Source organism: Lachnoanaerobaculum sp. MSX33 (assembly GCF_000512995.1).
Taxonomy (GTDB): Bacteria; Bacillota; Clostridia; order Lachnospirales; family Lachnospiraceae; genus Lachnoanaerobaculum.
Map to the genome: position 1 here is coordinate 1 of NZ_AZXX01000092.1, position 57,671 is coordinate 57,671.

General features: G+C 35.0%; 56 protein-coding genes and 1 other annotated feature (1 of these 57 running past the window's edge). Of the genes, 14 read left to right on the forward strand and 42 right to left on the reverse strand.

The genetic code is table 11. The features are described 5' to 3' along the window. Positions 1–19: 19 nt before the first annotated feature. Genes HMPREF1495_RS11400 through HMPREF1495_RS11410 form a run of 3 tightly spaced genes read right to left on the reverse strand, consistent with a single transcriptional unit; the run spans position 20 to position 3,161 of the window. Positions 20–1,165, reverse strand: a complete 1,146-nt coding sequence (locus tag HMPREF1495_RS11400) for an ABC transporter substrate-binding protein (protein ID WP_034214958.1) — start codon at positions 1,163–1,165, stop codon at positions 20–22. 41 nt (positions 1,166–1,206) lie between these two features. Then, positions 1,207–1,986 carry an ABC transporter ATP-binding protein gene (locus tag HMPREF1495_RS11405; RefSeq protein ID WP_034214959.1) on the reverse strand — a complete coding sequence of 260 codons (780 nt, stop codon included), beginning with the start codon at positions 1,984–1,986 and terminating at the stop codon, positions 1,207–1,209. Further along, the gene (locus HMPREF1495_RS11410) at positions 1,986–3,161 is read right to left on the reverse strand and encodes a FecCD family ABC transporter permease (protein WP_034214961.1); all 1,176 of its coding nucleotides are present in this window, start codon (positions 3,159–3,161) and stop codon (positions 1,986–1,988) included. The genes HMPREF1495_RS11405 and HMPREF1495_RS11410 overlap by 1 nt, the downstream gene beginning before the upstream one ends. A gap of 227 nt (positions 3,162–3,388) precedes the next feature. Here HMPREF1495_RS11410 and HMPREF1495_RS11415 point away from each other — a divergent pair, with 227 nt between their 5' ends. The 12 genes from HMPREF1495_RS11415 to HMPREF1495_RS11470 all read left to right on the forward strand — a co-directional run bounded on the left by HMPREF1495_RS11415 (position 3,389) and on the right by HMPREF1495_RS11470 (position 14,254). Then, a complete protein-coding gene (locus tag HMPREF1495_RS11415) occupies positions 3,389–4,219 on the forward strand; it encodes a formate/nitrite transporter family protein (RefSeq protein ID WP_034214962.1) in 831 nt (276 codons plus the stop codon). A 132-nt stretch (positions 4,220–4,351) separates the two neighbouring features. Further along, positions 4,352–4,909, forward strand: a complete 558-nt coding sequence (locus tag HMPREF1495_RS11420; RefSeq protein ID WP_034214963.1) for a hypothetical protein — start codon at positions 4,352–4,354, stop codon at positions 4,907–4,909. Continuing rightward, the gene (locus HMPREF1495_RS11425) at positions 4,899–5,492 is read left to right on the forward strand and encodes a DUF6707 family protein (RefSeq protein WP_034214964.1); all 594 of its coding nucleotides are present in this window, start codon (positions 4,899–4,901) and stop codon (positions 5,490–5,492) included. Before HMPREF1495_RS11420 ends, HMPREF1495_RS11425 begins: the two co-directional genes overlap by 11 nt. A 4-nt stretch (positions 5,493–5,496) precedes the next feature. Next, entirely contained in the window at positions 5,497–6,849 is a 1,353-nt protein-coding gene (locus HMPREF1495_RS11430) for a cobyrinate a,c-diamide synthase (protein WP_034214965.1), read from the forward strand. Next, on the forward strand, positions 6,842–7,999 hold the full coding sequence (locus tag HMPREF1495_RS11435) for a nicotinate-nucleotide--dimethylbenzimidazole phosphoribosyltransferase (protein WP_034214966.1): 1,158 nt from the start codon (positions 6,842–6,844) through the stop codon (positions 7,997–7,999). The genes HMPREF1495_RS11430 and HMPREF1495_RS11435 overlap by 8 nt, the downstream gene beginning before the upstream one ends. Then, positions 7,996–8,520 carry a bifunctional adenosylcobinamide kinase/adenosylcobinamide-phosphate guanylyltransferase gene (locus tag HMPREF1495_RS11440; protein WP_034214967.1) on the forward strand — a complete coding sequence of 175 codons (525 nt, stop codon included), beginning with the start codon at positions 7,996–7,998 and terminating at the stop codon, positions 8,518–8,520. The genes HMPREF1495_RS11435 and HMPREF1495_RS11440 overlap by 4 nt, the downstream gene beginning before the upstream one ends. Continuing rightward, complete coding sequence (locus tag HMPREF1495_RS11445; RefSeq protein WP_034214968.1) at positions 8,517–9,275, forward strand: adenosylcobinamide-GDP ribazoletransferase; 759 nt, start codon at positions 8,517–8,519, stop codon at positions 9,273–9,275. The genes HMPREF1495_RS11440 and HMPREF1495_RS11445 overlap by 4 nt, the downstream gene beginning before the upstream one ends. Before the next feature lie 6 nt (positions 9,276–9,281). Continuing rightward, positions 9,282–10,304 carry an adenosylcobinamide-phosphate synthase CbiB gene (cbiB, locus tag HMPREF1495_RS11450; RefSeq protein ID WP_034214969.1) on the forward strand — a complete coding sequence of 341 codons (1,023 nt, stop codon included), beginning with the start codon at positions 9,282–9,284 and terminating at the stop codon, positions 10,302–10,304. Next, the gene (gene cobM, locus HMPREF1495_RS11455; protein WP_034214970.1) at positions 10,289–11,050 is read left to right on the forward strand and encodes a precorrin-4 C(11)-methyltransferase; all 762 of its coding nucleotides are present in this window, start codon (positions 10,289–10,291) and stop codon (positions 11,048–11,050) included. The genes cbiB and cobM overlap by 16 nt, the downstream gene beginning before the upstream one ends. After that, entirely contained in the window at positions 11,037–12,068 is a 1,032-nt protein-coding gene (locus tag HMPREF1495_RS11460; RefSeq protein WP_034214972.1) for a pyridoxal phosphate-dependent aminotransferase, read from the forward strand. Before cobM ends, HMPREF1495_RS11460 begins: the two co-directional genes overlap by 14 nt. Positions 12,069–12,073: 5 nt before the next feature. Beyond that, a complete protein-coding gene (locus tag HMPREF1495_RS11465; protein WP_034214973.1) occupies positions 12,074–13,579 on the forward strand; it encodes a cobyric acid synthase in 1,506 nt (501 codons plus the stop codon). Positions 13,580–13,597: 18 nt separating this feature from the next. After that, positions 13,598–14,254 carry a precorrin-8X methylmutase gene (locus tag HMPREF1495_RS11470; protein ID WP_034214975.1) on the forward strand — a complete coding sequence of 219 codons (657 nt, stop codon included), beginning with the start codon at positions 13,598–13,600 and terminating at the stop codon, positions 14,252–14,254. Between the two features lie 672 nt (positions 14,255–14,926). Here the strand turns inward: HMPREF1495_RS11470 and HMPREF1495_RS11480 are convergent. Genes HMPREF1495_RS11480 through HMPREF1495_RS11515 form a run of 8 tightly spaced genes read right to left on the reverse strand, consistent with a single transcriptional unit; the run spans position 14,927 to position 21,711 of the window. Beyond that, positions 14,927–15,103, reverse strand: coding sequence for a DUF4250 domain-containing protein (locus HMPREF1495_RS11480; RefSeq protein WP_034214977.1), 177 nt, complete (start codon positions 15,101–15,103; stop codon positions 14,927–14,929). A gap of 1 nt (position 15,104) precedes the next feature. After that, on the reverse strand, positions 15,105–15,833 hold the full coding sequence (locus HMPREF1495_RS11485) for a YebC/PmpR family DNA-binding transcriptional regulator (RefSeq protein ID WP_034214978.1): 729 nt from the start codon (positions 15,831–15,833) through the stop codon (positions 15,105–15,107). Between the two features lie 46 nt (positions 15,834–15,879). After that, positions 15,880–17,238 (reverse strand): MATE family efflux transporter, encoded by a 1,359-nt coding sequence (locus HMPREF1495_RS11490; RefSeq protein WP_007592009.1) that lies wholly within the window; start codon positions 17,236–17,238, stop codon positions 15,880–15,882. A gap of 19 nt (positions 17,239–17,257) precedes the next feature. Beyond that, entirely contained in the window at positions 17,258–18,592 is a 1,335-nt protein-coding gene (locus tag HMPREF1495_RS11495; RefSeq protein ID WP_034214979.1) for a hemolysin family protein, read from the reverse strand. 40 nt (positions 18,593–18,632) lie between these two features. Then, positions 18,633–19,811 carry an alanine racemase gene (gene alr, locus HMPREF1495_RS11500; RefSeq protein ID WP_034214981.1) on the reverse strand — a complete coding sequence of 393 codons (1,179 nt, stop codon included), beginning with the start codon at positions 19,809–19,811 and terminating at the stop codon, positions 18,633–18,635. Next, entirely contained in the window at positions 19,798–20,676 is an 879-nt protein-coding gene (locus HMPREF1495_RS11505; RefSeq protein WP_034214983.1) for an NAD(P)H-hydrate dehydratase, read from the reverse strand. Before HMPREF1495_RS11505 ends, alr begins: the two co-directional genes overlap by 14 nt. A gap of 17 nt (positions 20,677–20,693) precedes the next feature. Beyond that, positions 20,694–21,062 (reverse strand): holo-ACP synthase, encoded by a 369-nt coding sequence (gene acpS, locus HMPREF1495_RS11510; protein WP_034214985.1) that lies wholly within the window; start codon positions 21,060–21,062, stop codon positions 20,694–20,696. Then, positions 21,055–21,711 (reverse strand): redox-sensing transcriptional repressor Rex, encoded by a 657-nt coding sequence (locus HMPREF1495_RS11515; protein WP_009662054.1) that lies wholly within the window; start codon positions 21,709–21,711, stop codon positions 21,055–21,057. The genes acpS and HMPREF1495_RS11515 overlap by 8 nt, the downstream gene beginning before the upstream one ends. Before the next feature lie 239 nt (positions 21,712–21,950). Here HMPREF1495_RS11515 and abc-f point away from each other — a divergent pair, with 239 nt between their 5' ends. Continuing rightward, complete coding sequence (gene abc-f / locus HMPREF1495_RS11520; RefSeq protein ID WP_034214988.1) at positions 21,951–23,879, forward strand: ribosomal protection-like ABC-F family protein; 1,929 nt, start codon at positions 21,951–21,953, stop codon at positions 23,877–23,879. 1 nt (position 23,880) lies between these two features. Then, positions 23,881–24,093, forward strand: a complete 213-nt coding sequence (locus tag HMPREF1495_RS11525; protein ID WP_198013562.1) for a cell division protein DIVIC — start codon at positions 23,881–23,883, stop codon at positions 24,091–24,093. Between the two features lie 75 nt (positions 24,094–24,168). Here HMPREF1495_RS11525 and topA read toward each other — a convergent pair whose 3' ends face one another. The 31 genes from topA to cbiQ form a co-directional block, all read right to left on the reverse strand. After that, positions 24,169–26,250 (reverse strand): type I DNA topoisomerase, encoded by a 2,082-nt coding sequence (topA, locus tag HMPREF1495_RS11530; protein WP_034214990.1) that lies wholly within the window; start codon positions 26,248–26,250, stop codon positions 24,169–24,171. A gap of 12 nt (positions 26,251–26,262) precedes the next feature. Then, positions 26,263–27,378 carry a DNA-processing protein DprA gene (gene dprA / locus HMPREF1495_RS11535; protein ID WP_034214992.1) on the reverse strand — a complete coding sequence of 372 codons (1,116 nt, stop codon included), beginning with the start codon at positions 27,376–27,378 and terminating at the stop codon, positions 26,263–26,265. A 9-nt stretch (positions 27,379–27,387) separates the two neighbouring features. Beyond that, positions 27,388–28,902: a YifB family Mg chelatase-like AAA ATPase gene (locus tag HMPREF1495_RS11540; RefSeq protein WP_034214995.1), complete on the reverse strand. Its 1,515-nt coding sequence runs from the start codon at positions 28,900–28,902 to the stop codon at positions 27,388–27,390. A 54-nt stretch (positions 28,903–28,956) separates the two neighbouring features. After that, positions 28,957–30,024, reverse strand: a complete 1,068-nt coding sequence (galE, locus tag HMPREF1495_RS11545; RefSeq protein WP_034214997.1) for a UDP-glucose 4-epimerase GalE — start codon at positions 30,022–30,024, stop codon at positions 28,957–28,959. 111 nt (positions 30,025–30,135) lie between these two features. Next, on the reverse strand, positions 30,136–31,314 hold the full coding sequence (locus tag HMPREF1495_RS11550) for a phosphoribosylaminoimidazolecarboxamide formyltransferase (protein WP_034214998.1): 1,179 nt from the start codon (positions 31,312–31,314) through the stop codon (positions 30,136–30,138). Beyond that, positions 31,314–32,015, reverse strand: a complete 702-nt coding sequence (locus tag HMPREF1495_RS11555; RefSeq protein ID WP_034214999.1) for an IMP cyclohydrolase — start codon at positions 32,013–32,015, stop codon at positions 31,314–31,316. The genes HMPREF1495_RS11550 and HMPREF1495_RS11555 overlap by 1 nt, the downstream gene beginning before the upstream one ends. An 8-nt stretch (positions 32,016–32,023) precedes the next feature. Next, on the reverse strand, positions 32,024–33,385 hold the full coding sequence (locus HMPREF1495_RS11560; RefSeq protein WP_034215001.1) for an ABC transporter permease: 1,362 nt from the start codon (positions 33,383–33,385) through the stop codon (positions 32,024–32,026). Beyond that, a complete protein-coding gene (locus HMPREF1495_RS11565) occupies positions 33,386–35,128 on the reverse strand; it encodes a COG1361 S-layer family protein (RefSeq protein WP_034215003.1) in 1,743 nt (580 codons plus the stop codon). A gap of 5 nt (positions 35,129–35,133) precedes the next feature. After that, positions 35,134–35,811, reverse strand: coding sequence for an ABC transporter ATP-binding protein (locus HMPREF1495_RS11570; RefSeq protein WP_034215005.1), 678 nt, complete (start codon positions 35,809–35,811; stop codon positions 35,134–35,136). Between the two features lie 155 nt (positions 35,812–35,966). Continuing rightward, positions 35,967–38,456, reverse strand: coding sequence for an ATP-dependent Clp protease ATP-binding subunit (locus tag HMPREF1495_RS11575; RefSeq protein WP_034215007.1), 2,490 nt, complete (start codon positions 38,454–38,456; stop codon positions 35,967–35,969). Positions 38,457–38,468: 12 nt separating this feature from the next. After that, positions 38,469–39,500: an ATP--guanido phosphotransferase gene (locus HMPREF1495_RS11580; RefSeq protein ID WP_034215009.1), complete on the reverse strand. Its 1,032-nt coding sequence runs from the start codon at positions 39,498–39,500 to the stop codon at positions 38,469–38,471. After that, positions 39,490–40,059, reverse strand: a complete 570-nt coding sequence (locus tag HMPREF1495_RS11585) for a UvrB/UvrC motif-containing protein (RefSeq protein ID WP_034215011.1) — start codon at positions 40,057–40,059, stop codon at positions 39,490–39,492. The genes HMPREF1495_RS11580 and HMPREF1495_RS11585 overlap by 11 nt, the downstream gene beginning before the upstream one ends. Positions 40,060–40,067: 8 nt before the next feature. Then, positions 40,068–40,457 (reverse strand): GntR family transcriptional regulator, encoded by a 390-nt coding sequence (locus HMPREF1495_RS11590; RefSeq protein ID WP_007592050.1) that lies wholly within the window; start codon positions 40,455–40,457, stop codon positions 40,068–40,070. Between the two features lie 465 nt (positions 40,458–40,922). Further along, the gene (locus tag HMPREF1495_RS11595; protein ID WP_034215013.1) at positions 40,923–41,354 is read right to left on the reverse strand and encodes an HIT family protein; all 432 of its coding nucleotides are present in this window, start codon (positions 41,352–41,354) and stop codon (positions 40,923–40,925) included. A gap of 22 nt (positions 41,355–41,376) precedes the next feature. Then, entirely contained in the window at positions 41,377–42,675 is a 1,299-nt protein-coding gene (locus HMPREF1495_RS11600) for a dihydroorotase (protein ID WP_034215016.1), read from the reverse strand. Positions 42,676–42,812: 137 nt separating this feature from the next. Beyond that, on the reverse strand, positions 42,813–43,187 hold the full coding sequence (gene rplL / locus HMPREF1495_RS11605; protein WP_007592057.1) for a 50S ribosomal protein L7/L12: 375 nt from the start codon (positions 43,185–43,187) through the stop codon (positions 42,813–42,815). A 27-nt stretch (positions 43,188–43,214) separates the two neighbouring features. Further along, on the reverse strand, positions 43,215–43,703 hold the full coding sequence (rplJ, locus tag HMPREF1495_RS11610) for a 50S ribosomal protein L10 (RefSeq protein WP_007592058.1): 489 nt from the start codon (positions 43,701–43,703) through the stop codon (positions 43,215–43,217). A gap of 45 nt (positions 43,704–43,748) precedes the next feature. After that, positions 43,749–43,879 (reverse strand) — a sequence feature (ribosomal protein L10 leader region). A 53-nt stretch (positions 43,880–43,932) separates the two neighbouring features. Then, complete coding sequence (locus HMPREF1495_RS11615) at positions 43,933–45,198, reverse strand: sensor histidine kinase (protein ID WP_034215018.1); 1,266 nt, start codon at positions 45,196–45,198, stop codon at positions 43,933–43,935. A 1-nt stretch (position 45,199) separates the two neighbouring features. After that, positions 45,200–45,871, reverse strand: coding sequence for a response regulator transcription factor (locus HMPREF1495_RS11620; RefSeq protein ID WP_034215021.1), 672 nt, complete (start codon positions 45,869–45,871; stop codon positions 45,200–45,202). Then, positions 45,852–46,484 (reverse strand): GTP pyrophosphokinase, encoded by a 633-nt coding sequence (locus HMPREF1495_RS11625; RefSeq protein WP_034215023.1) that lies wholly within the window; start codon positions 46,482–46,484, stop codon positions 45,852–45,854. The genes HMPREF1495_RS11620 and HMPREF1495_RS11625 overlap by 20 nt, the downstream gene beginning before the upstream one ends. Before the next feature lie 107 nt (positions 46,485–46,591). Next, the gene (gene mgtE, locus HMPREF1495_RS11630) at positions 46,592–47,941 is read right to left on the reverse strand and encodes a magnesium transporter (protein ID WP_034215025.1); all 1,350 of its coding nucleotides are present in this window, start codon (positions 47,939–47,941) and stop codon (positions 46,592–46,594) included. A 30-nt stretch (positions 47,942–47,971) separates the two neighbouring features. Then, positions 47,972–50,074 (reverse strand): polyribonucleotide nucleotidyltransferase, encoded by a 2,103-nt coding sequence (locus HMPREF1495_RS11635; protein ID WP_034215027.1) that lies wholly within the window; start codon positions 50,072–50,074, stop codon positions 47,972–47,974. Positions 50,075–50,246: 172 nt separating this feature from the next. Further along, positions 50,247–50,513, reverse strand: a complete 267-nt coding sequence (gene rpsO, locus HMPREF1495_RS11640; protein WP_007592075.1) for a 30S ribosomal protein S15 — start codon at positions 50,511–50,513, stop codon at positions 50,247–50,249. A 144-nt stretch (positions 50,514–50,657) separates the two neighbouring features. Further along, a complete protein-coding gene (locus tag HMPREF1495_RS11645) occupies positions 50,658–52,748 on the reverse strand; it encodes an FMN-binding protein (RefSeq protein ID WP_330368740.1) in 2,091 nt (696 codons plus the stop codon). Then, positions 52,727–52,990: a hypothetical protein gene (locus tag HMPREF1495_RS13480; protein WP_051402833.1), complete on the reverse strand. Its 264-nt coding sequence runs from the start codon at positions 52,988–52,990 to the stop codon at positions 52,727–52,729. The genes HMPREF1495_RS11645 and HMPREF1495_RS13480 overlap by 22 nt, the downstream gene beginning before the upstream one ends. Then, complete coding sequence (locus tag HMPREF1495_RS11650) at positions 52,971–53,513, reverse strand: hypothetical protein (RefSeq protein ID WP_034215030.1); 543 nt, start codon at positions 53,511–53,513, stop codon at positions 52,971–52,973. The genes HMPREF1495_RS13480 and HMPREF1495_RS11650 overlap by 20 nt, the downstream gene beginning before the upstream one ends. A gap of 380 nt (positions 53,514–53,893) precedes the next feature. Further along, entirely contained in the window at positions 53,894–54,877 is a 984-nt protein-coding gene (locus HMPREF1495_RS11655; protein WP_034215031.1) for a diaminopimelate dehydrogenase, read from the reverse strand. Positions 54,878–55,105: 228 nt separating this feature from the next. Continuing rightward, positions 55,106–55,423: an energy-coupling factor ABC transporter substrate-binding protein gene (locus tag HMPREF1495_RS11660; RefSeq protein ID WP_007592086.1), complete on the reverse strand. Its 318-nt coding sequence runs from the start codon at positions 55,421–55,423 to the stop codon at positions 55,106–55,108. Then, entirely contained in the window at positions 55,423–56,175 is a 753-nt protein-coding gene (locus tag HMPREF1495_RS11665) for an energy-coupling factor ABC transporter permease (RefSeq protein ID WP_034215034.1), read from the reverse strand. The genes HMPREF1495_RS11660 and HMPREF1495_RS11665 overlap by 1 nt, the downstream gene beginning before the upstream one ends. Positions 56,176–56,213: 38 nt before the next feature. After that, positions 56,214–57,047: an energy-coupling factor ABC transporter ATP-binding protein gene (locus tag HMPREF1495_RS11670; RefSeq protein ID WP_034215036.1), complete on the reverse strand. Its 834-nt coding sequence runs from the start codon at positions 57,045–57,047 to the stop codon at positions 56,214–56,216. A 28-nt stretch (positions 57,048–57,075) separates the two neighbouring features. Further along, positions 57,076–57,671 carry the 3' portion of a cobalt ECF transporter T component CbiQ gene (gene cbiQ, locus HMPREF1495_RS11675; protein WP_034215039.1) on the reverse strand. Its footprint extends 205 nt past the window's final position, so 596 of the gene's 801 nt are visible here — the last part of the coding sequence; the start codon falls outside the window, past its right edge; the stop codon is at positions 57,076–57,078.

Below are 57,671 nucleotides of genomic sequence, written 5' to 3' on the forward strand. Positions count from 1 at the left end.
GTTTTATTTCAATTTAATATTATTGTGCTTTTGTAGGCTTTGGATAATCATCAAGATTTGGCGTCTTACAGTCGAGGATCATCTGTGCTTCATCATCTGTTAAATCATATCCAAGGAATGTGGAATAAAACTTCTTTACCTCGTCCTTAATGCTGAAATCGGTAAATAAATCAGGATAGAGTATCTGTGCACACCACTGTGGTTGAAGTGCCGCGTCTACACCGTAACGATCCCAAGCAAAAGCTCCCTTAGGATTTGAATATACCTTCTTATTTTTTACAGCTGAAAGATTTGCCCAAGCCGGGTCATTCAATATCTGCTCAACTTGAGCCTGTGGTTTTCCTGTTATAAGTACATCCGGATCCCATGCCAATACCTGTTCAAGGCTGATATTTTTGAGGTTTCCTTCAACTTCTTCGGCTACTGCATTCTTACCGCCTGAGAGCTTAATCCACTCATCAATAATTGTATTTGCACCGTCAAAATTGAGTTCATATACTGAACTTCCATGTGCTACTGAAACTCTTTGGTCATCTGAGAGAGTATCGGTACGTTCTGCAACCCACTTTGTTCTCTCATCAAGATAAGCAACATAATCATCCGCAATCTTAACGGCATCACCGCCTAATACCTCTGCAGTAAGCTTTACAGACTGCTTAAGCTGATCATATGTAGAGAACATACAGTTAATATATGGAATACCTGCCTTTGTAAACATTTCTCTGTAATCCTCATTTGAACCGAATACAACGTCAGGCTTAGCTGCAATTATTTCCTCAAGGTTCATATCTGCTGAAAATTCTGTAGAAGTTGCATTGTAAAAGTTTGGACATATAGCATACATCCACTGGAACTTATCAGGACTTGCACTGGTAATAAGCATACCTTCAGCTCTGTCAAGCATCAAGTCTACTTCATTGTGAGCAAACCAGCTCTCAACATATGTATTAACTTCCATCGGAATTTCAACTTCTACACCCTTCATATCTGTAACAGTTCTTGTACCTGTTTTTTCAGATTTTGAAGCTGTAGTCTCGGCAGCAGTTGTTTCTACTGCGGATGTTGCAGTTGTTTCCTGTGTCTTTGTACTTCCACATGCCGTAATAATAAATGTAGACATTACAGCCGCCAAAAGTGTAGCAATAATTCGATTATTTCTTCTCATAATCTTCCTCCTAAATAATTAATATACTAAAAAGCAAAGTATTACAGTAACGGAATACAGCTTTTTATTATCTTTCCTGAATCTGTTTTTGTTGAGCTGACCTTTACATCAACGCCATAAGCTTTCTTTAAGTTTTCTTCCGTTACTATTTCTTCTACGGTCCCTTCAAGTATCTGCCGGTCCTTTGTAAGCAGAATCACTCTGTCACAGCAAAGAAATGCATGATCCGGATTATGAGTCGTCATAAGAACTCCAAGTCCTGAAGAGGTAAGTTTACTTATACATTGCAAAACATGAACCTGATTACCGAAATCCAGATTTGCTGTAGGTTCATCCATTACAAGTAACTTCGGTTCCTGTGTAAGTGCTCTAGCAATTAAAACCATTTGGCGCTCACCTCCCGATATATGTGTATAAGTCTTATTTCTAAGATATGAAATACCCAGCATTTCCATGGCATTATAAGCCATCTTGTAATCATCTATTCCCGGTGATTCAAATCTTTTCAGATGTGCGGCTCTACCCATTACCACAACATCTTTTACAGAATATGGAAACGGAGGTTCATGTCCCTGTGGAACATAGCCTATATGTTTTGAAAATTCCTTTTCAGTAATTAAAGACTTTGATTTCCCGTCAAGAGCAATTTCACCTTTTATAAGTTTTAAAAATCCTAGTACGGAACGAAAGAGTGTAGTTTTCCCTATTCCGTTAGGACCAAGTATACATACTATTTCTCCCTGTTTTATATGTAGAGATACATTTTCAAGTACAGGAATATTTCCATAACCACAAGAAGCATTTTTTACAGATAATTCCATTATGCGTTCCCCCTTGTTCTGAATAATATGTATATAAAGAACGGTGCGCCTATAAGTGATGTAAGCACTCCAAGAGGTATTTCGTACGCAAGTAGAGTTCGACAGCAATTATCCACAACAAGCATAAACAGAGCACCTGTTAAAAGTGAAAAAGGAATAAGAGTCTTATTATTAGGTCCTGAAATGAATCTGACAAGATGCGGAATCATAAGTCCGACCCATCCGATTGTTCCTGCGATTGATACAACAGAAGCTGTAAGCAAAGTTGCACATATAATGCAAACAATTCTTACTGTAGAAACACTAATTCCCATAGACTTTGCTTCATCCTCGCCGAAAGATAAAAGATTAAGCTTCCATCTAAGTGCCATAATCGGTATTACCCCAAGCACAAAAGGTATAAGGAAGAATAAAATATCTGTATAGCTTACCTTTGCAAGACTTCCCATTAACCAATAAGTCATTGCCGGCAACTGTTCATCTGTATCTGCGAGATATTTTGTAATTGAAACTAAGGCTTGGAAAAGAGTATTTACCGTCATTCCACAAAGGACAAGCAATAAAACTATATTTGTTCCTCTACCTATTGATTTACTTAAAAAATATGAAAGTGCAACAGCAAATATTCCCATAACGAAGGCTGCAATCTGTACCATAAGCGGCCCCATATTAAAAAGCATCATAATACAGGCACCAACACTTGCACCTGCAGATGCACCTAAAATATCAGGTGAAACCATCGGATTTCTAAATAATCCCTGATATGTTGCACCTGAAACCGCAAGAGAGCTTCCTACAAGAATAGCTGCAAATATTCTCGGCATTCGTACAAGCCAAATGACAGTGTCCTCAGGACCTGTCATCCATCTCGGTTCATTCAAAATTATGCCAAAATGTGATAATACCCACCATATACCATGCTGTATTCCGGCAAAGATAGAGCTTAAAACATCTTTAACAGATATATTGTATCGCCCTGAAATAAATGAAAAAATAAATACAGATATAAGCAGGATAGTTATAGTTATAAAGTATATAATTCCTACACGTTTGTCGGCCTTATACTCCGCCATAAACTGTTTATCATATTCCATAAGTTCCTTTGAAATCATATCTTTATCGCTAGAATCTATAAATGTTTTATAACTGCTTAAGTTATTGTTTTTCTTGCCCATATGAATCCCTTTACAATAAATAATCTTGTGATAACTTAACATAAAGCAGGATTTAAGTAAACAAAAAAGCTTATGTATTGGATATTTGTATAATATTTATTGATTATATCAATAAATCAAAAGCTCCATATTTTATAAAACTGTTTTCAAGCCACTTGACATATATTATATTTCTTGTAGAATGTATAAGGTTATTTTTTTAACAAGAATAGGAGAGAAATGTATTTATGAACTTTTCAAATACTACAGCTGAGGTTACACAAAATCTCATAGAGGCCGGTGAAGGCAAAGTAAAACGTCCGCTACACAAAATGATTTTGTTGGGAATCCTTGCAGGTATGCTTATAGGAGCAGGAGCAATGGCAAGCAGTGTAGCGATACACGATATTTCAAATACAGGAATTGCAAGACTTGTAGCAGGATTGGTATTTCCTATAGGTTTTGTAATGATGGTATTGTTTGGCGGTGAACTCTTTACAGGTGCCTGCCTTATGATAATCGGTGTTTTAAAAGGAAAATATAAGGTATCGGATATGATTAGAGTGCTTATCGTTGTATTTATATCTAATCTTATAGGTGGACTTTTATTTGCAATACTGGTAGCTTTCAGTGGGCAGTTCAAATACAGCGACGGCCTGATGGGTGCATTTACAATAAAACTTGCATTGTCAAAAGCAAATATACCTTTTGGTTCCGCACTTATATCAGGTATATTATGTAACTTCTTTGTCTGTCTTGGAGTAGTTATGGCAGGTTTGTCTAAAGACATTTCAGGAAAGGTATTGGCAAGCTTTTTACCTATTATGACTTTTGTAACAGGCGGATTTGAGCACTGTGTTGCAAATATGTTCTATATTCCTGCAGGTATATTTGCCGCCGGTAACAGCAAATATGTGGAAGTAGCTATGACAAAGTATGGAATAACTGCTGAAAAACTTGCAACATTGAATTGGAAAAACTTTTTACTTACAAACGAACTTCCTGTAACAATCGGTAATATAATAGGTGGTATGCTCTTTATCGGAGTTGTAATGTATATTGTTTATAGTAAAGAATGATAGAAGATGATGTTAAAAGGCTGTCACAATATGTGACGGCTTTTTTATATAAGAATATATTTACTGTAAAGGTTTACTTTACTTATAGAAAAGATGTGATAAAGTATTTATATAAACATATCGGAGGTCTTTATGGACGCATTTGAAGAATTGAAAAGAGTTATTACAAACGAAAAATTAGATGATAAAGCTAAAGAATTCTATTTATCCAATATTTCAACTTTGGATAAAAAAAAGCAGCAGGCAATACTTGATCTTTTTATAAAGATGAATAATGCAGGTTTTAAAAATAATATACCTGCCACATACAGTGAAGTTACAGAAAACATCCCACAATTTGCCAGGATGTCGGTTTTTAAGGAAATGCAAAAGATAGTAAGAGATATTGAAGGAAATCTTGAGCTTGCCGATGAATTTTATGAAGATGACAGTGAACTTCTTGACAAATTTAACAATTGCTTCAGTGAGAATGAGGCTCAAAAGTTTTTACAGATTTATACAAAAGCTGTTATATCAAAGTTTTATTCTTTTCTTGAAGAGGGAAACCCAAGGGCGCAAGAAGATGATTTAAACTGGGCCTTACTTGAAACAAAAGCTGACGGAAGTCATAGTGAAAGAATTATTGAGGGCTTTCTTGAAGATGACTTTAATGAAGAAGATTATGATTGGGAGATGGAAGATGAATTTTGATGAGCTGAGCTCAAAATATAAGGAAAAGAATATTGTAAAGCTTTGTAAGAAGCTCTCAAAGAGTTTTGCTCTTACAAGAAGTAAAGATATGACAAATCTATATGAATTGGCTTTTTGGCTTTATATTTACGATTATAAGGATGAGATCTTAAATATATATAATCTTGTAAATATAGATATACCTGAAAATATTGATTTTAATATTTGGACATGGATTTTATCTATATGGGGATTACAGGCTTATATTTATGAAACTGAAAGTGAGATAAACAAAAAAAATGAGATTGTTGCCAATATGAAAAGAGTATATTCCGTCCCTCGTACTAAAGAAGATACACAGGAAAATACTTGGAAATTTTATTTAAAGATTGCCGGCAGACAAACTTTGGAATCAGTATCCTACGAAGCAGAAATTGAAAGAGCAATACAGACTGAAAATAAAAAGGGTGAAGAAGCTTATAGATTTTCAGGACTGTGTAAAATGATTTCATACGGTGTAACAGGCTTTTATCCTCATTTGGTTGAAAACAGAGATAAACTTGAGGAAAGAATAAAAGAATACATTCAGTATTTGAGAAGTTAAATTTATGATTTTACCAAAGGAAAAACAAGCCTTTATGGTTTCGGCAATGAAATCAGGGAGCGGAAAAACTCTTATTACATTGGGGCTTATAAATATATTAAAAAAAATAGGGAATACCATTTCTATATATAAAACAGGACCTGACTATATAGATACCATGTATCATGAAAAAATTGCAGTAAGTCCGTCTACTAATCTGGATCCTTTCTTTTTGGAGCCGGAATATAGACCCGGAGAATTGAAAAATCTCTTCTTCAAAAACTTTTTATATGATACAGCCATTATTGAAGGTGCTATGGGACTTTTTGACGGAGTATACGGTGAAGGAAAAAGATGTAGCGCCTGTATAGTTTCGGAAGAAATAGGCGTTGATGTTATTCTTGTTGTAGATATGGATGAACTGGAAAAGCTTGAAGAATATCTTAACAAGTTTTCGAATCGTGTGAGAGCGGTAATTGTAAACAAATTGCCACCTGACTGTGATATTGAATTGTTAAAGACAAAAATCAATGCTATGGATCTTGTTTTACTGGGCTACCTATACATGGATGAAAGCTATCGTATAGAAAGTCGTCACCTTGGACTGTATGAACCTCAAAAGGATATATTCTCCATAGTAGACAGAGTATCAGAGCAGCTTGAAAAAAGCCTTGACTTTGATGCACTTTATAAGTTTATTGTCAAAATTGAGTGTTCTGATAACTTTACCGCAAAATCCGATCCTAAAATTCCAAAGTATAGACTTGCCTTTGCCTATGATGAAGCATTTTCTTTTACCTACGAAGAAAATATAGAGGTATTAAAAGAGTACGGTTTTGAAATAGTAAAATTCAGTCCTATACATGATAAAAAACTGCCTGATAATATAGATGCCATATGGCTTTCAGGAGGTTATCCAGAGCTTTATGCAAATGAGCTGAGTTCAAATACTTCTATGCTAAACAGTATAAAAGAGGCAAAGAATATACCGATTATTGCTGAGTGTGGAGGCTTTATTTATCTTCATGAAAGCTTTGAAAACAATAATGGTGAATTTTTTAAGGGGGTAGGCTTGATAGAGGCAAAAGCCTTTAAAACTCAAAAACTTGTAAGATTCGGTTATATTGAAATAGAAGCAAAATCAGACAGTTTCTTGATGAAAAAAAATCAAAAGATTCGCAGTCACGAGTTCCATTACTATGACTCTACAAACAACGGCGAGTATGCACATGCAGTGAAGGCAAATAAAAGTAAGGAATGGAAATGTATCAATGCATATGAGAATATATTTGCCGGATTTCCGCATATTTACCTTCGTGGCTATGAATTTTTAGTAGAGAATTTAGTTGAATATTTAGAGAGGCAAAGAAATGTATAAACCACCGGTTTTAACAAATATACAAAATGAATTACTGGATAAATTTAAAAATCTCTTATCCCGGATTACAAATACTTCAACAGAATACAAAAAACTTGCAAAAAAGCATTGGGACAGTATTGCCAAGCCTCTTGACAGTCTTGGAGAGTTTGAGAAAATATTTCAAAAACTCTCAGCTATATTTGAAAGTGAAATTCCATGTATTGATAAGAAATGTGTCACAGTTATGTGTGCCGACAATGGAGTGGTCGCAGAGGGTATATCTCAATCAGGTAAAGAAGTGACTTTAGCTGTCGCAAAAAGTATGGTTCTTGGTACATCAAGTATTTCTGTTTTATGTAAATCCTCAGGTTCAGACCTTATGGTTATTGATATGGGTATAGACAGTTTTGATACTGAGATTTATTCAATGGGTGTTATCAATCATAAGTTAATGCATGGAACAAATAACTTTTACAAAGAAAAGGCAATGCCTATAGATATAAGTTTAAGAGCAATTTTTACCGGTATTGAAATAGTGGAAAATTTAAAAAATAACGGTATCAATATAATAGGGACCGGTGAAATGGGTATAGGAAATACCACTACATCATCTGCGCTTTCAGCCGCTCTTTTAAATCTACCTGTTACAAATGTTACAGGACGTGGTGCGGGATTAAATGATATGAAACTTAAAAGAAAAATAGAAGTCATAGAAGGTGCAATAGAAAAGTACGGTTTTAGAGATAAGACATTCTTGGATTCAATCGATTCGTCTGATGATACAAGAATTTTAACTGTAGTCGATTTGCTTTCATCAATTGGAGGTTTGGATATAGCTGCTCTTACCGGAATTTTTATCGGAGGGGCTATATACAAGATTCCTATAGTAATAGACGGTGTGATTTCAGAAATCGCGGCACTTTTGGCATACTTTTTTAATCCTTTGTGCAAAGAGTATATGATTGCCTCACATCTAAGCCGTGAACCCGTAGCCTCAGCTATTTTTGAAATCTTAGAGTTGAATCCGGTTATTGACGCTTCACTTGCTCTTGGAGAGGGAAGCGGTTGCGCTCTGCTTTTCTCACTACTTGATCCGGTATCTGAAATTTATACTAAAAATGCCTCTTTTTCCGATATTAAGATAGATGAGTATGAAAGATTTGTATGATAGTTTATATTTATGGCGGTGTATCAAGCGGAAAGTCTGAATATGCCGAAAGTCTTATATCGGAGAAGTTTGATAAAAAAATATATCTTGCAACAATGGAAAATATCGGAGATTATGCCGGTAAAAGAGTAAAAAAGCATCTCTTGCAAAGAGCAGGTAAGGGCTTTTTTACTGTTGAAGAACCGAGACATATTAAAGATTTGAATGTAAATTTCGAAGACAATATTTTGCTTGAAGATTTGACAAACCTTTTGTCCAATAATATTTTTGATGAATCAGGACTCAAAAATAATTTTAAACAGATTACAGAAGAGATTTTTTCTGATATAATTACTCTTAAAAGCAGATGTAATTCTATTTTTATTGTAGGAAATGATATATTTTCTACCGAAAAAAATCAAAGCAGAGAACTTGATATATTTATTGATTGTTTGTATTCTCTGCATAAACAAATAATTGAGGTAGCAGACAGGGTTATAGAGGTAGTCTACGGTCTACCCTATGATAGAAAGTTAAAATGAGCAATTTATTAAAATCAATGGCAATCACATTTGCCATGTATTCAAAAATTCCTATAAGGAGTTTTAAATGGGAAAAAGAAAATATGAAATATTGCCTTTTATTTTTACCTGTAGTCGGTATTGTTGAAGGGATTTTTTTGATTGTATTTTCCGTATTTTTTTATAAACTTAGAATCAATCCTATATTAATTGCGGCTTTTCTTACGGTTTTACCTATTTTATATACAGGCGGTATACATATGGACGGCTTTTTAGATACAATGGATGCACTGGGTTCAAATCAGGATAAACAAAAAAAGCTTGCTATATTAAAGGATTCCAATTCCGGGGCTTTCGCCATAATAGGTGGTTTGGTCTATATATTATTATATTTTGCAGCTATGCTTACATTTAACAGTGTTGTAAAGATATACATACTGGCTATTTCATATATGCTTATAAGGGCATACAGTGCGTTGGCTTTAATAGTATTTAAGAATGCCAGAGGTAGCGGATTGGCCTTTGAGTTTTCGGAAAAGAGTCTGATATATACAAATAGGACAGTACTTATTATATTTATTTTACTTGGAAGCGCTGCCATGATTATAGTCAATGTTAATTATGGATTATTATGTGCAATTTCAACATTTTTAGTTTTTTTATATTATAGAGTGAAATCTTTTGAAGAGTTTGGGGGTATTACAGGTGATTTGGCCGGCTATTTCCTACAACTTGCCGAGCTTGTTGTGGTTTTGGTACTGGCACTGGCACCTTAAACAGAAATGATTCATTATTTGGCATTTATTTCCGGATTTATCTTGGATTTCTTTATTAGAGATTTTCATAATTTACCGCATTTAGTTAGATTTATGGGAAACAGTATTTCCGGTCTTGAAAAACTTTTCAGAAAAATATTTAAAACAAAAACCGGACTATTGTTTGCCGGATTTCTTATTGTGTTTTTAAATATATTATTTTGGGGTTTTCTCGTATATTTTATTGATATATTTATATACAAAATAAATTTCTATTTAGGTTTTATTGTGGAATGCTTTTTATTCTTTCAGATATTTGCTAAAGCCTCATTAAGATATGAGAGTATGAAAGTATGTCATTCCATAAAATCAGGCGATATAGATGAGGCTAGGAGATCACTATCTATGATAGTGGGAAGGGATACAGACCGTCTTGATTTTGAACAGATAACAAAGGCTGTTATAGAAACTGTGGCTGAAAATATGTCTGACGGAATTGTAGCGCCATGGTTTTACGCCACATTGGGTGCTATAATTGCAATATTCTTTGATAGAAATCTTTCATGGCTTATTTTAGCCCTACCTGTTATATACAAGGCTGTAAATACAATGGATTCTATGATAGGCTATAAGGATGAAAAATATTTTTATATAGGTAAAGTGGCGGCAAAGCTTGATGATGTGGTTAATTTCTTACCGGCAAGATTTTCCGCTATTATTCTTCTTTTCATTATTTTTATTGTATCAATTGTTAAAAATAATTTTTGCATGTTTAAAAACTCCAGTCAGGCGTTTTTTAAATACAGATATATTCACTCCAGTCCTAATGCCGGACAAACGGAGAGTGTAATTGCAGGTTTTTTAAATACAAAACTGCTCGGTGATGCATATTATTTTGGAAAGTTGGTAAAAAAAAGAAGTATCGGAGACGGAAATAATACTGTAAATGCAGATGATATTGTAAAAGTGAATAATATTACATATTTATCTTATATAGTTTTACTGATAATAAATTTGTTAATTGGAGGCGTAGCATGCTTTATTTTATAGGTGCAGGAGCCGGAGATCCTGAGCTTTTGACAATTAAAGGAAAGAGAATAATCGATAATTCCGATGTAATTATTTATACCGGTTCTCTTGTAAATAAAGAATTATTTACAGATATTAAATCTGAAGCAAAACTCATAAATTCAGCATCACTTAGTTTGGATGAGGTACTTGAGATAATATTTGATTCAAATGAAAAGGGACTTAGTATAGCCAGAGTTCATACAGGCGACCCTGCCATGTACGGTGCTATCAGAGAGCAAATGGTAGCTCTTGATAAAAAGGGTATAGAATACGAGGTTGTGCCGGGTGTAAGCTCGGTGTTTGCAGGTGCGGCCGCTTTAAAGCGTGAATTTACCCTCCCCGGTGTTACACAGACAATGATTCTTACAAGAATGGCCGGGAGAACTCCGGTTCCTGAGGCTGAGAGTATTGAAAATCTTGCAAAGATACAGGCAAGTATGGCTATATTCTTAAGCATTACAAGTATTGAGGAATTGGCAAATAAACTTATGACTTCTTATCCTAAGGATACTCCTGCGGCAGTAGTATATAAGGCCAGCTGGCCCGATCAAAAGATTATAATGTCTACTCTGGAAAATATTGCAGGAGAGGTTAAGAATGCTGATATAAATAAAACAGCTCTTGTATATATCGGTAGATTTTTAGCTGATGAATTTGAGCTCAGTAAACTCTATGACAAGCATTTCAGCCACGAATATAGAGAGGCCAAAGATGCACGGAGGTAGACTTTTAGAATTCTCCAAAAGCGGAAAGAAATATATAGATTTTTCTGCAAGCATAAATCCTTATGGTATAGATCCTAATTTAAAAGATATTTTAAAGGAATCTATAGATATTTTAGTACATTATCCGAATCAAGATTACAGTGAAATAAAGGCTTTGATAAGCCGTAAGCATGATGTAAGCGAAGAAAGTATCTATCTTGGAAACGGTGCTAACAGCATTATTTTCAGGCTTTTCAGTATATTTGATAAAGAATTAAATATATGTATACCTACACCAAGTTTTGAAACCTATAGACTTGCTGCAGAATCTGTTTCAGCAGATATAGTTTATTATGACATGAACAGATTTAAGATAACAAATGAAATATTTGATATCTTGTCAGATAATATTGATGTTTTAGTATTAACAAATCCAAATAATCCAACCGGATATCTGATAGAAGAGGAACTGTTACAAAGATTACTTGAGTATTGTAAAGCTGAAAATATATTTGTCTTACTTGATGAATGTTTTTTAGAATTTGTTGAAGACGGTGAAAGGTATTCGCAGATATCCAATCTTTCAAAATATACCAATTTGGCAATACTTAGATCTCTGACCAAATTATATGCCTTTCCGGGTCTTAGATTCGGCTATCTTTTGACTGAAAATAAAAAAATAATAGAAAACTTAAACAAACTCACTCCTTCATGGGATATTAATTCTTTAGCACTTGAGGCTGCAAAGTTTTCTTTAACACAGGATATGAGTCAGGTTGTTTTAAAAATACAAAAAGAGAAGAGTATATTATTAAAAAATCTTAAATCTGTCGGCATAGAAGTTTTTGATTCTAAAGCAAATTTTCTTCTTTGCAGATACAAAAAAAATCTGTCAAACGCTCTGTTAAATCAAGGCGTTATTGTCAGAGACTGTTCAGACTATAGGGGAATGGATAATACCTATTTTAGAGTTGCTGTAAGGACAAACTCGGACAATATGATATTGTTTGAAAATATTAAAGAACTTATCGAGAGGTAACATATATGACAAAAGTTATAATGGTTCAAGGCACAATGTCAAACTCCGGTAAAAGTTTTCTGGTTGCCGGACTTTGCAGAATGTTAAAAAGAAAAGGTTTCAAAGTAGCACCTTTCAAGTCACAGAATATGGCTCTGAATTCTTATATAACGGAAGACGGAATGGAAATGGGCAGAGCACAGGTAATGCAGGCGGAAGCGGCAGGTATCAAACCTTCTGTTGAAATGAATCCTATACTTTTAAAGCCTACTTCAAATACAGGAAGTCAGGTGATTCTAAACGGCAAAGTTCATGCAAATATGGGAGCCTCTGAGTATTACAAAAACAAGAAAAAATTTATACCATATATACTTGAAGCATATAATAAGCTTTGTGAATCATATGATATCATCGTTATAGAAGGGGCAGGTTCACCTGCTGAAATAAACTTAAATGAAAATGATATAGTAAATATGGGTTTAGCAAAGCTTGTTGATGCTCCTGTTATTTTGGTTGCCGATATAGACAGAGGCGGTGTATTTGCATCTGTTTACGGTACTGTTGCCTTAATGGATGATGACGCTAAAGCAAGAATAAAGGGCATAGTTATAAATAAATTCAGAGGTGATAAGAATTTACTTACACCGGGATTTAATATGCTGGCAGAGCATTTTAAAAAAATAAATATAGATATTCCGGTATTGGGTGTTATACCAATGAGAAAGATAGATATAGATGATGAAGATTCTTTATCTGAAAGACTGGAAACAAATAATGTAACATTTAATACAAAAAAGATAAATATAGCAATTATAAAGTTACCTCATATTTCAAATTTTACAGACTTCAATCCGCTTAGCAGAAGAAAAGAAATTGTAATGAAATATATCAGCACTCCAAAGGAAATGGAAGATGCGGATCTTGTTATAATCCCAGGTACAAAAAATACCTTGTACGATCTAAGATGGCTAAAAAATATGGGATTTACTCATACTAATCTGTCTAAAAAAAATATTATCGGAATCTGTGGAGGATTCCAAATGCTTGGAAATGAGCTTATAGATGAATACGGAGTGGAAGAAGGAGGTACTGAAGAAGGTTTAAAACTTTTAAATTTCAGCACAATATTTGCAAAAGAGAAAACAACAAGACAAACTGAAACAGAAATAATAAATACACCTGATTTTATTGATTTATGCAATTCCACTATAAAGGGCTATGAAATTCACATGGGAAGTACAATAGATCCTAAAGAGAATCCTTTTACAAAGTCCGATATTACTGACAATGGCGGTTTTGTAAATAATAATATAATGGGTACCTATATACATGGTATATTTGAAAATGACAATTTTGTAGATGCAATTATTTCCGGATTAATAAGGAAAACAGGTAAGAAAATTACAATAGATACAAATATTTATGATTTTGATCTCTACAAAGAGTCACAATATGAACTACTGGCTGATTTAATTGAGGAATCATTGGATATAAATGCAATACTTAATATACTGGATAAATCAGAAAAGTAAATATAGAAAAGGAGTTTTATGTTAGAAGTAAGACCTGAAGATATAGAAAAGAAGAGTTTTGAAATATTGACATCCCGGATGGATGAAAATCGACTGAAATTTTACTCAGAAGATGAGCTTTTGGTAGTAAAAAGGACAATACATACAACAGCGGATTTTGATTATCAAAATAATGTCATTTTCCAAAACAATGCATTGCAAACAATTAAAGATTGTATACAATCCGGTGCAATGATATTTACAGATACAAATATGGCACTTAGCGGTATCAATAAGCGTATTTTGACCGGTAAATTCGGTATTGAACCTTTATGCTTAATTGCCGACGATAAGACCATAGAATATGCAAAGAAAAATAATACGACAAGAGCAAATGCGGCTATAGATCTGGCATATAAAATGCACGAAGAAAAAGAAGCTTTGACAGGTAAAAAAATCCCGATAATATTTGCAGTTGGTAATGCACCTACAGCACTTATAAGGATCAATGAACTATTGGATAAGTATAAGCCTGATTTTATAGTTGCGGCACCTGTAGGCTTTGTAAATGTAATAGAAGCAAAAGAACTTGTAAAGCAAAGTAATATACCTGCAATAATATGTGACGGAAACAAAGGCGGAAGTAATGTATGCGCAGCAATAATAAATGCTGTGTTATTGCAGCTGTCAAAGTAGCGTATATATAGAGAGTTAAGGTCATTAAACTCTCTATATTTTTATTGTATAAACTATTCGTTAAACTTGAGTTTTGCGAATAGTTATATCTATGTAAATAAAACTTAAAAACAATAAATACCGTTCTTTTAGCTCTGTAATACTCTTTTATATACTCTTATATACTATAATTGTTATAGTATATAATACAATTTATAGTTTTAGATACAAACAATATAAGTAAAACTATATACAATAGATAAAATACTTTATATATTCCCAATTTATATTGTCTTAAAAAATATATTAAAGAGAATACAAATATCTCAATTATAACAATACAAAATAAATAAAAAGTATCAAAGTATTCTCCGTCGTTCATTATATTATATTGATCACGAATATATCCGGACCAATAAAATACTATACAACTTATAATAAACATTAACAAATTAAGTATGGCAACAATAAATATACTATATTTTTTACCTATACTTCTCATATCCTTGTATCCCTCCAAATAAAAAAGTAGTATTCAAGCAGTTAACTATTACTAACTATCTAAATACTACTTTATAAGTTTAATATATTCAATATAAAATATTCACAAATAGAATTATTTATATTGCATAAAAATATAAGAAAAAAATTAAATGGAAATAAATTAAAAACTAAGTATTCCCGGTAAGCCACTTATACGAATTTGTTTTTGAATTCATCATAGTGATAATCAATCATTGAAAGCTTTTCTGTAATATACTCTTTATCCAAATTATACTCTTTACAAAAATCATCCAATGATGAATTATAATCTCGGAGCTTTGTATTTATAAGTGATAATAACATCACCGGATCCTTTGGTAATGTCATATTACTCATCCCAACTATGATATACATTTTGTACATCATCTTCCGCATCTAACAGGTCCAAAATACGGTTCATCTTCTTGATATCTTCTTCATCTGAAAGTATAACCCAGTTTTGAGGTATCATTGTGACCTCCGCATCAGCCATCGGTATACCAAGCTTCTCAAGTCCTTCTCTTACTGCTGAGAAATTCTCAGGATCTGTAAGTATTTCATAGCTGTCCTCTTCGTCATTGAAATCCTCCGCACCAAGGTCAAGTGCGGCCATCATAAGCTCATCCGCATCCATGTCGCACTCTTCCTTATCTATAAGGATTTGTCCTCTTTTATCAAACATGAATGATACACAGCCCGGTGTTCCTATATTTCCGCCACCTTTTGTAAAAGCGGCTCTTACATTTGCTGCAGTTCTGTTTTTATTATCTGTCAATGTCTCAACAATTATTGCAACACCGTTAGGACCATATCCCTCATAAGTGTTCTGCTCATAGTTTACTGAGTTTACATCACCTGCAGCTTTTTTAATACCTCTTTCAATTGTATCATTTGGTACATTGTTTGCCTTTGCCTTAGCAATAACATCTCTAAGTCTTGAGTTATTGTTCGGATCAGGTCCGCCCTCTTTTACCGCTACTGCTATCTCTCTTCCGATTACAGTAAAGATTTTACCCTTTGCAGCATCGTTTTTCTCTTTTTTATGTTTAATATTTGCAAATTTTGAATGTCCTGACATAATATCTCCTTTATTTACTAATCCAAAAAACTATTTTATACTGAAATTAATTTGCTGTCAATTCTATGGCAAGGTTTTTCAACCATTTCCCCTGTTTGTATCTGATGTATCCTACCAATGCTTTATAAACTTCCGATGAAAGTACCATTGCATAAACTATATAAATGGGAAATTTAAAATATAATCCTCCAATAAATGCCATGGGTACACCTATAAGCCAAACTGCAGATAAATCCAAGAACAGACAAGCCAATGTATCTCCTCCGCTTCTAAGTATACCTACGATATTTACAGTTGCAATCGCTTTAAAAGGGAAGAAAAAAGCAAACACCATAAGGCATAACTTTACATTCTCTATCACATTATCGGAAACTTTATAGAGTGATACGAAAGGTATCCTGAATATCATAATAAGTATGGATGCAAAAAGTCCTACTAAAAAAGTTAAAACATAAGAATATGAGCCATATTCTTTAGCTTTTTTGAGATTATTTGCTCCCATCTCATTTCCAAGTATAATTACTGTTGCTATTGCAATTCCCTGGAAAGATACTACCAGCAAATCCTGTAATGCAGTTGAAATGGTTATCGAAGCTATAGCGGCATCTCCCATTCTTCCATATGCTACAGAAAAAAGTGTGGTACCTACTCCCCAGAAAAATTCATTTATTATTACAGGTAAAGCCGTTTTTCCAAACTGTGTTATTAACTCTCTTGAAAACGGATTTAACTTTGCTACGGAACATATGATAGGTGATTTCTTTATTGATATAAGTATAATTGTCAATAAAAATTCAAAAATTCTTGCCGCTACTGTCGCAACAGCCGCACCTACAACTCCAAGTACAGGCATGCCGAATTTACCGAATATCAAAATATAATTCAATATAATATTAACTATAATTGCAAAAATACTTGATATAACCGGTACCTTTACTTCTCCTACTGCACGCATTATAGATACATATATATCGGTTGCAGCAGTAAATGGATACGAAATACATACAACACCCAGATAAGCGGCACCTATAGCAATCGCATTATCAGATTCCGTAAATATCATCATCAATTTATCCGGCATAATAAATGCAACAGACGAAAAAATAATACTACCGGTAATTGATAATAACAGTCCGATTCCAAGTACTTTTCTTATGTTTTTTATATCATTGTTTCCCCAGTATTGTGATGCCAATACTCCGGTACCGCTTTCTATTCCGAATATCAACAATATAAAAACAAAGAAATATTTATTTGCCAACCCTACACCTGCAATGGCGGTCTCCCCCAACTTTCCTATCATTACAGTGTCTACAAAATTTACTATCATTTTTAAAAATGTTTGGAACGATACCGGAAGTGCTATATATAATACTCTTCTGAGATACTCCCTGTCCTTAAACATCTTTAAAGGTAAAAAAAATTTATTCTTCGTTAAGCTTTTCATCCTCTTTTAATTTTGTTACTTTAATGGTATTGATCATTCTGTTTGATACATGTAAGGCTTTAAACTCATAGCCGTACATTATTATATCAAATTTCTCATTATCCTCCGGTATCCTGTCAAGTCTTGATATCATAAGACCATTTATAGTATCAAAATTTTCCAACTCCTCTTCTTCAAATTTTATATTTAAAATATCTTCTATATCAGACAGTGGAGTCATTCCCTTCATTATAAATGAACCGTCAGAAAGCTCTTTTATAAGCTCCTCATCTTCATCGTATTCATCCATTATATTTCCTACAATCTCTTCAAGTATATCTTCCATAGTAACTATACCTGAGGTCTGTCCATATTCATCCACTACAATTACCATATGATTTTTCTGAGATTGCATATCCTTGAACAATGTAACAAGGTTTTTATTTTCCGGAACAAATGTAATCGGTCTCAAAATATTCGGTATATCCTTGATTGAAGTATTCTGATAATCTGACGTATTTTCACATATAAGCGCATCTTTCATATTTAAAATACCCATTATGCTGTCTATATTATCATCATACACAGGATATCTGGAATTGATACCTGAAGTAAGCATAAAATCAATTACAGTCTGTAAGCTGTCTTCACCGTTTATAAATACAACATTTTTTCTGTGTGTCATAACATCTCTTGCCTGCTTATCATTAAGCTCGAAGATATTTGTGATCATTTCAGCTTCAGAACCTTCAAAGATACCCTGCTCATGGCCTTCATTTACCATACTCATTATATCTTCTTCACTTACAGTTTCCAGCTGTGCCTTTATATCAAGTCCGAATACCTTCAAAATAACATATGAAATGCTGTCAACAATATAAATAACCGGTAAAAAAAGAAAAATCAAAACACTTGAAATGTTCATAAATGTATAAGCACTTTTTTTGGGCGCTTTTCTTGCAAGCTTGTTCGGTATTGATATACCGAACACAACAAAAAATATACAAAACAGTAATAATACAATCAGTATAGAAAAAACCGTGGATACCGATAAGGGTAAAAAACTTGATAAAATTGATTTTATACCGGATGAAAACGATCTGACAAAAAACCATCCGAAAAATATTCCGGAAAGAACATTTATTATATACATACAGTAAAGTACTTTACCGATATTTTCTATATGAAACTTCAGTCTTTCCCCGTTCTTATCCTCGTCAATATCCGAACTGTTCAGCTCATTTATAGCTGAATTAAACGAATGAATCGAAAAATTAATAAATAATACAATTACACAAATTATAATTAATAATGCCGAATGAGCATCGTCCATGAAAAACTCCTACTTATCTTATATCTAAAACTTTTAAGGACTATATCATAGTGTATAAATCTCTTATATAGTCCTTTTTACCAACATATTCACCATTTGAATAGTAAAGTCTCGGTACTCTCTTATTAATACCGCAAATAAATTCATAGGAAAAAGTATTTGAATCTTTTGTGAGCTCGTCTACAGTTATACTGTATCCATCGCTTTTTCCTAAAATAACTACCGTATCTCCTATATTAACATTTGGAACATTGCTGACGTCTACTATTGTCTGATCCATGCATATTCTACCGATAATATTACATTTTACTCCGTTAATCAATACATATCCCTTATTACTCAAATCTCTGGGATAGCCGTCTGCATATCCGAAGGAAATTGTAGCAATGTCCATATCTTTTTCAGCTTTAAAAGTGGCGCCGTAACTTACACATTCACCTGCTTTTATTCTCTTTATATATGTAATTGTTGAGTAAATACTTAATGCCGGCCTGTAGTCAAAGTCGGTCAAATTCACTTCATTTGAAGGCGCAACACCATATATTGTAATTCCCAAACGCACCATATCAAAGTCTGTACCGATACCGTTTACTATAGCCGCTGAATTTGAAGCATGTACTATAGGAGGTTCTATTCCCATACTCTTTAGTAAATCCAAAAATTGCCTAAATAAGCTCTCCTGTTCTTTTGCAGACGTAAGATCACTTTCATCAGCACTGTGAAAATGTGTGAAAATACCTTCAATCTCGATATTTCCCATTTCACTTATTTCTTTTATAATGTTTGCACTCTCTTTTGTAGGCTTAAAACCGATTCTGTTCATACCTGTATCTATTGCTATATGAATAGATATCTTTTTCCCAAGCTCTTCGGCTTCTTCATTTATTTTCTTAGCCTGATCCAGCGTAAAAACCGATTCCCTTATATCAAATACTATTGATTCTTTGTAGCTGTTTCTTGGAATACATGCCAGTATCAAAATAGGATTTGTGATACCATGGTATCTAAGATTAACACCTTCTTCAAGTGTAGCTACGCAGAAAAAGTCCACAATATCTTTTATATATAATGATACGGGAACACTTCCATGTCCATAACCGTCAGCCTTTACAATTGCCGCCAGTTTCATATTTTCTTTTAAAGCTTTTTTTGTAACTGTTAAATTATGCTTTATTGCATCCAGATCAACCTTTGCATAAGCACGTCTATATGAGTCCATTTCTCTTCCTTCTATTAAGCACTTCACCTATATTATCTATAATTTCTCTTGCCAAAATACTGTGCTCTCCATATTTTTTACCGGCAATACTGCCGGCCATGCCGTGTATGAAAACTCCAAGCGCCACAGCCATATCATCATCTATGCCAAGACAAAACATGCCTGCAATTATACCGCATAGAACATCTCCGCTTCCGGCCTTTGCCATGGCTGCACTTCCGGATTTATTTATAAATGTATCCTCCTTTGCGGCGATAACACTTTGATGAGATTTTAAAACTACTGTAATACCGTATTTATTTGCATATTCCTCGGCATACTTTACCGGATCCGATAATATATCATCTATAGATACATCTATCAATCTTGACATCTCCCCTATATGAGGAGTGATAATAATATTATCTGTATAATACTTTGTAAGTGTAGCATCAGCTGCAATAATATTCAAAGCATCCGCATCTATTATCATAGGAACATAACATTCGGCTAAAACATATTCTACAATGATTTTAGCATAATAATCTGTAGAAAGTCCCGGTCCAAGTACCACTACGCTTGACCAATCAAGACATGACTTAATCTTATTTATAAAGCATTCCTTATTCTCATATGCTTCTCTCTCATCATAAGTTGTTATTATTGCTTCAGGTAAAAGTGTTTGTAAAATTGTACGATTTTTGCTTACCGTAAGTATTCTAACCAAACCTGCGCCTGAACGATATGCCGCCATTGCACTCAAAAATGCGGCACCGCTCATTCCGTTACTTCCGGCAATAACCAGAACATGCCCATAGCTGCCTTTATTTGCATTCTTAATTCTTTCAGGTATATATTTTAATGCAGTTTCATCAAGAATTCTCATATCCCCATCTCCACATATTAGTCTGTTTCTATTACTACCATTGCAATTGCCAATGAGTCGGTATTGCTTATGGATACATGGATTTTATTCTCATCAATTCCTTGTAAATGTCTGTTTGAATTATTACAGATTTTTATAAAAGGCTTTCCAAGTTCATCTCTGAGTACCGCCAAGTCCTTAAGTTCAACACCTCTGAAACCTGTTCCCAATGCTTTTACAAAGGCTTCCTTTGTAGCAAAATTTCCGGCCAGAAAACTGTCTCTGTTTCTGCCTCCGGCCATATCTATTTCACTATCATTGAAAGCCTTCTTTAAAAAAAATTCCTTTTTAATTGCATTTGATATTCTGTCTATTTCGACTATATCAGTGCCGATCCCTCTAATCATACTTCCCTTCAAAAGGAACAGCATCTACATTACTGACTCTATATGACAGCCTCATAAGAGATTCTGAAAGATGCACATTCTCAACAACTACATCATCAGGTACAACCAAATCTGTATGTGCAAAATTCCAGATTGCCTTTATTCCCGACTTTATAAGTCTGTCCGCAACTTCCATTGCTCTGGTCTTCGGTATTGTAAGTGCCGCTATCTGTATATCATTTTCAGATACAAACTTCTCAAGGTTATCAAGAGAATACACTCTTGCACCACGTATAGTTTTTCCGAAAAGATTAGGATCCACATCAAACATTCCTTTGATAAGGAAACCTCTTCTTTCAAAGTTTGCATAATTTGCAATAGCCTGTCCCAAATGACCTGCACCTATTATTATAATATTATGCTGACGGTCAATTCCCAAAATCTTTGCGATTTCATTATACAGATATCTTACATTATATCCGTATCCCTGCTGTCCGAAACCTCCAAAGTTGTTTAAATCCTGTCTGATTTGAGAAGCCGTAACCTTCATTCTCTCACTGAGTTCTTTTGAGGATATTCTTTCAACACCCTCTTCTGACAGCTCACCTAAGTATCTATAGTATCTTGGCAGTCTTGAAATGACTGCTCTGGATATTTTTCTTTCTTCCATATTTATTCCGTTCCAAATATCAATTTATAAATTATTCTCAGCAATTCCATTTGTTAAGAATTCTACAATTAGTATATTATCTATTAATATAAATGTCAATACAGATATATATGGTGAATATTATATATTTTATTAAGTTTTTGAGCATATAAAGGCTTCATTTGTATCATGAATTGTCTTGCATTTAAGCATGTATTTAAGCTATACTTATGTGGATTATATGGCTAAGGAGGCAAATTTTGATTTTAAATGCTACAAATATCTCAAAGTCTTTCGGAAGCAATGAGATAATAAAAGATGCAAATTTTTTAGTCAATGAACATGAAAAAGTTGCCATTGTCGGTGTAAACGGTGCCGGAAAAACCACACTGCTAAAAATACTTACAGGTGAGGAACATGCCGACAGCGGTAATGTTATACTTGCAAAGGATGCAAAACTCGGATACTTAAGACAGATAAATAATGTAGATTCCACATTAAGTATTATAGATGAGCTATATACAGTTATAGAGCATATCCTTAACATGGAAAAAAGAATGTTAGAGATGCAGGAACAGATGCAACATCTTTCAGGCGAGGCACTTGAAGAGTTATATTCTTCATATACCGCTCTTACTCACAGTTATGAGCTGATGGACGGATATGCCGCAAAGAGTAAAGTCATCGGTATTTTAAAAGGACTCGGATTCGATGAAAATGATTTTGACAGAAAGATAAATACATTATCAGGAGGTCAAAAAACAAGAGTCTTCCTTGCAAAACTGCTTTTAGAAGAACCTGATATTATTTTACTTGACGAGCCTACAAACCACTTGGATCTTCGAAGTATAGAATGGCTTGAATCCTATCTTTTAAACTATAAGGGTGCGGTAATTATAGTTTCACATGACAGATATTTTCTTGATAAGATAGTTAGTAAGGTCATAGATATTGAAAACGCCGAAGTCCAAATGTATTCCGGAAACTATTCAGACTTCTCCGCAAAAAAGCAGATGCTTTTAGATGCCAAAATGAAGGAATATTTGAATCAGCAACAGGAAATAAAACATCAGGAAGCTGTTATTACAAAGCTTAAGCAATTTAACAGAGAAAAGTCGATAAAACGAGCCGAGAGCCGTCAAAAACAACTTGAAAAGATTGAAAGAGTCGAAGCTCCAAAAACTCATATAGAAAATATGAGACTCTCTTTGGATATTTCAAAAGAAAGCGGTAAGGATGTGCTTACAGTACATGATTTGTCAAAGAGTTTTGATGAAAAGCATCTCTTTTCAAATATAAATTTTGAAATAAAAAGAGGGGAAAGAGTCGCTATTATAGGTGATAACGGTACAGGAAAGACTACCCTACTAAAGATTATAAACGGACTTTTAACTCCTGATACCGGTGAAGTAATCTACGGGTCAAATGTTTCCATTGCGTACTATGATCAGGAACACCAGGTACTTCATATGGACAAGACTTTGTTTGATGAGATTTCAGATACTTACCCTGAGATGAACAATACTCAAATAAGAAACATACTTGCAGCTTTTCTTTTCACAGGTGAGGATGTGTATAAAAAGATCGGTGATCTTTCAGGTGGAGAAAGAGGCAGAGTATCTTTGGTTAAACTTATGTTATCAAAAGCAAATTTCCTGCTTTTGGATGAGCCTACAAACCATTTGGATATTCTAAGTAAGGATGTACTTGAAAGTGCCTTAAACAGTTTCCCGGGTACTATTTGCTATGTATCACATGACAGATACTTTATCAATAAGACCGCAACAAGGATTCTTGATCTTACAGGAAACAGATTACTTAACTATATAGGAAATTATGATTACTATATTGAAAAAAGAGAGGCGGTAGAAGGTGCAGCCAATCTTTCAAATAATAATATAGAAGAAAAACCTACAGAAATCTCAGATTCAAAACAGGAATGGATTGAAAATAAGACTGCACAGGCTCAAAAAAAGAAAGTAACAAATGCCTTGAACAAATGTGAAAAGGAAATAGAAAAACTTGAAGAAAAACTTGCTCTTATCGATGAGGAATTTGCCGATCCTGAGATTTCCTCAAATGTAGGTAAGCTTATGGAACTGCAAAAAGAAAAAACAGCTCTGGAAGAAAAGCTTGAAAAGCTTATGAACGAGTGGGAAGAACTGACTTTAAGTCTGGAGGAAAATTAATATGAAAATGAAAAAGTTTTTTGCGATAATAATCTTACTTTTACTTATATTCAGTTTGATCTCAACTGTTCTTGTTGCAATATTCTCAGACAATATCAGATTGCTTTTTGTATTATTGTTTATAGATATTGTAATGCCTGTAATAATATATGCATATCTTGTAATAACAAAACAGATAAGAAATCTTGATAAAAAAGATGATGATAAGGAATAACAAAGCAGCTATAATAAAGTATTTGTGTGTAAATAAACGACCGGCTTATTAAGTCGGTCGTTTAACTTTAAATATTTATTCTTCTTTTGGCTTATTCTCGGAATATCCGCATTCTTCATTCATGCAAAGTAGCTTATTTCCTTTTTCAACCATATATGAGCCGCATTTTGGACAGGCTATAGAAGAAGGCTTATTCCATGACATAAAATCACATTCAGGCGCATTGCTGCAACCATAGTATATTCTTCCCTTCTTAGTCTTCTTTATTACTACTTCACCATCACATTTAGGACATTTAACTCCTATCTTTTCAAGATACGGCTTTGTATTCTTACATTCGGGGAATCCCGGACATGCTAAAAACTTTCCGTGCGGACCATATTTTATAACCATGTTTCTTCCACAGTTTTCACATATCACATCTGTAACTTCATCAGCAAGCTTTACATTTTCAAGCTCCTTTGAAGCCTGCTCTACTGCCGACTCAAGATCCGGATAAAAGTTTGATACAACAGTTTTCCAATTTACACTTCCGTCACCTACAGAATCCAGTAATTGCTCAAGATTTGCCGTAAATTCCTTATCCACTATGCTCCCGAAATAGTTAACCATCATAGAGTTTACAATCTGTCCAAGCTCGGTAACATAGAGATTTTTTTGCTCTTTAACAATATAATGTCTTGCAAGAATTGTAGTAATAGTAGGTGCATATGTTGACGGACGTCCTATTCCCTGTTCTTCCAATGCCTTTACAAGACTTGCTTCCGTAAAATGTGCAGGCGGCTGTGTAAAATGCTGTACATCCAAAAGCTTTTCAAGTTTAAGTTCATCTCCTACCTTAAGCTTTCCGATAACAGCATCCGAACTTACCTTTTCTTCTTCATCATCATCAGTATAAACACTCATAAATCCGTCAAATACTATTTTTGAGCCGGACATAGTAAAGATATAATCTCCTGCACTGAGCTTCACTGAAGTAGTCTTATACTTTGCATTTTCCATTCTGCTGGCAACAAATCTCTTCCATATAAGCTGATACAGTCTGAAAAGCTCTCTTGGCAAAGATTCTTTAACCATTGCCGGAGTAAGATTCACATCTGTAGGTCTTATAGCCTCGTGTGCATCCTGAACATTATTGTTATTTGTCTTTGTAACAACATTTTTTGAAACATATTCAGATCCGTAGCTTTTATCTACAAACTCTCTTGCAGCGGCATCTGCCTCGGCAGCTATTCTGGTTGAGTCTGTACGCAAATATGTTATAAGAGCTATTGTTCCCTTGCCCTTTACTTCCACACCTTCATATAATTGCTGTGCAAGCCTCATTGTCTTTTGAGTTGAATAGTTTAACTTTTTGCTGGCTTCCTGTTGCAAGGTAGATGTTGTAAACGGAATAGGAGCCTTCTTTACTCTTTCACCCTCATTTATCTCTGAAACCACATATGAAGCACCCTTTAATGCCTTTAATATTTTATCCATCTCAGCTTTATTGTTTATGGCAAGCTTACTCTTTTTACCATAGAACTTGGCATTTACAGTCTTTTTTGAGTGCTCGGTCAAAAACTCGGCTTCAAGAGTCCAATACTCCTCAGGAATAAACTCATCTATTTGTGCTTCTCTGTCACATATCATTCGAAGAGCTACAGACTGCACTCTACCGGCAGACAATCCTCTTTTTACCTTTGCCCAAAGTAGAGGGCTGATAGAGTATCCCACCATACGATCCAATACTCTTCTCGCCTGCTGCGCATCCACAAGATTCATATCCAGATTTCTTGGATGCTTAATAGCCTCTTTTATTGCATTTTTTGTAATCTCATTAAAACTGATACGAAATACCTTTTTTTCACTGTCTTCAAGTTTTAAAGCCTTTGACAGATGCCAACTTATTGCCTCACCCTCACGGTCAGGGTCGGTTGCAAGATATATTTTATCAGCTTTTTTAACATCTTTTTTCAGTTTAGCAAGTAACTCGCCCTTGCCTCTTATGGTAATATATTTCGGTTCAAAGTCATTTTCAACATCAATACCCATTGTGGATTTAGGCAGATCCCGCACATGCCCGTTTGACGCCGTAACCTCATACCCCGAACCTAAATATTTTTTAATGGTCTTTACCTTTGCAGGCGACTCCACTATCACTAAACTTCCAGCCATTTTAACCCCTTACTAACTTAATCTCTTACAATAATAATTTGATGATACTTGTACGATAAAACCTTCCAATTCAAGTAATAAAAGTGAGCTAAGCACTTGAGAGATGTCTAAAGCGCTTTCTTTGATTATGTCATCTATATATTTCGGTTTTAAATCAAGGCAACTATAAACCTTTTTATCATTCTTTGCAAGTATATTAGAGTTTTTTTCATTATATACTTGAATTTTTTTATCAACATTAAGATCAAGTGCTTCCAAAATATCCGTAGGTGAGGTTATAATACCGGCACCGTCGGATATCAATTTATTACATCCAAGACTCATACAATCTGTTATTCTTCCCGGTAGTGCAAATACTTCTCTCCCCTGTTCTATGGCATGTGTTGCCGTTATAAGTGAACCCGACTTAAGTCTTGCTTCTATTACTACAGTAATATCCGCCAGACCTGAAATAATACGGTTTCTTATAGGAAAATTAAACTTTAAAGGATTTGTTCCCAAAGGAAATTCAGATATAACACCTCCAAAGCCTTCACTACATAACTTATTGTATAGAGTAAAATTGCTATCAGGATAACATACATTTACTCCTGTGCCAAGTACTGCATAAGTTTTTCCTTTAGAAATAACAGCACCCTCATGTGCCATACTGTCGACTCCAAGTGCCATTCCGCTTATTATATCCACATCATTTGCAGCCAGTTCCTGTGCAATAAACTTTGCCATTCCAAATCCATATTCACTTGCACCTCTACTGCCCACTATTGCTACGCTCTTTCTCTGCCTTGGAATATCACCTTTTACAAATATGCCGAAAGGATAATCTCTTAAATCCAAAAGCTTTTTGGGATAATCATCTTCAAACGGAAGTATAAACTTTATTTTTCTTTCATCTAAAGACAGATATTTTTCATGTAGTTCATTTAGTTTAATTTTTAATCCTAAAACAGCCTTAATTTGCTTTTCACTTAGTTTTACTTTCATCTTTAAATTTTCAAAGTTCATTTCAAAAATACTGTATAAAGGTTTAATATTCTCATATATAGCACGCTTTGAAGCATAACCGAGCTCCGCTAAACTTGACAGAAAAAACATTGCTTCTCTGTCTGAAATATTATTTATCTGCATATTTCCTCCTTACCAATATTTATCTTCTAAAGAGCGATATGATATAGCCTCACATATATCATCATGCTCAATATTTTTATGTTCATTAAAATCTGCAACAGTTCTTGCAACTTTTAATATTTTATGAAGTCCCCTTACACTCATCTTTTTCATCTCATATAAATCAGATAGGAAAATATCATCACTCTTTTTTAAAGCACAGAATTTATTTATAAGACCTGCCGGAATTTCAGAATTGTAAGAAAACCCATAATCTTTATATCTGTTTAGCTGTATCTGCCTTACTTTTTCTATGTAATTTTTTATTTCTTCACTGCTGATATTTTTAAATTCACCTTTAAGCTCTGCATATTTTATCAGTGAAGTCTCAACAGTTATATCTATTCTGTCAAGTAACGGTTTTGATATTCTTGAAAGATATTTTCTTACCTGAGCCTCATTACAACTGCATTTACTTCTGTCAGGATAGTATCCGCATTTACACGGATTAGTAGCCGCAACCAGCATAAAATCTGAAGGATATTCAATACTTGCATTTACTCTTGAAATACTTACAGTTTTGTTTTCCATAGGCTGCCTAAGTACCTCTATGGTATTTGTCTTAAACTCCGCCAGCTCATCTAAAAATAATACTCCCTTATGTGCCAGAGAAATTTCACCGGGCTTAGGTATCCTGCCTCCTCCTGAAAGTGCCTGTGGAGAAACACTGTGATGAGGGTCCCTGTAAGGCCTTATTTTTAATACAGGCTCTTTTGAATTAAGCAGCCCACATACGCTGTATATCTTCGAAACTTCCAAAGCCTCTTCATCGCTCATATTTGGCATTATTCCGGGAATCCTTTTGGCAATCATACTTTTTCCTGTACCTGCAGGTCCTATAAACAATATATTATGACGTCCTGCAACAGCAATCTGCACAGCCCTTTTTAGTAATATCTGTCCGTTTACATCCGAAAAGTCACTGTATTCTTTTGTTTCCGGGATTTGTATTTGAATATTTTCCGAATAAGTTTTTTCACCGTTTAGAATTTCGATCAGATCTTTTAGAGTTTTTATACCATAATTTTTAATACCTGTAACTATATTTGCCTCTGCCAGATTATCATATGGAAGAAATACATTTTCAAAGCCGTTTTCTTTTGCAAATATAACAATCGGCAGTATGCCTCTTATAGGAAGTAATTCACCACTGAGTGAAAGCTCACCTACAAAGAGTGATTTGTTTAATATATCGGATTTTATTGTTCCAAGTGCCTCAAGAATTGATATGGCAATAGGTAAATCATAGCCACAACCTTCTTTTTTGATTTCTGCGGGGGATAGATTTATAACGATTTTTCTGGGATAAAAAGAATATTTAGAATTTTTTATTGCGGTCTTTACTCTGTCTGCCGCCTCTTTGACTTCACCGGATAGAGAACCTATTAGAATAATTCCCGGCAGACCGTCACCAATATCGGTTTCACAGCAGACATGAAATGCATTGATACCTAAAAGACCTGCTGTATGTATTTTACTAAGCATAATCTCCTTTATAAACCGCCTTACGGAAAACTCCGTAAGGCATATAATTTATATTTATTTTTTAATAACTGAACCGTCTTTTCTGACTACTATATCAGAGTTCTCCTCTTCAAATCCGTTCGGATTTGCCTTTTGCCATCTGAAAGAGTCTCTACACATATCTTCAATATTTTTCTCAGCCTTCCAGCCAAGCTCTTTAAGCGCAAGTGAAGGATCTGCATAACAAGCAGGTACATCTCCGGCTCTTCTGTCTTTGAATACATAATTGATTTTTAAATCATTTACTTTCTCAAATGCATTTATTACATCAAGTACACTGTATCCTATACCTGTTCCAAGATTATAGATATCCACCTTTCCCGGATCTCTCATCATCTTTTCAAGAGCCTTCACATGTCCCTTTGCAAGGTCGACAACATGGATATAGTCTCTTACACATGTACCGTCCTTGGTATCGTAGTCATTTCCGAATACTCCAAGGCATACAAGTTTACCAACGGCAACCTGTGTGATATAAGGTAATAGATTGTTTGGAATGCCCTTAGGATTTTCACCGATTCTGCCTGACTCATGTGCTCCTATAGGATTGAAATATCTTAAAAGCATTACCGAGAACTTTTCATTTGCAGTATGCAAATCTGTAAGGATTTGCTCAAGCATTCCCTTTGTTCTTCCATATGGATTTGTTATAACACCGAGAGGTGCATCCTCTGTAATAGGAACAACCTTAGGATCTCCATATACTGTAGCACTTGATGAAAATACTATCTTTTCCACTCCGAACTCTCTCATTACTTCACATAAAATAAGAGTTCCTGTAATATTATTGTGATAATACTCAAGCGGCTTATATACAGACTCTCCAACCGCCTTTAATCCTGCAAAATGTATAACTGCATCTATATTATTTTCTTTGAATACATTTGTAAGAGCCTTTTGGTTCAACAAATCGACTTCATAGAAACGTAAAGACTTTCCGGTAATCTCTTCAACTCTCTTAAGTGATTCCTTTGAAGAATTTACCAAATTGTCCACTACAACCACTTCATAACCTGCATTCAACAATTCAACACAGGTATGACTTCCGATATAACCGGCACCACCGGTAACTAATATTGCCATAACCCCTCCATAATATCCGGAATATCAATAAAAAACTGTTATAAACCTATTGATTATTTAAATTTTATAATAAAATATATATTAAATCAACAAATTTTTTCAATAATATGCTTAATGATGGAAAAGCCTTATGCCTGTGAATGCCATGGTGATTTTATATTTATTACAACATTCTATAACCGCATCATCTCTTAAAGAACCTCCCGGTTGTGCAATAAATTCCACACCGCTTCTTTTTGCTCTTTCAATATTGTCACTGAACGGAAAGAATGCATCCGAACCAAGGCTTACACCCTTTAGATTCTTCAGCCAATCTCTCTTTTCTTCCCTTGTAAATTCATCCGGTTTTTGTGTAAAGATATGCTCCCACATTCCTTCGGTTAAAAGCTCCTCAACGCTGTTATCACCTATGTAAACATCAATTGCATTATCTCTGTCCGCTCTTTTTATTCCCTCTTTAAAAGGAAGATTAAGCACACATTCAGCCTGCCTTAAAAACCAGTTGTCCGCCTTATTTCCTGCAAGTCTTGTACAATGTATTCTTGACTGCTGCCCCGCTCCTATACCTATTGCCTGTCCGTCTTTTACATAGCAAACGGAATTTGACTGAGTATACTTTAAAATTATTAAAGATATAAGCAGATCAAGTTTTGCACTCTCAGGCAAATCTTTGTTTTTTGTCACAATATTTTCAAGCAGGCTCATGCTTATATCCAAATCATTATGTCCCTGTTCAAATGTAATACCGAAGACCTGCTTCTTTTCCGATTTTGCCGGAATATAGTTTTCGTCTATTTGAAGGACATTATATTTTCCGTTTTTCTTTGCTTTAAGTATTTCAAGAGCTTCATCACTGTATCCCGGCGCTATTACACCGTCAGATACTTCCCTCTTTATAAGTAAAGCGGTTTCTTTATCACAAATATCACTCAGAGCGATAAAATCACCGAATGATGACATTCTGTCCGCACCTCTGGCTCTTGCATATGCACAGGCCAGAGGTGAAAGTTCGTCATCCTCCACCCAATATATCTTCTTTAAAACATCATTAAGCGGAAGTCCTATTGCAGCGCCTGCAGGTGATACATGTTTAAAGCTTGTTGCGGAAGGTAAAGAACTTACTCTTTTCAGCTCTGAAACAAGTTGCCACCCGTTTAAGGCGTCAAGTAAATTAATATAGCCCGGATTTCCACTAAGTACTTTTATAGGAAGTTCCTCACCGTTTTCCATAAAAATTTTTGCAGGTTTTTGATTAGGGTTACAGCCATACTTTAAAATCAACTCTTTCATTACATACCCTCCAACTTATTCTTTATAACCTGTATATATTCACCGGTTTCCAAATTTATATACCTGACTGCCAAAGATATTTTATTTTCCGAATCAAGAGAGTTCCAAAGTTTTTCGCTGAATTCATCTATATCTCCGGTTATCTGTATCTTTTTCGGTTCACCTTCAAAACTTTTTAGAGGATCCGAATTTTCTTTATAGGTATGAATCAAAAATCCCTCACCTGCTTTTACATTGTCATAATTATAGAAAAATCTTAAAGTCCGGTTTTCATCCCCTTCATCACTCTTTAATATAGAAAGTTTAAGTTTAAGTCTGTCTTTTAATTCAATAAGTCCTGATATTCTCGGTGTAAAATTCGGTGCATCAGGTTCAAAAGTTCTTGTATACAGTGCATCTTCAAAGCTTTTACCGGTCTTTAAATATTCATAAACCGTGTCCGTTTGATCACCGTTTGTTACTATTACACTTTTATCACATACTCTTACAGGAGAATAGATAATTAAAGACGGATCGCCAAGCAGACTTTCATCAAAAGCCTTTGTACTTATATCATCACCATGTACTTCAAATATTCTGTTTCTTGAATTTACACTTCTCCCCATGATGAAATAGGCAAAGACGGCATTCTTACCGTCATCCGACTTTCCAAGTACAATTCCTCTACCCGGGTACTCTAATTTTGACAGATACTCAAACATAAAACCTCCTAATCGTTTCTAAGTGCAGTTAGCGGACTTAACTTCATCGCTCTTAAAGAAGGGAAGAAACCTGCCAGCATTCCTATAATAACCGCAAAAATAATTGCTGATATTACAAGCCACGGCGGTATTCTTGATATATTTCCGTCTACTCCGGAAACAGCCACCGCCACTCCAAGAGCATTGATTACAATTGAAATAATAAAACTAAAAATAACTCCGGTCAAGCCTCCTATAAGTCCGATAGCACCCGATTCTATAAGAAACATATCTCGTATACGATTCATATCACAGCCTAAGACCTTCATAATTCCGATTTCTTTGGTTCTTTCATATATACTCATCATCATAGTATTTGCAATACCTATAGAAGCAACAAACAATGACACGGCTCCGATACCGCCAAGTACCATCTGAATCATATTTGTAGAGGCTTTACTTTGTTCAATCCACTCCATTTGAGACTCGGCCTGAAAACCCATATCTGTGATTTGCTTTTGAACTGTCAAAACATTTTTCATATCATCCACATATATCTTGGCGGAATCATATACCAGATACTTTAACGGCTTACCTTTCTTTGTTGTAGGTTGATTGGGAATAGGTTTGTTTTTATAGACTTTCTTAAGCATTGCCTTTAAAGCGTCTATATTACAATATATTCCGAAACTGAAATTATTGTAACTGTCATAATCATCCAATAAAGCACCTCCTTTTACCACACCTGCAGTATCTATAATATACTTCTTTGGCGGCTTCGGTGCATTCTCCCCTCCGGCATTTGCCTTATCATAGGCTTCCGTGTCAAAGATAACAAACATGGGCTTGTTGTAGTCCACATTTGGAAGCTTGTTAGTCTGATAAAATGATTCATTTGGCTTTTTAGGATTCTGAAAATCTTTAATAACAAAATTTCCATATACAAATTCAAGGTTTTTCTTATCTGTAGGAATATGACCGCTCTCAAGTTTTATTTCAGCCATATATTCTTCATTTACTCCGTTTATTTGAGTGTTTTGCATATAAGGTCCCTGCATGATAATTACATAAGTTGACAGCACGGGAGATACTCCTTCCACATGCTCTATCTTTGAAAAAGTTTCAATAGTATCATCCTTTATACGCAAGGGTTCCGCCTTTTTATTTGATGAATCATCTTGTCTGTTGTATGGAACGGTAACATCTATAGCTTTTAGTGACCCCGACTGTGCGATGCTCTCTTTATTCAATTCATCCAGTCCGATACCGAGTGAGAGCATAGTCACAACGGAAGCAGTACCTATAAGTACACCCAGTACGGTAAGTACAGTTCTAAGCTTTCTTCTTTTCAGGTTTGAAATACTTAATTTAAGTAAATCAAGCAATTTCATTTACATCTGCTCCTTTTTTGATTTTCTTTTCTTCAATATCAAAGCACTTGCTATAATAACAGACGATAAACCTCCCCCGATTATAACAGGTAAAGGATTAAATCTCCTGTTTTCTTCTTCAGGTATTTGCTGATCTGTTATATCAAAATCAGTTTCCGCCTCTTCGTTTACATTCAGGATAAAATCTCTTGTTTCCTCTGTTATATTTCCGTTTTCATCTTCATAGCTTATAGTAAGGTTTATCTTACCGTCATCTGCAGTTACTGCTTTACCTGTCAAATTTACATCCACATTTCCGCTCTCACCGGGCTTAACATTTCCTATATAGGCTTCATTCTCCTTTATTGAATCCGCCTTAAACTTTGCCATAAGATTATAAAGAACTACCTTTCCGGTATTATTTATCTGAAATGTGATATTTGCATCATCACCGACGCTTATACTGTCAGGGTTGATTTCAAAGCTTCCGATATTCATCCTTGCAACCTGTCTTACAGGTATATCTATACTGACCTTATCAGTAGCATTTTTATACTCCGGTGAATCATACTGCTCATTTATTGTAATTGAATATGACCTTTGATCCACACCTGCCCTTGCACTCATCTTAAGTCTAAGCTCGGTGGTTTGATTTGCAGGCAGAGAATTCACTGCATGAGAACTTGATCCCTCCTCCATACTGAATACCGCACTGTCACTCGCCTTTTCAGATTCCAATGTGAATAAAATATTGCTGGCAGCTACACTTGCAGAAGCATTTTTCATTACAATAATCAAATCGAAAGTTTCACCGGCAAATACATCCTTGGGCTCCGTTCTGTAACTGTCTACTACTATTCTTGCCTTTGTTCTGTCATTCGGATTAAATTCTCCCGGTGAAGTGGTTGTTGCATCCTTATCTTTATTTTGTATATGTACAAAGAATTGCTCTTCAGTCTTTTTTATTTCACCTTCGGTAGAGTCACGGTATGTGATTTCAAGCTTTATCGGATAATAACCTGTATAGGTGTTTTTTTGTATTGCAAAACTGTAATCAAGGCTTGTAACTCCTCCGCTCTCAATCTTATCAAAATGTCTGTCATAGTTGGCATCATTTATTTCAAACGGAAAAACCGTATTGTCCTTATCCATCACCATATGAGCGGTAACATCAAAGGCTGTAAGCTTACCTGTATTTGCAAGATTAAGACCGAAGTTTAATACATCAGGATATTTACCTCTGGGTGTTGACTGTCCTTCACCTAAAGTAAACTCCACATCCTTTACCGCTTCCGATTCACTGCTGTCGGTTGTGGCTGATTTTTGAATATAAACATTTATATATTCCTGTATACCTCTTCCACCTTCTTTGTCATCTGCCAGATAAACAGGAATACCGTAGTAACCTTCAGGAATATCTCTTCTTACTCTTGCTGAAATAGTAATGCTTTTTTTCTTACCCTTACTTATCTTTCCTACATGCTTTCTGTCTGTAGTCTCGGATGTAAGTTCAAAAGGAAATTCTATATTTTCATCCTCTTCATCATCATAAGCTATACCTGCCCATGCATCCGCATAGTCTGAACCCGTTTCAACATAAAATGTTACACTCATCATTTTACCTGTTTTTCCGACAGGTATCTTATCCTGATGAAATACATTGTTGCTTTCTATGTTTCTTAACTTTGCAAAAGATTCTACCTGTGAGATAATGACCATTAAAAGAATCATCACAATTCCCAAAATTTTCTTTACACCGTTCATATTAACTAAACCGCCTTTCCATCTACTATTCTGATTTGTCTGTCTGCAACATTAGCTATATCATTATCATGTGTAACCATAATAAGAGTTTGATTTTCCTCTTTTACAATCCGCTTCATCAGCTCAAGTACTTCAGCCGTAGTCTTTGTATCCAGATTTCCTGTCGGTTCATCTGCAAAAATTATTTTAGGCTGCATAGCGAGTGCTCTTGCTATTCCTACTCTTTGTTGCTGACCTCCGCTCATAGCATTTCCGTTTTGATATATCTGTTTTTCAAGACCCACCAAAGTCAGATATTTCTTAGCCGTTTCAATCCTTTTCTTTACGTCAACACCTCTGAATACCAGCGGTAAAGCCACATTGTCAAGTGCATTCATAGTCGGTAACAGATTATATGATTGAAAAATAAATCCTACATTGTTTCGTCTGAATGCCACCAATTGATTTTCTTTAAGCTTTTCAAGATGAGTTTTGCCGATTATTATCTCTCCCTTAGTCGGTTTTTCAAGTCCTGCCAGCATATTAAGGAGTGTAGATTTTCCGGAACCCGAAGGACCTACTATCGCCACGAACTCTCCCTTATTTATAGTAAAATCCAAGCCGTCAAGGGCATGTACTATATTTTCTCCCGCTTTATAGAACTTATAAAGCCCTTTTACTTCAATTATTACATCATCCATCATACTCACCCTTTTATAAATACGATATACTTCTATGTACATTCTATCATAGCATATATTTTGTGTATTTATCTTTTTATTTTTGAATTTTTTATGTTTTTATTAAATATAAAAAAGCCGACTGATAAATGTGTTATACAAATATCAGTCAGCTCTATTTATTGGGCTACAAGCTCTTTTACTTTATTTTTCTTAACAATCGGTTTAAATACAAGTTCTCTGTCTTTGTCCTCGCCTTTGCAATCCACCTTAAGAGAGTCTCCCTGCTTTACATTTCCAAGAAGTATCTGCTCAGCCATCTTATCTTCTATCTCATTTTGCAGAGCACGTTTTAGCGGTCTTGCACCGTATTTCTTATCATAACCCTTATCAATAAGGAATTCCTTGGCCTTTTCTGTAAGTTTCAGATTCATCTGCATCTGCTCGGAAAGTCTGTTGTTAATTTCCTTAAGCAATATGTCCAAAATCTCTTTTAAGTTATCACGTGTAAGCTGATGGAATACTATAGTTTCATCAATTCTGTTTAAAAATTCAGGTTTAAACATCTGCTTCACTTCATCCATAACATTACTTTTCATTGCTGAATAGTCTTTTTCATCATCGGAGTTTGAAGCAAATCCGAGATGTTTCGGCTCCACTATTCTCTGTGCTCCTGCATTTGAAGTTAGAATAATAACCGTATTCTTAAAATCAACAGTTCTGCCGCTTGAATCTGTAATATGTCCGTCATCAAGCACCTGTAAAAGTATATTGAACACATCAGGATGAGCCTTTTCAATCTCATCAAAAAGTATTACCGAATATGGATTTCTTCTCACCTTCTCTGAGAGCTGTCCACCTTCATCATATCCTACATATCCGGGAGGTGACCCTACCATCTTTGAAACAGAATGCTTTTCCATGTATTCACTCATATCAACACGAATAAGTGCACTTTCAGACCCGAACATGCTGTATGCAAGAGCTTTTGAAAGTTCAGTCTTACCGACACCTGTAGGTCCTAAAAACAAAAATGAACCTATAGGTCTTTTCGGATCTTTAAGACCTACTCTGCCTCTTCTTATAGCTCTTGCTACCGCATTAACCGCTTCTTCCTGTCCTACAACTCTTTCATGTAAAACCTTCTCAAGATTATTGAGTCTTTGAGAATCGTTTTCGGTAATCTTCTTTACAGGAATTTTTGTCCAAAGTGCAACAACATCCGCAATTTCATCCTCATCTACAACAAGCTTTTTATTTCTCTTGTCTTCAATCCATTTGTCACGCAGTTTATTTTGCTTTTCTCTGAGTTTTTCCTGCTTTTCTTTTATTTCACCGGCTCTTTCAAACTCTTCGGCACTTACGGCATCCTCTTTTTCTTTTTCCATTTTTTCAATTTCGGCCTTTATTTCCTTTATCTTTTCAGGCTCCATATAATTGCTGATTCTTGTCTTGGAAGCCGCCTCATCTACAAGATCTATTGCCTTATCCGGCAAAAATCTGTCTGAGATATATCTCTTTGACAGCTTTACGGCACTTTCAATTGCTCTGTCTGTAATGGATACCGCATGATGTTCTTCATACTTATGTTTAAGACCCAGAAGTATCTTAGTAGCATCTTCCAAAGAAGGCTCTTCAACTATTATAGGCTGGAATCTTCTCTCCAGTGCGGAGTCCTTTTCTATATGTTTTCTGTACTCATCTATTGTGGTTGCACCTATAAGCTGCAACTCACCTCTGGCAAGTAAAGGCTTTAAAATATTTGAAGCGTCCACCGCTCCTTCGGCGCCTCCTGCACCGATAATAGTATGAAGCTCATCAAGGAAAAGTAATACATTTCCGGCACTTACCACTTCATTTATTACTTTCTTTATTCTTTCTTCAAATTCACCACGATATTTTGAACCTGCAATCATAGCGGGAAGATCAAGTGTCACAAGTCTTTTATCAAGCAATGTGTCAGGCACTTCCTTTGATATAATACGTGATGCCAGTCCTTCAACTACAGCAGTCTTACCGACTCCCGGCTCACCTATAAGTACGGGATTGTTCTTGGTTCGTCTTGATAAAATCTGCATAACTCTGTTTGTCTCATTATCTCTTCCGATAACCGGATCAAGTTTTCCTACTCTTGCAAATTCTGTAAGATCTCTGGAATATTTATCAAGTGTAGGGGTTGCAAGTGAATTTGACTTATTGCTCGTCTTTTCATAGTTTTCCTTTCGCTCAGTCTCTTCACCCATTGCAGATAAAATTTCCATATAAAGTTTTTGAATATTTATATTCATTGTCAAAAGGAGCTTATGTGCAATACATGCACTGTCCTTTATTATTGCAATCAAAATATGTTCCGTACCGATAAGTGCGGATTTATATCTTGTGGCTTCTCTGTATGCATTTTGTAATACGCCGATTGCAAGCGGTGAATAATTTTGCCTGCTCTCTATCGCCACATTATAATTTGAAACTATAAGTTGATCTATTAAATTTAAAATTTTTTCTTCCGTTATTCCGTTTTTCTCAAGTATTTTAGCTGCAACACCACTTCCTTCTTGTACCAGACCAAGAAGGAGATGTTCGGTGCCGACATAATTTTGCGATAATTCTTTAGCAGCCATTTCGGCATACTTAATCGCCTCCTTTGCTTGAGATGTATATCTTTCAGCCATTAATTTCCCTTTCTATAGTAATTCTCCTATATTGTCCCTTATATATTTTGCTCTTATTTCATCTATTTCATCTTCACTTAAAGGTCTGCCTGCCATCTTCAAAAGATTTGAAGACTGAACGCCTATCATCATTGAATATAATTTACTTTCATTAGTAAGATCAATCAATCCGTCGGCACTGCCTGCCATAAGTGAACTTAAAAAACTCAGTGCATCCTTTAAAGAAAGCTTTCTTGCATATTTTAAAACACCGAATGATTTATATGCTTCATCCTGCTTCTCAAGTCTTTTTTCAATGATTAGTGATTCCCTGAGTTTCCTTTCATTTGCATTCAGTTGATTTGCCACCTTTATTACAGTGTCTAAAATCTCTCTTTCTGAAATTCCCAAAGTTTTAGGATTGCTTATCTCAAACAATGCACCGTGATTTTCTCTACCTTCACCGTGTAAGCCCTTTATAGCCACCCCAAATCTTCCTACACTTGAAATCAGTTTTGAAAAGCCTTTGCTCTGTGTGGATGCAGGTAAATGAAGTACTATTGCAGCTCGCATTCCTGTACCGATATTTGTCGGATAAGTTGTCAGATAACCGTACTTTTCATTAAAAGCATATTCAAAATGCTCATTTATATAATCATCTATTTTGTTTGCCTTTTCAAGTAGTTCATATAAAGATATACCTACAGAAAGTGTTTGTAACCTTATATGATCATCACCGTTTATTACAATGCTTATATCTTCATTATCATTTAATATAATACCTGTAGGTGTCTTCTTCTTTGCCAGTGTCAAATTCAATACTTTTCTGTCATACATTGACATTCTTTCTATTTCTGAAATTCTGTCAAGTATATCGGCATTCGTATGTATTCCTAAGTCTGTAGATATATTTGACAATTCTCCTATGGTGTTATCAATAAGTTTTTTTGCTTCCGTATCTGAGAGTTTACTCGGAAACAATGCATTGTCAAAGTTTCTTGCAAGTCTTATTCTACTACTTATATAATTATAATCTGTATTCAAAGATACATTGTCATACCACATCTTCTTTGTCCTCTTTGATAGTCTTTATTTTGTCTCTAAGTATAGCCGCCTGTGCAAAATCCTCTTTTTTAATCGCATCTTCAAGTTTATGTTTCAAGTTTTCAATTTTTTTATCCTCATTGTTGAAGATATTATCAATGCTGTCTGTAACTATTGATTTTGGAAGTATCTTGTCATTTTTATGATAGTTCTTAGGAATTTTACCTACATGAGTATCATTTCCATGAATTTGCTTTATATTGTCATTTATCAAAAGATTAAAAACTTCAAAGCAGTCTTTACATCCGAACATTGAGTTTTTAATAAAATCATCATAGCTCGTATTACATGTCGGACATACAATCTGTCTATATTCATTGTTCTCTTCCTTTTCAAATACATCTCCAAGTATTCCTGAAAGCAGCTTTGAAAAGCTGAAGTCTTTATCAAACAAACTTGAATATTGATCTATCTCTCCGGCACATTTAGAACATAAATGATGTTCATTTTTTTGATCTCCGTCTATTATTTCAGTGTAAAAGACATTTGCTTCTCTAATTTTACATTTTTCACATAACATCTTTGTTATTACATCTCCTCAAATTCTTGTACTTCAAACTCATTATAAAGTTCATCTATAAGTTCATGCGCTTCTCTCCTCGTAACACCGTTGCATATTCCCCTTGCCACAACTACTCCGAACTCTTTTCTCATATTATCAAGCACCCGCAGTTTGTCGGCATCCACTTTTATGACTGCACCTTTTCTTCTGTCAAGCTGTACAAAGCCTTCTCTTTTTAGTGTAGCGTAAGCTTTGTTCACAGTATGCATATTGATACCTATTTCTTCGGCCAATTGTCTAACAGAAGGTAAAATGTCTCCTTCGTGGTATTTGTTTGTTGCAATTCCAAATATTATTTGATTACAAAGTTGTACATATATAGCTTCTTCACTATGAAAATCTATTATTACATCCATACCCACACTCCAATATAATATAAAAATTTGTCTAATTTATGTTTTACGCATCCTATATTGATAAGAAAATATAGGTTTGCTGTTTAAGTAAGTTATAAATGTTATAGTGACAGTATAACACAATGCTATATGAAAAACAACATTTTATACTTTGAACATATTTGCACATTATCAAACAACATTTATACTAAAAGCTGAATATAACTTTCAATTTATATTAAGTCCAGTTGAATTGCATAAAATTTTCGCCCTTATATCTGTATTTATGTGCTTATCATTACTAAAGTTCATAATTTATTAACTTTTTTACTATTGCATATATGCTCCAATTATGTTATTATACTCTTCGTAGTTGAGAGTTTTCTTGCGTTGACCTCTCACTACAAAATGTGCATTATGCACTCCTATATCACTCTAACAGGGAAACAGCAGCCGTGAGGCTGCTGTTTCTCGTTGTATCAATATTTACTTTTCTATGTTTAAATCTCTTCTGAAAACCTTAGCCATCTCCTCATAGTCGCTGTCTTTCAAATACTTTTTGTCAGGATTCATAGTAAATGTGGAACCCCATTCATCTCCACCCTCATATTTTGGAACTATATGCATATGTAAGTGGCAACCTGTATCTCCATACATACCATAATTTACTTTACTTGGTGCAAAAACCTTGTGTATCACTTTTGCTATTTTGTTTACATCCGCAAAGAACAGATTTCTTTCTTCATCGGAAATATCCACTATTTCACTTACATGGTCTTTATAAGCCAGTATTACTCTGCCCATCTTTGTCTGCTCTTTAAATATATATAAATATCCGCTCTCCATCTGTCCTACAGGATATCCGAATTTATCAAGTAAATCTCCGTGTACACAGTAAGCACAATTATTATCTTTCATCTTTACTCCTTAAACTTTATTTTTAATCAACATTCTCATACACTACATTTCCTTCACAAATAGTATATACTATCTTCCCCTGTAATGTATCTCCAAGCCATGGTGAGTTACTTGATTTGCTCTCACTCTTATCGTATTTCCATTCTTTATTTATATCAAATACTACAATATCTGCAATTTCATCCTCTCGTAATACTCCTCTGTCCATATTGTAAAGCCTTGCAGGTTGATAGCTCATTCTGTTCATAAGCTCCATTAAAGTAAGGTGTCCCGGTTTAACAAGATACATATATCCAAGAGAAAAACTCGTTTCAAGCCCGATTATACCGCTTGGTGCATCTACAAAATTCTTATTTTTCTCTTCAACACTGTGAGGTGCATGATCTGTTGCAATGATATCTATTGTACCGTCCTTTAATCCTTCAATTATTGCAAGTCTGTCCTCTTCTTCTCTCAACGGAGGATTCATTTTTGCAAGTGTACCGTATTTTATTACATCCTTATCCGTAAGCGCAAAGTGATGTGGGGTAGCCTCGGCAAATACTCGAAGTCCGGCTCTTTTAGCTTTTCTTACAAGTTCAACGCTTTCCTTGGCGCTGATATGCTGTATGCTGATTGTTGCTCCCGTTTCCCTTGCAAGTTTACAATCTCTTGCAACCATAGATATCTCAGCCTGTCTGTCTGAGCCGTAAATATGTAACTCATTTGATGAAGTACCGTGGTTGATTCCGTTTTCTTTAATAAACTTAGGATCCTCTTCATGAAATGAAAGCGGCATTTTAATATTTCTTGCAAGCTTCATAGCTTCTCGTGCCATATTTTCATCAAGTAAAGGTCTTCCATCATCTGTAAAGCCTACCGCACCGGCCTCTCTAAGTTCTTTTAAATCAGCAAGCTCTTCACCCTTCATACCCTTTGTGATGCAGGCACATGTTTTCACATTTATCGGTGTATTTCTTCCCTTTTTGAGCACTTCAAATATAAGTTCAGGACTGTCGATTGCAGGCTTGGTATTTGCCATAGCAACTATTGTGGTAAATCCTCCTTTGGCTGCAGCTCTTGCACCGCTTGCTATATCTTCCTTATATTCAAATCCCGGCTCTCTTAAATGTACATGTACATCTACAAATCCGGGTGCCGCACAAAGTCCTGTACAATCATAAACTTTCAGTCTCTCTCCGTTGGCTCTTGCCATAAGGGTCGCATCCAGGTATAAATCCTTATCTATCTTCGTAATTCTACCCTCTGATATGAGTATATCTCTTATATCGTCAGTCCTTGTACAGGGATCCAACAATCTGACATTTTTCAACATTATCATATAAATATATTCCTTTCTGTAATACTTATATCGGGCTATATTATATCATATAAAAGATTTTGATGGAAATTTTATATAGAAATTTGTATTAAAAAAGGTGACTGCTTTCACAATCACCTACGAAAAGTTTAATTAAATTACTTAAGAGTAACCTGTGCTCCAACTTCTTCAAGCTGCTTCTTGATACCCTCAGCCTCTTCCTTAGAAACCTCTGCCTTAAGAACCTTAGGAGCTCCGTCAACAAGATCCTTTGCTTCCTTAAGTCCAAGTCCTGTAACCTCACGAACAACCTTGATAACCTTAACCTTCTGGTCTCCTGCTGCTGTAAGCTCTACGTCGAACTCTGTCTTCTCCTCAGCTGCTGCTGCACCTGCACCTGCTGCTGCTACTACAACGCCAGCTGCTGCTGAAACGCCAAACTCTTCCTCACAAGCCTTTACAAGCTCATTTAATTCAAGAACTGATAATTCCTTAATTGCATCGATAAACTCTGCAGTTGTTAACTTTGCCATTTAATAATCCTCCATTATTTGTTTTATTTACGCTTCTTTGCTTTCAGCGATCTGATTAAGCACACGAGCGAAGTTTGTAATTGGTGACTGAATGCTTCCAAGGAGCTTTCCAATCAACTCGTCTCTTGATGGTATTGTAGCTATAAGCTTGATTCCATCCTGGTCATATGTTACACCGTCTACTACTCCTGCCTTTAACTCAAGCTTTGGAGCAGTCTTAGAGAAATTGTGTAAGATTCTAGCAGGTGCAGTTGCATCTTCCTTTGAAACTGCAATCGCTGTAGGTCCTTCAAGTGAGCTGTCAAGTGTCTCAAATGCAGTTCCCTTAGCTGCCAAACGAATCATTGTGTTCTTATAAACCTTATAAGTTACACCTGCTTCTCTAAGTTCCTTACGAAGCTTTGTATCCTGATCGGCTGTAAGACCACGGTAGTCAACGACTACAGCTGCCTGTGCGCCATCTAAAAGCTCGGCAATTTCCTTAACTATAGGCTGTTTTAATTCGATTTTTGCCATTTCTAACCTCCTTTATAGTTTCAGTAAAACCCGTAAAAGCAATAAGTGTAAATCTAAAAAACCCTCTGACATGCAGACAGAGAGTAAGAATACATTAACGTACTTAGTCACTTCCTCGGTAGGCATTACTTTAAGCCATAAGCACCTACTGTCTACGGTCGTTTTACCTTGCCTAGGATACCAAATAAAGCAATGTTTGTCAATAGGAAAATTTATTTTTCTTCAATATTTATTTTTCTTCAATATTCGTCACCATATTAAAATATACATTAAAATAAATAATATCATTCTTATATGTGACATGTATTTTACCCTTGTGCCTGTTTATAATATTTCTTGCAATGGAAAGTCCTACCCCATAACCCGAAATACTGCTGTTATGTGACTTATCTTCTCTGTAAAACCTTTCAAAAAACTTCGAATAGTCTATATTTTTTCCTTCTTTATAGGTATTATATATGACCAGTTTCGCCTTTTTAAAGGTAATACCATGCTGTGACAACCTAACGCCTATAGTGCCACCTTCATCACAGTACTTATTTGCATTGTCTATAAGTATATTTATAAGCTCATACAATGCACCTTCATCTCCTGATATAAATATATCTTTTTGTATATCCGATTCAAAGTTTTTTCCACCCTTTATTGCAATTGATTTAAATGACTTTGATGACTTTTCCACTATACCTGAAAAATTAATATTTATAGCAGCCACACTTGTCTGTTCTTCAAATCTTGCAAGTACAACAAGTCTGTTTATAAGTTCAGTCAAACGCTGTATCTGTTCTTTACTGCTTTGTGTCCATTCATTTTCACCGCCTAACATCTCACAAAGCTCATTATTTGCAGAAATAATGGCAATTGGAGTCTTAAGTTCATGGCTCGCATTGGTAATAAAAGCCCTTTGATTTCTATAGTTTTCCATAAAAGGCATCATTACCTTACCCGAGAATATAACAAATATTATTATAAAGAAGACAAGATTTGAAAAGAAAATAAAAACCGATGTCTCTATCAAATCCGCTCTGTCTTCCGAATACCTTGTAGTATCCAAAACCACGATAAGCTTGCTGTTATCTGTTTCATTAATATTAAATTTATATGCAAACTTTTGTCCTTCTGTTGTAGTAAAACTTCCATACGTTTTGCCTCCGGAAAGAATTTTCTTTACATAAAAGACAACATCGGTATCGGATAAATTTGCAATATGCTCGGTATTCATAGTAATTACCTTATTACTACTGTCCACCTGAGCGCTGAAATATCTGTATTGAATTATAATATCCGAGTTTGTTTTTCTGCCGAGAATTTTCTCCACAATATCTTCATCCGGGAGGACTCCGTCATTATCAGATAATAAATCCAATATTTTATTTATTCTGTTTTCACTTGTTGCATATTTTGATGCATTCAAAATACCTATTATTGAAATAAGCATTACAACGACTGCAACTGTAGCAACCACGATAAATTGTATACGAAGTCTCCTAAACAAATCACACCTCAACTAATTCAAACTCACGATTTTCTTCTCCCGTTATTTCTATATTGGCATTGATTGCTTTCAGCTTTTGCTTTAAATATGATATATAAATCCATACATAACCGGCATCACATTCATCATCTTTTGACCATACATGATTGTATATATACTCGGTTGACAACTTTTTATTCTTATTTTTCATAAGGACTTCCATAAGTTTGGTTTCCTTACCGGCCAGAATAATAGAATTCTTTGCTGAAAGCTCCTGCTCTGCAACATTTAACTTAACACTTCCGAATATAAGTACATTTTCATTAAAACTTGTATCAATTCTTCTTTCCAAAGAACGAATCCTGGCTACAAGTTCTTTTAGCAAAATAGGCTTTGTAAGATATTCATCAGCACCCATATCAAGTCCCGATATCTTATCGTCAACCTCACTCATGGCTGTAAGCATAATAACATATGTTGTATTACCTGATGATCTGAGTTCTTTTAAAACCTCAAGGCCGGATCTTTTCGGCATCATTATATCTAAAATCATCATATCAAATATTTCACTATTTGCAAGTTCAAGTGCTCTTTCTCCGTCAAATGCCTGTTTCACTTCATAGCCTTGCATTTCCAGTGCTGTGGCATATGCTCTTGAAAGCGCTATTTCATCTTCAGCTAATAATATTCTCATTATTGTCCGACTCCTCAATCAAATTCTTTATGGTTTGCATATTCAAATCACAGGATGCCAACTCATCCGCGCATCTTTTAAGCTCCTTTGTGATTCTTTCATGATTTCTTATATTTTTCTTATACTTCATTTGATGCTCAAGTGATGCCCATGAATCCATAGCTATAGTTCTTAACTGAACCTCTATATAATACTTTCCGTTTTCATTCCCCTCACAATCGGGATAATTCGTGACAATTTCAAGTATCATATGATAAGAGCGGTATCCGTTAGGCTTCACATTAAGAATATAGTCCTTTTCTTCAACCACATTTATATTTGGCATTTTCTTAAACATGCCAACCAGAGCATATATATCATCTACAAATCCGCATACTATTCTTACACCTATGGCATCTTTTATTTCCTTTAAAGCATTATATGTTGTGGGCTCAAACTCTCTTCTCTTACATTTTTCAATCATACTTTCATTTGTCTTTATTCTTGAAATAAAATGCTCAAAGAGTTTGTATCCCGTTTTATTCTTATACTCATCATTCAGCTTATATACCTCTTTTGATAATGTTTCTAAAATCAGTTCAAGGTATTTTTCATAGTCACCATATATATTCATCAAGTAAAATCCTTTTATCTTTTATATATAGTTTAGCATAAATAAGTGTATAAAGAATGAAAAAAGGCTAAACTTTTTTCAAGTTTAGCCTAAGAAAATATTCATATTTATTTGATATGTAAAAGCTCTACAGCAATCTGGAAGTAAATAACCAAAGACACCGCATCAACTATTGTTGTAATAAGCGGAGCCGCCATAATAGCCGGGTCGAGCTTCAGTCTCTTTGCAAGTATAGGAAGTATTCCACCTATAACTTTAGCTAAAAATACTGTGGCAAATAATGCCAAAACAACTGTAAGTGCTACAAGAGGCTGTCCCGGATACTGAATAATAAGTCTTATAAAGTTTACAAGACCGAGTATCAAACCGACAATAACAGATACCCTTGCCTCTTTCCATATAACTTTAAATATATCCGAACTAGCAACTTCACCAATAGTCATACCACGGATAATCATGGTAGAAGACTGTGAACCTGCATTACCTCCGGTATCCGTAAGCATTGGAACAAATGAAACAAGCAGCGGCATTACCTGGAATGCATCCTCATATCTTGTAAGTATACCACCTGTAAGCATTGAACTTATCATGAGTACCAAAAGCCATGTGATTCTGTTCTTTGCAAGCTCCAATACGCTTGTTTTTAAGTAAGGCTTCTCGGACGGAAGCATAGCCGCCATCTTCTCAAAGTCCTCTGTCGCCTCTTCTTCCATAACATCCACAGCATCGTCAATTGTAACAATACCTACAAGTCGGTTTTCATGGTCGACAACCGGCAAAGATAACAAATCGTATTTATTGAATAAATCCGCAATCTCTTCTTTATCATCTGTAGTTACGGCTTTGATAACATTTGTATCCATTATATCTTCAATTTTGACTTCATAGTCATTCATTAAAAGATCTTTGACTGTTACCACACCTTCAAGCATTCGCTTGGCATCCATAACATAGCAGGTGTATATGGTTTCCTTATCATAACCATGTTTTCTGATATAGGCAAAAGCCTCCTGCACAGTCATAGTCTTCTTAAGTCCGATATACTCGGCAGTCATAATAGATCCTGCCGAATTTTCAGGATACTTAAGAAATTCGTTTATCTGTAATCTTGTACTTGGAGCGGCATTTTGTAAAACTCTCTTTACAACGGTTGCCGGAAGTTCTTCAAGCATATCTACAGCGTCATCCACATATAATTCTTCAATAATATATGCCAGCTCTTTATCTGTAATACTGTTTATTATATGTTCCTGAGTCTCTACCTCTAAACAAGCAAATACATCACTTGCAAGCTCCTTAGGAAGCATTCTGAAAATAATAATCTGCTTTTCGGAATCAAGCTCCTCTAAGAAGGATGCAATATCAAACTCATTCATCTCGCAGAGCTCATCTTTTAATTGTCGGAACTGTTTTCGTGATACAAGATCAAATAATACTTCTTTTACATTCTCTTCCATAGTCCCACCTTTCTCTGCAAAAAAATATTTTTATTCAAGGTCTGAAGTCTTCATGGAAAGATCGATTCTTCCCTTTACAGGGTCAACCTTAACTACCTTTACAGTAACCTCATCTCCTATTTTTACAACATCTTCAACTTTCTCCACTCTCTTGTCTGAAAGCTTTGAAATATGAACCATACCGTCCTTACCCGGTGCAAGCTCTACAAAAGCGCCGAACTCAAGCATACGAACAACCGTACCTCTCATAATCATTCCGGTTTCAATTTCTATTGTTATACCTCTGATTATATCAATAGCTTTATCAATCATAGCCTGATCCGTACCTGCAACAGAAACAAGTCCTTCTTCGCTTATGTCGATTTTTACTCCTGTATCCTCAATAATCTTATTGATGGTCTTGCCCTGCTTACCTACAACATCACCGATCTTTGTAGGATTAATCTGAATCTGTGAAATCTTAGGTGCATATGGACTGAGTTCTTTTCTAGGCTCAGATATACATGGCTTCATACATGTATCCATAATGAAATCTCTTGCTTCATGGCATCTTGCAATAGCACCCTTTACAATATCCTTTGTAAGTCCGTGAATCTTGATATCCATCTGAATAGCTGTAATACCCGCATCGGTTCCTGTTACCTTAAAGTCCATATCTCCGAAGAAATCTTCAAGTCCCTGAATATCTGTAAGAAGAACATAGTCATCATCAGAATCGCCTGTTACAAGACCGCATGATATACCTGCCACCATCTTCTTTATCGGTACTCCTGCAGCCATAAGCGCCATACATGAAGAACATGTAGATGCCATAGAAGTTGAACCGTTTGACTCAAAAGTCTCTGATACGGATCTTATAGCATATGGGAACTCCTCAGGAGTAGGAAGTACAGGTATAAGTGCACGCTCAGCCAATGCACCATGTCCTATTTCTCTTCTTCCCGGACCTCTTGAAGGTCTTGTCTCACCTACAGAATATGAAGGGAAATTGTACTGGTGAATATATCTCTTTGTAGTTTCCAAAAGATTAAGTCCGTCAATCTTTTGTGCCTCTGCTAAAGGTGCAAGTGTAACTATATTACAAATCTGAGTCTGTCCTCTTGTAAACATAGCTGAACCGTGTACTCTCGGTATAATATCCGTCTCAGCCGCAAGTGTACGAATCTGATTCATGGCCCTGCCGTCAGGTCTCTTCTGATCCTTTAGAATCATCTTTCTTACAGTCTTCTTCTGATACTGGTAAATAGCCTCACCAAGTAAAGGTAACCACTCTTCCTTGTCTGCAAATGCCTCTTCAAGTCTTTGTGTGATTGCCTTTATATTTTCTTCTCTAACCTGCTTTTCATCTGTGAAAACCGCTACTTCCATCTCCTGTGGAGGTACGATTTCCTTAATAGCTGCTGTAAGCTCCTCAGGAATGACAAATGCTGTGTAAGAATGTTTTTCCTTACCTACTTCCGCCACAATCTTATCGATAAATGCAATAATCTCCTTATTTACGGAATCGGCCTTATATATAGCCTCAATCATCTTCTCATCAGGTATCTCGTTTGCACCCGCTTCAATCATTATTACCTTATCTCTTGTAGATGCTACCGTAAGCTTAAGATCCGATACTGCCATCTGCTCTTCATTAGGGTTTACAACAAAGAAACCGCCTACCATACCGATCTGTGTAGTAGCACAAGGTCCGTCAAAAGGTATATCTGAAATAGCTGTTGCTATTGCAGAACCGAGCATAGCTGTAAGCTCAGGTGAACAATCGGGATCTACAGACATTACAAGATTGTTTAATGTAACATCGTTTCTGTAATCCTTAGGAAAAAGCGGTCTCATAGGTCTGTCTATAACTCTTGAAGTAAGTATAGCATTTTCACTTGCCTTTCCTTCTCTCTTATTAAATCCTCCCGGCATTTTACCTACCGCATACATCTTCTCCTCATATTCTACCGAAAGAGGGAAGAAATCAATACCGTCTCTTGGCTTATCCGATGCTGTAGCTGTAGATAAAACCGTTGTATCGCCATAGTGCATAAATGCGGCACCGTTAGCCTGTGCAGCCACTCTCCCGATATCAACTCTGAGAGTACGACCTGCAAGTTCCATTGAATAACTTTTAAATTCCTTACTCATTTCATCTCCTTTTGGCTTGCCGATATTCGAGAAGATTTCTTCTTGAAACATAAAAATATGAACTAGTGATAAAAACTAAAACAATGCTTTAGTGCTTATCACTAGCTTCGGCAACAAGCCATATTATTAATTATAAAAAAGGTGGAGAAAAACTCTCCACCAAAGACTTTTATTATTTTCTAAGTCCAAGCTTCTCTATAAGTGCACGATAACCCTCAAGATCCTTATTCTTAAGATACTGTAAAAGGTTTCTTCTCTTACCAACCATCTTTAAAAGACCTCTTCTTGAGTGATGATCCTTAGGATTTGCCTTTAAATGCTCTGTTAACTCAGTGATTCTTGCTGTAAGAACTGCTACCTGAACCTCAGGCGAACCTGTATCGCCTGCTTTTCTTGCATACTCTTCCATGATAGCTGTCTTTTTCTCTTTTGTAATCATATTATTTCTCCTTTAAAAAATCTTACCGTATACATAAGAAAAGGTTGGAGTATCCAAATCTCATGTATAGGCGTTACTACCCAAAAATAATACCAAAACAGGCAGGCAATGTCAATGGCCAAATTCTATTTGCAGCTAAAAAATCTACTCTGAAAGAGCTTTTTTAACAGCCTCTTTAATAGCATCCGATGAAAGAGTGGCACGACTTATAGCATCCACACCGTCAACTTCCGATTTTTTCTTTCCTGCAAGTTTTTCAAATATTTTCTGAGCTTTTCTCCAGAAAGGCTGATTTGAACCTGAATATGTTTCATCATCTTCCACACTTATTATTTGACCTGTTTTTACATTGTAAACGACTTTTACTCTGGCATCATAATCATATAAATCTACCGGAGCACTTGCGGTGACGGTCTTTGTAACTATTTCAGGTGTTTTGTCATCAGTTTTTTCCACATCCTTATATTTAAGCCTTAGTACCACATAACCTTTACCATAACGTGGACTCTTATATTTAGTAAGATTTATGCCAAGCGTATTATCACTCTTGGTAATAGTATTTTCAATTTCACCACCCTTTGAGTTCAATACTTTTACAGTGAATGTAGACTTTGTCCAGTTTTCATATTTCTTTGGAATCATCACATTGTATATCATATAATGTGCATTGCTGTTTTCAAACTGTTCTTTTGTTATAGTCTCCTTTTTTAGCAGTTCACTTCCGTCATAAAGCTCTACAGCAGAAGGGGTGTTTTCTGAAATTATATCTACAGCCTCTGTTTTAGATTCCGTTTTAGGCTCATTGTCTACATATTTAAAAGAAAACATAATATAACCGCCACTACCATGGAGAGCCATATAATCAGGTAATTCAATATTGAAAGTTAAATTTCTTTTTTTTACGTTAATATTTAAAAGATTACCTGATGCGTTATATACTTTTACAATAAATGTGTCCTTATCCCATTTGCCCTCATATTTTTTCGGTATTTCAGTATTGAAAAATCTCATATAGCCACTATTGTTTGTAAACTCTTCAAAACCGATGTTTTTTGTTACTACAAGCTTATCTTTATCGTAAATCTCAACCTTGGCAGGAGCATCATTATGCGGATCCGAAACATTTACATCAAAGTTTTCTGTTACAGTCTTTCCGTCTATCTCACGGCTTACACTTATCTTTTTTGTGCCGATATCCGCAGTTGTAAAGATATACTTATTGTCAGGGCTGAAATTGAACTTATTTTCCCTTACAACTTCGAATGTAGTAAATGTCTTATTATTTCCGTTCTTAGTTACAGCCTTTATGGCAATCTCATCTAAATTCAGTACATCTCCTACATAGAAGTTTTTCTTTACATTATCTGATATTATTTCAAAAAAAGCAATTTCTGAAGAATCCTTGGAAGAATCAACTACTACGGCATAGGTTTCAAATCCCCAGAAATTATAACCCTCATGACTTATATTCTTCAAATTAAACTGCCACTGTGAAATATGGCTGTCATATACACCATCCGTAAGTTTATATTCTCCGTCAAAAATAGACATACCTACGATTTTGCCTGCAGCCTCAATCTTGTAACGGTACTCGTCATTGCTCAGTTCTATTTTCTTTGTTTCTCCGGACTCATAATTAATCAAAATATGACTCGCATATTTTTTTGTTATCTTCTTTTCAGTCTGTATATCAGTTTCAAGCTTAATAAGAGCCGCATTCTGTCTGAATGTAACACGTCTGAACTCACCTTCTTTTGGAAGTTCTGTGCCGTTTGCCGGATCTGCAACTATTCCATAGTTTACAAACTCGTCAAAGTTTATATCCTTTGTCTCGCCTGACATATGAAGTCTTAATACCGTATGTGTTAAATCAAGAGTCTTACCCTTTGCAACTCCATCAGGTCTCTTTACAAACTCAATATAATCTATATCTGATTTCTTACCCTCTTTTTTAAACTTTCTTGACCTTTCAAGTGCATTTTCTACAGCACTTACATGTCCTTTTGCAGTTTCCGTTGCACCGCTTACCGCATCGTAGGCCTCTCCTGTACTGTTTTGAAGTTGCTTTGCAATCTCCTTGGTACTGTTAAGTCCTTCCAACATCTTTAAAATACGGTCTCTCTTTATTTCATAAGAACCGGCCTGCTTATCATCATCAGTATAAACGACCGAATCAACTTTTTCTATTTTACCGTCCTTAATAGTTACCTTAACTACATTAGGACCTCTCTGAATACTGTATCTGCTCCATGTAGCTGTTCCATACCATTCCCGTCTACAAGCTCGCCGCTGTTATCAGGTCTTATTACTACCGTATCATCATTTCCTGTCTGCTCTTTTTCATTCTTTTTTTCAGATTCTGATGCTGTATCATTATTTTCCTTTTTAGTAGTATAGACCTTATCTTCAGGCTTATTTATATCTTTATTCTTAGGAATTTCAGGCTCTACCGCCTTGTCAGGTATTACCTGTTCCATATTTTTCAGGTAAATTCCCTTTAATATCTTCCTTTCCTGTCTCAGGATTTACTTTCTCTGTCTTTTTGTCAGGTTGTACAGGCACTATCTTTTTAGTGTCGGAGCTTTTTGAACCGCCTTTAGTACTGTGAGAACTTCCTCCGGAATTACCGCTGTTTCTTTGCAGTCTTTTAGGTGATACCGAATCAAGATAATAATATTCACCGTCAATATACTGCCATCCTCTCAGCATTTCTCCAAACTTAGGATTGGAAGGTACGGAATTAAAATAATACCATTTATCTTCAATATTCTTCCATCCTGTTACCATCATACCGTTGTCAGGATCTATATAATATGAACCGTTTTCGGTATTAATCCAACCTCTGACTTCATTATGACTTTCATCATAAAACTTCCAATTTCCATCAATCAGTTCCCAATTACCTGCCGTAACTGCGGCAAAAGAACTGAAGTTTCCAAAAAATACCGTCATTACAACGGCAAGCAATAATAAATATGCTTTATTTATTTTATTAATCACAATTTTTCCCCCAATTTATAATTTATATTAACGGAATACATTTGAAAATATTGTCACCTCCCTCCTCAATTTATGAATTGATTTCAACATATTTTCCGATTTTTGGTATAAAAAATAAAAGTACTAACTTTATTTATAAATTAGTGCTTAACTTTATAAATTTAAATATAAAAATATATTAAAAATTTTATATATTTCTTAATGCTTGCTATTATATCATTATATTATTTTGTTAGTAATCCCTAACCCGTTTATAATATATGACAATTTTTCACAAATATACGTTATAAACCTTAACCGTTAGTTATGCTTAATAATATAAAAAATCCCTATAAGTTGATACATAATCAACCTATAGGGAAAATTTATCACTTATTACTTTATAAAAGATGTGCTCTCATCTCTTCGGCAGACATATCAAGAAGATATGCAGGTGGAACATCAAATACTGTATGAGCTCCTATTTTACCTTCTTTATGCATACGATATACAGCTCTTGAATATGCAACAATTACAGACGCTGTGAACTCAGGATTTGAATCAAGTTTTAAACTGTACTCAATCACATGATTGTTCTCATTATCCCAACCGGTCTTACCTGTTCTTATAACAAATCCTCCATGTGGAAGTTTTGAATGATTTTTCTTCATCTCTTCCATAGAAATAAAGTGTACTGTTGTATCATAATCCGCGAAGTAATTCGGCATTGTCTTTATTTCATTTTCAATTTTTGCCTTATTCGCACCTTCCTTTGCAACCACATAGCATTCTCTTGTATGCTTCTGTCTTGTAGAAAGTTCAGGATTGCTGCCGCTTCTTACAGATTCAAGTGCGGCCTCAACAGGAACTGTATACTGTCTTGCATCAACAACGCCTTCAATTCTTCTTATGGCATCTGAATGTCCCTGACTTACACCCTTACCCCAGAAAGTATAATCTGCCCCTGTAGGAAGAACGGCATTTGCATAAACTCTGTTTAATGAAAACATACCCGGATCCCATCCTGCAGATATAAGTCCGAAATGATGACTTACCTTTGCGGCATCATCGACCTTTTCAAAATGCTCAGGAATATTTGCATGAGTATCAAAGCTGTCAACAACATTGAAATACTTAGCATACTCAGGGGTTTGCTTAGGTAAGTCTGTAGCACTTCCTCCGCAAAGTATCATTACATCAATTTTATCTTGATATTCCAAAACATTTTCAATATTTTCAACTTTAGCATCAGATGTAAGAATCTTTACACTTGAAGGATCTCTTCTTGTAAATACTGCGACAAGCTTCATGTCCTTTGTATGTTTGATAGCACACTCAATTCCTCTTCCAAGGTTACCATATCCCAAAATACCTATTCTTATCATTTTCTCACCAGCCATCAGCTAAATTAATCAACCGGGCAAATCCTTTCTTTATTGCTTTAATATACATAGATCGTAATGAAAAAGGATAGAACTACTCTAAGACTCCACTTTGAGCATTCTATCCTAAATATGTAAATCATTCACAACGAACTATGTTGTTTGCTGTATATATAATAATACTTTTTTAAAAAATTGCAAGAACTTTTTCAAATCATTCTGTTATCTGTATTATTCTTTGCTTTTATCTTCGTGTTTTTTCCTTTCCACAAGCCTTCCCATATAGAATGCAATTATTCCTACACCTATACCGGTCTGAACACAAAAAAGCAGGCTTTCAACCTCACCCGGAAGTTCCTTTCCCAGTGCGGTTTCTATAATAGGATTAAACCAAGGCTCATATTCTCCGCCCTGTATCTCCGATACAACTTCACTTCCGGCATCATCAGAGCCTCCGAACTCGGCATTCTTTAACATAAACAAAGGTACAACAGCCATCAGTACAACTATTACAAGCAGACTTATAACAATTTTTTTATTCTTTGACATTAATTACTACCTCCCTCAATAAATCCGATTTCCTTAAGCTCCGGTTGTGCATATGTCTTAAGTCCGATTACTATAATAACTGTAAGCATACCTTCTATTATCGCAAGCGGTACCTGTGTAGGTGCAAATACCAACAAGAACTTGCCTGCAGAAGCCATAACTCCACCTTCTTTCATAGGATATGCAAATGCAAGCTGGAACGCCGTTACGACATAGGTAAGTAAATCACCTATAAATGCGGCAAGAAAAATAGAAACATTGTCATTTACCTTTGATTTTTTACAAATCTTATAAACTATAAATGATACAAAAGGTCCGGCAATTGCCATTGAAAAAGTATTTGCTCCAAGTGTGGTAAAGCCTCCATGTGCCAAAAGCAGTGCCTGGAAAATAAGTACTATAATACCAAGAATACTTACAGCACTTGGTCCGAATAAAATAGCCGCAAGTCCTGTACCGGTCATATGTGAGCAAGATCCCGTTACTGAAGGAATCTTAAGTGATGAAAGTACAAACACAAAAGCACCAGACATTGCCAAAAGTGTAATTGCCTTCCTGTCCTTAGCCACGGTCTTTTTAATTGACATATAACCTGCAATTAAAAACGGCAACGAAATAATACTCCAGGCTATTACATGTCCTACAGGTAAGTACCCCTCCATAATGTGCATGGCATTGGCTGTAAACGGCAGTGCAAAACTGAACGCAAACATTATTGCCAATGTCATCAAAATTTTCTCTTGTTTTCTCATGAAATCCTCCTAAAAAATATTTTTTATTAACTCAAGCTTTAGTCTTGAGGAATAAACATCTTTTTAAACTCATCTATATTTCTTGCAGGTTTATCTCCTGACTTTAGTACCTTGTTTTCTACAAGTGATTCAAAAACTTCCAAAAGTATAGGCTTTTTAAGATTAGCCTTTCTTAAAACCGCTTCATCACTGAGTACTGTGACCGGGTCTGAATCAGCTATTATATTGCCTTCACAAAATACCACTATTCTGTCAGCCCAGCGAAAAGCAAACTCCAAATCATGAGTGGAAATCACCAAAGTCTTTCCGTCCACACTTAATTTGTCCAAGACATCTTCAAAAATAGATATATTTTGCGGATCAAGTGAAGCTGTCGGTTCATCAAATATTATTATTTCGGAATCCATTGCTATGATATCCGCTATGCTTACTCTTTTTTTCTCACCACCGCTTAAATAATGTGGCGGCCTGTCTATAAGATGCATAATATCCATATAATTCAAAGAATTTTTAACTCTTTTTTCAACCTCATCCCTGCTTAAGCCAAGATTCATAGGCCCGAAGCTTACCTCCGCTCTTACAGTTGAGGCAATTATTTGATTATCGGCGTCTTGAAAAACAATTCCAACATTTTTTCTAAGCTCTTTTACCGAAGATTTATTTATAAGTTTATCTCTGTAATACAGTGCTCCACTTTCAGGCTTTAAAACACCGTTTATATTCAAAAAGAAAGTAGACTTTCCCGATCCGTTGGCTCCAAGAATTGCGAGTTTTTCACCTTCATATACATCTAAAGAAACACCTTTTAAAACCTTATGTTCTTTTGTGTATGAATAGTGGAGGTTTTCTGCCCTTAAGATAACTTTATTCATATAACATTCCCCATTCTGATATATACTGTTAAATATTGATTCCTGATGTAAAAAGCCATATAACAAACATAAATAAAATGCTTATAAAAACAAACAAAAAATAAAACTTATTCAAGCTCTTCTTATCCTCAAGAAAATTCAAATCACCGTCAAAGCATCTGGCTTCCATTGCGGTATAGTAAGCATTTGCCTTTTTTAACGATACTACTAAAATATTGCTTGCTATATTTCCGAATGTAGAGATTGAGGTCTTAAAATTATAATATCCCATCCTGGACATTGCGGAGTTTTTCATATTGGAATAGCTTTCAATAAGTATAAAAATAAATCTGTATATAAGATTCATAAGCTCAATTATAAGTTTCAGAACATGAAGTTTTCTTAGAGCATTAATTATTTCATATGGCATGGTCGAAAGAATCAACCCTTGCATAACACTTACACATGCTAAAACTTTAATAATCAGTTTGGCAGTTTCAATCAGCTGATCCTTTGAAGTATAAATATAGAAAACACCTATCTTTATATGGAATTCTCCCATATATTCAGATGAAATCCCCAAGGCAATTCCTATACTCGCCAAGATAATAAAGCTTAGAGGCGTAAAAAGTATTGAAATATATT

Bases quoted from the DNA above. Each gene is read 5' to 3' on its own strand.
- HMPREF1495_RS11400 (WP_034214958.1), bottom strand. From the start codon at position 1,165: ATGAGAAGAAATAATCGAATTATTGCTACACTTTTGGCGGCTGTAATG.
- HMPREF1495_RS11405 (WP_034214959.1), bottom strand. From the start codon at position 1,986: ATGGAATTATCTGTAAAAAATGCTTCTTGTGGTTATGGAAATATTCCT.
- HMPREF1495_RS11410 (WP_034214961.1), bottom strand. From the start codon at position 3,161: ATGGGCAAGAAAAACAATAACTTAAGCAGTTATAAAACATTTATAGAT.
- HMPREF1495_RS11415 (WP_034214962.1), top strand. From the start codon at position 3,389: ATGAACTTTTCAAATACTACAGCTGAGGTTACACAAAATCTCATAGAG.
- HMPREF1495_RS11420 (WP_034214963.1), top strand. From the start codon at position 4,352: ATGGACGCATTTGAAGAATTGAAAAGAGTTATTACAAACGAAAAATTA.
- HMPREF1495_RS11425 (WP_034214964.1), top strand. From the start codon at position 4,899: ATGAATTTTGATGAGCTGAGCTCAAAATATAAGGAAAAGAATATTGTA.
- HMPREF1495_RS11430 (WP_034214965.1), top strand. From the start codon at position 5,497: ATGATTTTACCAAAGGAAAAACAAGCCTTTATGGTTTCGGCAATGAAA.
- HMPREF1495_RS11435 (WP_034214966.1), top strand. From the start codon at position 6,842: ATGTATAAACCACCGGTTTTAACAAATATACAAAATGAATTACTGGAT.
- HMPREF1495_RS11440 (WP_034214967.1), top strand. From the start codon at position 7,996: ATGATAGTTTATATTTATGGCGGTGTATCAAGCGGAAAGTCTGAATAT.
- HMPREF1495_RS11445 (WP_034214968.1), top strand. From the start codon at position 8,517: ATGAGCAATTTATTAAAATCAATGGCAATCACATTTGCCATGTATTCA.
- cbiB (WP_034214969.1), top strand. From the start codon at position 9,282: ATGATTCATTATTTGGCATTTATTTCCGGATTTATCTTGGATTTCTTT.
- cobM (WP_034214970.1), top strand. From the start codon at position 10,289: ATGCTTTATTTTATAGGTGCAGGAGCCGGAGATCCTGAGCTTTTGACA.
- HMPREF1495_RS11460 (WP_034214972.1), top strand. From the start codon at position 11,037: ATGCACGGAGGTAGACTTTTAGAATTCTCCAAAAGCGGAAAGAAATAT.
- HMPREF1495_RS11465 (WP_034214973.1), top strand. From the start codon at position 12,074: ATGACAAAAGTTATAATGGTTCAAGGCACAATGTCAAACTCCGGTAAA.
- HMPREF1495_RS11470 (WP_034214975.1), top strand. From the start codon at position 13,598: ATGTTAGAAGTAAGACCTGAAGATATAGAAAAGAAGAGTTTTGAAATA.
- HMPREF1495_RS11480 (WP_034214977.1), bottom strand. From the start codon at position 15,103: ATGACATTACCAAAGGATCCGGTGATGTTATTATCACTTATAAATACA.
- HMPREF1495_RS11485 (WP_034214978.1), bottom strand. From the start codon at position 15,833: ATGTCAGGACATTCAAAATTTGCAAATATTAAACATAAAAAAGAGAAA.
- HMPREF1495_RS11490 (WP_007592009.1), bottom strand. From the start codon at position 17,238: ATGTTTAAGGACAGGGAGTATCTCAGAAGAGTATTATATATAGCACTT.
- HMPREF1495_RS11495 (WP_034214979.1), bottom strand. From the start codon at position 18,592: ATGGACGATGCTCATTCGGCATTATTAATTATAATTTGTGTAATTGTA.
- alr (WP_034214981.1), bottom strand. From the start codon at position 19,811: ATGGACTCATATAGACGTGCTTATGCAAAGGTTGATCTGGATGCAATA.
- HMPREF1495_RS11505 (WP_034214983.1), bottom strand. From the start codon at position 20,676: ATGAGAATTCTTGATGAAACTGCATTAAAATATATACCTGAAAGAATT.
- acpS (WP_034214985.1), bottom strand. From the start codon at position 21,062: ATGATTAGAGGGATCGGCACTGATATAGTCGAAATAGACAGAATATCA.
- HMPREF1495_RS11515 (WP_009662054.1), bottom strand. From the start codon at position 21,711: ATGGAAGAAAGAAAAATATCCAGAGCAGTCATTTCAAGACTGCCAAGA.
- HMPREF1495_RS11525 (WP_198013562.1), top strand. From the start codon at position 23,881: ATGAAAATGAAAAAGTTTTTTGCGATAATAATCTTACTTTTACTTATA.
- topA (WP_034214990.1), bottom strand. From the start codon at position 26,250: ATGGCTGGAAGTTTAGTGATAGTGGAGTCGCCTGCAAAGGTAAAGACC.
- dprA (WP_034214992.1), bottom strand. From the start codon at position 27,378: ATGCAGATAAATAATATTTCAGACAGAGAAGCAATGTTTTTTCTGTCA.
- HMPREF1495_RS11540 (WP_034214995.1), bottom strand. From the start codon at position 28,902: ATGCTTAGTAAAATACATACAGCAGGTCTTTTAGGTATCAATGCATTT.
- galE (WP_034214997.1), bottom strand. From the start codon at position 30,024: ATGGCAATATTAGTTACCGGTGGTGCCGGTTATATCGGAAGTCATACC.
- HMPREF1495_RS11550 (WP_034214998.1), bottom strand. From the start codon at position 31,314: ATGAAAGAGTTGATTTTAAAGTATGGCTGTAACCCTAATCAAAAACCT.
- HMPREF1495_RS11555 (WP_034214999.1), bottom strand. From the start codon at position 32,015: ATGTTTGAGTATCTGTCAAAATTAGAGTACCCGGGTAGAGGAATTGTA.
- HMPREF1495_RS11560 (WP_034215001.1), bottom strand. From the start codon at position 33,385: ATGAAATTGCTTGATTTACTTAAATTAAGTATTTCAAACCTGAAAAGA.
- HMPREF1495_RS11565 (WP_034215003.1), bottom strand. From the start codon at position 35,128: ATGAACGGTGTAAAGAAAATTTTGGGAATTGTGATGATTCTTTTAATG.
- HMPREF1495_RS11570 (WP_034215005.1), bottom strand. From the start codon at position 35,811: ATGATGGATGATGTAATAATTGAAGTAAAAGGGCTTTATAAGTTCTAT.
- HMPREF1495_RS11575 (WP_034215007.1), bottom strand. From the start codon at position 38,456: ATGGCTGAAAGATATACATCTCAAGCAAAGGAGGCGATTAAGTATGCC.
- HMPREF1495_RS11580 (WP_034215009.1), bottom strand. From the start codon at position 39,500: ATGTGGTATGACAATGTATCTTTGAATACAGATTATAATTATATAAGT.
- HMPREF1495_RS11585 (WP_034215011.1), bottom strand. From the start codon at position 40,059: ATGTTATGTGAAAAATGTAAAATTAGAGAAGCAAATGTCTTTTACACT.
- HMPREF1495_RS11590 (WP_007592050.1), bottom strand. From the start codon at position 40,457: ATGGATGTAATAATAGATTTTCATAGTGAAGAAGCTATATATGTACAA.
- HMPREF1495_RS11595 (WP_034215013.1), bottom strand. From the start codon at position 41,354: ATGAAAGATAATAATTGTGCTTACTGTGTACACGGAGATTTACTTGAT.
- HMPREF1495_RS11600 (WP_034215016.1), bottom strand. From the start codon at position 42,675: ATGATAATGTTGAAAAATGTCAGATTGTTGGATCCCTGTACAAGGACT.
- rplL (WP_007592057.1), bottom strand. From the start codon at position 43,187: ATGGCAAAGTTAACAACTGCAGAGTTTATCGATGCAATTAAGGAATTA.
- rplJ (WP_007592058.1), bottom strand. From the start codon at position 43,703: ATGGCAAAAATCGAATTAAAACAGCCTATAGTTAAGGAAATTGCCGAG.
- HMPREF1495_RS11620 (WP_034215021.1), bottom strand. From the start codon at position 45,871: ATGAGAATATTATTAGCTGAAGATGAAATAGCGCTTTCAAGAGCATAT.
- HMPREF1495_RS11625 (WP_034215023.1), bottom strand. From the start codon at position 46,484: ATGAATATATATGGTGACTATGAAAAATACCTTGAACTGATTTTAGAA.
- mgtE (WP_034215025.1), bottom strand. From the start codon at position 47,941: ATGGAAGAGAATGTAAAAGAAGTATTATTTGATCTTGTATCACGAAAA.
- HMPREF1495_RS11635 (WP_034215027.1), bottom strand. From the start codon at position 50,074: ATGAGTAAGGAATTTAAAAGTTATTCAATGGAACTTGCAGGTCGTACT.
- rpsO (WP_007592075.1), bottom strand. From the start codon at position 50,513: ATGATTACAAAAGAGAAAAAGACAGCTATCATGGAAGAGTATGCAAGA.
- HMPREF1495_RS13480 (WP_051402833.1), bottom strand. From the start codon at position 52,990: ATGGAACAGGTAATACCTGACAAGGCGGTAGAGCCTGAAATTCCTAAG.
- HMPREF1495_RS11655 (WP_034215031.1), bottom strand. From the start codon at position 54,877: ATGATAAGAATAGGTATTTTGGGATATGGTAACCTTGGAAGAGGAATT.
- HMPREF1495_RS11660 (WP_007592086.1), bottom strand. From the start codon at position 55,423: ATGTCAAAGAATAAAAAAATTGTTATAAGTCTGCTTGTAATAGTTGTA.
- HMPREF1495_RS11665 (WP_034215034.1), bottom strand. From the start codon at position 56,175: ATGAGAAAACAAGAGAAAATTTTGATGACATTGGCAATAATGTTTGCG.
- HMPREF1495_RS11670 (WP_034215036.1), bottom strand. From the start codon at position 57,047: ATGAATAAAGTTATCTTAAGGGCAGAAAACCTCCACTATTCATACACA.